Origin of the sequence: Pseudoalteromonas sp. MSK9-3 (assembly GCF_003590335.1) — a bacterium.
GTDB lineage: Bacteria > Pseudomonadota > Gammaproteobacteria > Enterobacterales > Alteromonadaceae > Pseudoalteromonas.
Map to the genome: position 1 here is coordinate 1 of NZ_MIET01000001.1, position 46,384 is coordinate 46,384.

A 46,384-nucleotide genomic window follows, 5' to 3' on the forward strand; every position below is an offset into this window, starting at 1 on the left:
AACGGTACTACGACCTTGAATGCCGTAATGACTTTGCGCTTGCTTATACGTGAATTCGCCTTTTTCTACTAGCTCAACAATGGATAATTTAAAGCCTAATGTATAGTCTCGTTGAGTACGCTTAATGCCTTTAGTTTTAGTGCTCTTCATAAAATAAGTCCTATATGTGTAAACACATTTCAGGACAAGACAGTATTTAGGGCATAAAAAGCTACTTTTTATGCCCTGCCTTTTTAGCACCTTGTAATTTGATGTGTATCATTCCCCCACCCTATACCTTCAACAACACCTTGAGTTTATGCAAATTTTTACTATCTTTTAATAACTATATGAAAATGAAACCTAGCAAGGAAGACTTCCATGAATAGCGTAAAAGCCAAACTCATGATCTGTGTGATCACCGGACTCTCACTGATCCTTATTGGTGCACTCATGACCTTGTTTTCAGTAAAAAATGTGGCTGCTGAGCTAGACTCCCTAATAAACAATGAACTGATGACACGAAAACAAGTCGGCTTAATGTCAAATCAGTTTAAAACCCAGGTTCAGGAGTGGAAAAACGTCTTGATCCGCGGTAGTAATACCGAACAATATGAAAAGTATTGGCAACGATTCGAAAAAAATGAACAAGAAATTCAAGATACAATAGCACAATTATTAAATGATACAGGTTTGCACGGCTCAGTCGCGCAAAAGCTAGAGGCGTTTCAAATTGAACATCAAAAACTGGGGGCACTCTATCGAGACGGATTAAAACAATATGATGCCTCACAATTCAACACCCAAGTTGGCGATGTCGCGGTGAAGGGGATAGACCGAACCTCAGCAGCTTTGTTAAACGACATAACCCACTCCATCACTGAGTTAGTTGAAGTGCGTTCAAGCACTCTAACTGCAAAAAAAGAGCAAGTTTTAATACAAAGCTTTGTAATAATGCTCATCTTAGCCAGTGTCATTCTGGTGCTTATGACGATATATATACAACGGCTTGTTACTCGCCCCATTCGTAATGCATCAATGTATGCCGAACAAATTGCATCCGGTAATTTATCTAACGATATTAAAGGTCATAAAAAAGATGAAATTGGTTTGCTGTTAGCAAACCTCGCGACCATGCAACAAAACTTGCTCAACATGACTGAAGATCTCAAACAACAAATGGCGCTGCAAAAAGTTCAAGCCCAGGAGAATAACAGAATAAAGCAAGCTCTGGATAATGCCGCAGCGCCCGTTATGCTCAGTTCACAGCAAGGAGAGATCATTTATGCCAATCAACAGTGTCGCGATTTGTTTAAGCGCTACCACGAACAAATTTCCACTGTGCAACCCGAGGCGCAAATAAACACATTGCTAGGTGCCAATACCCAAAGCTTATTCAGCAAACAACCTTGCTTTAAAAAACTCGCCTCTTCCAGTGAGCAACAGGTCGACTGTGAAATTACTTTTGGCCCAGTCATCTTAAGTGTCGTTGCTGGGCCTGTTGTTGACTCCAATGGGGCTACTTTAGGTGTTGTTTATGAGTTTTCTGATTTAACAGAGCAACGTTATGCAGAAATACAAGTAGGAAAAATTATTAAAGCCGCTTCGCAGGGACAACTAGCCACTAGGCTCGAAGCCAATGAATTTACGGGGTTTATGAATACGTTAGCCAGTAGCATAAACTCTTTACTAGAAGCAATTGCAAAGCCAATAAAGCAAACGAAAGACACACTCAATTTAATTGCGATTGGGCAAGTACCCGACACCATCAATGGTGACTATAGCGGCGAATTTTTAGAAATAAACCATAGCCTAAAAACGGCGACTGGCGCGATTAACGCACTTATCTCAGATACTAATATGCTGATGGAGGCTGCAAACCGAGGTGAGCTCTCTAAACGCGCAGACATTACACTTCACCAAGGTGATTTTCAAAGTATTGTGAAAGGGTTTAATACCACGTTAGATGTTATTGTCGAGCCCGTCCGTCTTACCGCAGACTACTTAGACCAAATTGCAAAAGGTCAGTTACCTTCTAATATTAGTGACAATTATAAAGGGGATTTCCTCCAAATTAGAAGTAGCCTAGTAACCTCCATTAACGCGATTCAGAATATGGTCAAAGATACCGCGTACCTTGCTCAAGCAGCAAGTAACGGGCAACTTGACGAACGCGCTGATAACTCACTGCATCAAGGGGAATTTGCCGCCATCGTTGGAGGCATTAATTTAACCCTAGATGCCATTTCTGAACCATTAAATGAGTGTAAAACGGTCATGTTTGCTTTATCTGAGGGTAATTTAACCAAGTCAGTGCAAGGTGACTATCAAGGTGATTTTAATGCCCTTAAACACTCAGTGAATACCTCTGTATCGAACTTAGCCAAAATGGTCAGTCAGATCCGCGCTACAGCTAACACCATAAATAACTCAGCCAGTGGTATAAAGTCTGGGATGAATGACTTAAGTGAAAGAACCGAGTCGCAAGCTGCTTCTATACAACAAACAACCGCATCCATGAACGATATAACCGATACAGTTACTGTCAACTCAAAAGATGCCCACTCTGCGAGTTCTCTGGCCAATGAGGCCGATAAACAAGCACAGCAAGGCGGTGAGCTTGTCCATTCTACAGTGAGTGCAATGAAGGAAATAAGTAACAGCTCCAGTGAAATATCGAATATTATCGAAGTGATAAACGAAATTGCTTTTCAAACTAATTTATTGGCATTGAATGCCGCCGTTGAAGCTGCGCGTGCCGGTGAGTCTGGCAGGGGGTTTGCGGTTGTCGCCGCAGAAGTGCGAGAACTGGCACAACGCAGTGCCAATGCATCCAAAGAAATATCAGCATTATTAAATGATAGCGCAATTAAAGTTGACCACGGTGTCCAGCTTGTCACTGAATCAGGTCAAACTCTCAGCGACATTGTTGATAGTATAAAACAATTATCGAAATTCATGAGTAATATCGCACTTGCAAGTACTGAGCAGTCAAATGGCATTGGGCAAATTAATGTCGCCATAAAGCAGATGGACAGTATTATTCAGAAAAACACATCTTTGGTAGAAAGTGCTAACTCATCAAGTAATAGCCTGTCTCATCAGGCCAATGAACTCAATCGATTTATGTCAGGATTTGAAGTATAGATGAGGTATAACACAGTCCAGCAGCTCATTCTGGACTGTGTTTGAGTTAAATTATTTTGCTTTATTATGAATAGCATCTAACCTAGCCAGCAGGCTTGATGTATCAAAACGCCCGCCCCCTAATGCTTGCACATCTGCGTAATACTGATCAACCAATGCGGTTACCGGCAATGTCGCTCCATTGCTGCGCGCTTCATCAAGCGCAATACCAAGATCTTTGCGCATCCAATCAACAGCAAAACCAAATTCGTATTCACCCGCATTCATGGTTTTATAACGGTTTTCCATTTGCCAAGACCCTGCAGCCCCTTTAGAAATGGTTTCAACAACCTTTTCAGCATCAAGTCCTGCTTGTTTAGCAAAGTGCAAGCCTTCAGCCAATCCCTGTACAACACCCGCAATACAAATTTGATTGACCATTTTGCACGTTTGACCGCTCCCCACTTCACCAAGTAACTGACTAAAACGGCTAAATGCAGCCATGATTGGCTGAGCTTTATCAAAACAGATTTGCTCACCACCCGCCATGACCGTTAACACCCCATTTTCAGCACCCGCTTGACCACCGGACACTGGTGCATCAATAAAGTGAACACCTGATTGCTTTGCATTCTCAGCAACTTCACGCGCCACTTTAGCTGAGGTCGTCGTATGATCCACTAAGATAGAGTCAGCTGCCATACCCGCTAAAACGCCTTCATCGCCATACACAACCGACCTAAGGTCGTCATCATTACCTACACACATAAAAACAAACTGTGCACCGAGTGCCGCTTGTCTCGGTGTTTCTGCATAGTTGCCTCTATGCTGTTCAACCCACGTTTGTGCTTTTTGTGTTGTTCGGTTATACACAGTTACGTCATACCCTGCTTGGGCCAAATGCCCAGCCATTGGATAACCCATTACCCCTAATCCGATAAATGCCACTTTGATTGACATAATTCTGTCCTATTTCGCTGATATGGTATTAACAATGGAGATTTTATACCCCAATTAATTGGCGTATAGCAAATTTAAAACACGAATTAGGTATTAAAAACACTAATTTACAACATGCCCGTGAAGGAGTATGCGTAAAATGGAAACAATTTATCGATACAGTGTGCAGTTGCTAAATGGCGAAACACTCTCGCTCAAGCAATTGGCAGGTAATCCTGTCTTGATCACAAACATTGCTAGTAAATGTAGCTTTGCTGGTCAACTCAGTGCCTTAGAAAGAATTTACAAAAAATATAAGCCATTGGGCCTTGAAATTTTGGCATTCCCCTGTAATCAATTTGGGCGCAATGAGCCATTAGAAGACGCAATGCTAAAAGAGTTTTACAACAGTCATTTTGACCTGAGTTTTCTTGTTTGTAACAAAGTCCAAGTCAACGGACCCGATGCCCATCCATTGTTTAATTATTTGAAATCAAACACGCGAGGCATCGCACAAAACCGCGCAATTAAGTGGAACTTTACTAAGTTTTTAGTAAACTCAGAGGGCGAGCTCGTCTCAAGATATGCTCCTCGCACCAAACCTGAAACCCTAAAACCGGTTATAGAGAGCCATTTATATAATGAAGATCGCCCTATTCAGTTCGCAAAGTTATGAAAAGCCATTTTTTGATACCGCGCTATCATCTTACCCAAGTTTAGAACTTACCTACTTTAGTGAACCTTTGTCTGAACGGACAGTGTCTTTGTGTGAAGGTTTTGATGCAGTGTGTGTATTTGTAAATGATGATGTTGGTGAGCAGATCCTAAGCCAACTCGCGAACTTTGGGGTAGGTTTAGTTGCGCTAAGGTGCGCCGGGTTTAATAACGTCGACATCCACACGGCAAACTCTCTCAATATTAAGGTTGTCAGAGTCCCCGCATATAGCCCTGAAGCTGTCGCTGAGCATTGTATTGCACTTATGCTCACGTTAAGTCGTAAAACACATAAAGCATATAACCGTGTGAGAGAAGACAATTTTGATCTCAATGGCTTATTAGGCTTTAACCTGCACAATAAAACCGTTGGCATTATTGGCGCTGGTAAAATAGGCCAAGCACTGATCTCAATCTTAAATGGCTTTGGTGCAAATGTGTTGGTGTTCGATCCAAATATTGGTGAAGGAAGTTATACCAAAGTCACACTCGACATGCTACTTGCTCAAAGTGATATTATTAGCCTACATTGCCCTTTAAACGACGCCACGTTTCACTTATTGAATGCACAAGCTTTTAGCAAGATGAAACACGGTGTGATGTTAATAAATACCAGCCGCGGTGCACTGATTGACAGTAAGGCCTGTATTGAGGCACTAAAAAGTCGCAAAATTGGTTATCTAGGGCTTGATGTTTATGAGCAAGAGTCTGAGCTTTTCTTTAAAGACCGCAGTTCAGAAATAATTCAAGATGACATTTTTACCCGCTTAGTTAGTTTTCCTAATGTACTCATAACTGGTCACCAAGGATTCTTTACCCAAGAAGCGCTCTGTCAAATAGCCCAAGTAACCATCAGTAACCTCAATGAAGGTGACATAGGGGCCACATTGACGAATCAAGTTATCTAGCATGAGAAACGAAGCACACTGTTAGGCCTGCGGCTTCGTTCTCCTAATGCTGAAAATGTAAACACAACGCCTTTTATTCCATACCGGTTAGGGGCTGTTCATTAATTGTGTTCTACCCACCCTATTTCCTCTTTTTGCCCGTACAGCTAGTACGTGAGCTAAAGGAATACCTCCGTGTGCTGGTTGCCAGCCTTGCGCCGTTTTTATTTCAATATCAAACCCTGGTATTGGGGTGAAAAAGGTCGTTTCTCCATTTTTATTCAACCCAATGGCAACATGTGGAATACGATAGAAAACACCTTCTTTGGCAAGCTTTGGCAGTTCCTTGTAGCCTAAAATACTAATAAAACGCTGCCAATCAGCCTCTCTTTCTAATTGCGCTGTTTTGTCAAAATACTCGGAAGATGCGCTATATATACGCCCTTTTTTATACTCCAATGCCCATTTAGGTTTATGCCATGCCCGCTCGGCAAACGCCAGTAAACGCGGGTACAACATGTACTCGGCTTGTTTGTCTGTGCGGATCATTTCAGACCATAAATGCGCTTGAATACCCGTGGCCATGACACCTTGCTTTAGCCCACTTTGAATATCATTCGCCTCGTAATGGTGGTAACGGCTATTACGCCAAACCTCTGCATGAGCTGGTAAATTATCAGGCATAAACTCAAATACCTTACGAGTATCTACCGCTCTCGTCGCCCAGTGATTACCCCGCTCCATAGGATGTGATGTATATGGAAAATCAAAATACGTTACATCAGGGTTAGAAATAACGACTTGCCACTTTCTATTCATATGTTCATGTGAAACTACATGCCCGCCCTCTGCCAACGTTCCCCATACATTGCTTTGCACATTCGTGGGCATGTTATGGACACGTACATCTCCTAAACCATCACTCCATGCCGCAACTTGTACTCCTTTTTCAGTCACCATTTGGCCAACGCGTTCTATAAAATAGCCATTTAGTGATCCGTAGGTCTTAAGCAGGGTTTTACAAGCGGGCGACTTTAACCAAGCACCTGCCGTTTCATCGGCACCAATATGGTACGTATTTAACGGCACGCCCGCTTGGCGATGCAAACCTTGTACACCGTCTAATACTTTATCAATAAATGCATAGGTTTGAGGCAAGCAGACATTTAATGTGTTGTCGTTATAATGCTGAATAGAGCTATATACTGTCTTGTCATCAGTATCAACTAGACGATACTTTTGCGCTGCTTCATGCTTACCAAGCGCTGTTAAACGCCTATACCGCGCTTCCATAGATACAATGGCTGCACGAGAATGTCCGGGCATATCAAGCGACGGGATCACCGTAATATGATGCTTATCTGCATAACGAAGAATATCAATATAGTCATGGCGACTGTAATACCCATTTACTGATGACCCCTTATCATTCCCCGCGCCCAGTTGCGGCAATAAGCAGTTTTGCTCTGATAAATCAAAACAGCGATACCCTCCTACTTCGGTGAGCTCTTCCAATCCATCAATTTCTAGCCGCCAACCTTCATCATCGGCCAAATGTAAATGTAAGCGATTTAATTTATAACTGGCCATATGCTCGATGGTGTCAAGCACGAATTGTTTAGAGCGAAAATTTCTAGCAGCATCTATATGTAGTCCGCGAAATTTGTAGTGAGGGCTATCTTTAATTTTCACTTCATTAACCAGTAAAGATTTACCATCTAATAACCCCATCAAGCTTTGCAGTGCATAAAAAGCCCCTGAACTCGTGTTAGCAGTAATATATATTCCCGCTTCTGTCACCTGCAAAGTATAAGCTTCATCCCTCGCTCCACTCGTTTTACGTAATGAGATATCAAGTAATACTCCGCTTTCTCGTTCGTTTACTCCAACAGTAGACATTCTTTCTAGCGCCGCTGAAACACTCTCTCGCGTGATGCCATTAAGTACTAAGCGAATACCGCCTGATAAATCAACTTTTTTATCAGAAGTAAGCTGCATCGCGCTGGGCTTTGGAATGATCCCTTCAGGAGAGCTTGTCTCGAGTGGTTTGTGGCTATTTTCAAAGTGATAACGAGGCCCCATCCAAGGGGTTTTGTCACTTTTACTGGTTCTTAGTTGTGATAGCGTCGTAAACGGTGCGAGGTAGGATTGAGTTTCAAGACCGGTCGTTGCATCTTCACCCACTAAAGTACTTACAATAACTTTCGCTGCCAACGCATGCTTAGCGTCTGATAGTAGGTAATTAGGCATAAACTCAGAACGGGTGATCTGTGAATTTTGAGTATAAAACCGTAGTTTATGCGCCTTCCCAGCAATAAACCCCGTAAAGGACTCTGATGGGCTAATTTTATGCAGATCGCCATTAATATGCGTTATGTCAAACTGCTGATTTGAACCATGTATGATTGGCATGAGTTGACTAAAATAAATGACCCAACTCTTATCTGACAGATCATACGGTAATGTGAGGGCAAGCTCAGATAAATAACACTGCGCCACATGTGCAGGGCATGTTGCATTTGCCTCTAAAAGTGTATATTTCACATCTAATTGACGTGACATTTTATCCAAATCGACCTGCTCTAATGCAATAGCGTTAGAACTAATAATAAACAACACTACAATTAAATACTTAACCATTTAATACTTCCTTTGCATGGGGGATTTCATTAATAAATAAAGCAAATGACCCTAGCAAGGGTGCATATTGCAATCGACTCGGCTGCACGCAAAGATGTGATACAAGCATCTCGTGGCTATGCTCGCTAAGAGAAGAAAATAAACTGCTTTTGAATAACGAATATGACTGCGTAACTGAGCCGCCAAGCACAATTTTATCTGGGTCAAATGCCAATAATATCAGTGATATCGCATGGCCGAGGTGTTGTCCAAATTGATTGAATAGAGCTTTAGACTTCGTATCTCCAAGCTTTGCTTTTTCTGCTTCTTGCGCGCCATCAAGTCCCAACAGCTTAAAAAACTGCCCACTGGTATACTCTTCTACAATACCTTCTAAATATGTAAAACTGCCAAACTCTCCAGCAAAACCATTACTCCCTATATATAGTTCTCCGTTAAGCACAACCCCAGAGCCTAACCCAGTCCCTAAGGTGATCCCTATCAAATTATTGCACGGCAAGTGTGATCCATACTGATACTCGCCAAATGTAAAACAGTTCGCATCGTTATGAACCACAACCGGTAAACCAAACTTGCTGTATAGCCACTCTTTCAATGAGACCGAATGCAAATTTGGAATATTAACCGTTTCTATAATATAGCCATCAGCCACTCTCACGCTGCTTGGCACGCCGAGCGAAATACCCATACATTGCACACTTAGATGCACTGCGATGATCTGTTCTATAAACGCTAAAACCGCCTGCTTTGAACCTCGTGAAGGCACATCATAACGATGTACTTTGCCAAGACCATTATTAGATACCTCAGCAACATGGGCTTTAGTCCCACCTAAATCAATACACAAAACACCACTCATAATTATTGTGACACCTCTGTTCGACGATTAAATAAACTCACCGTATGATTCTTAATCAAAGGTTTAGTCCACATGCCGACACTGAATATATAGGCAAGTGGGATCAACAACACCAACATTGCAACTTGTTGAGAGCCAATAGTCTCACTCACCAACCCTAAAATGGGAGAGGCAATAGCGCCTCCTACAATCCCGGTGCACAAAATACCTGCCACTGCACCATGGCCTACTTGCATAGAGTTAAGGGCGAGAGAAAACAGCACCGACCACATAATAGATAAAAAGAACCCGACGGCAGAAAAACTTAACAGCGACGTTGACTTACTGCCAAATAACGCAAGCAACAGAGCACTAGCAGCACCCATGCTAAAGACCATTAATAACTTCTGTGCATCAAAAAACTTCAAAAGTAATAACCCAATTAGACAGCCTACTGTTAGCAGCAACCAAAACTGACTCACCGCATACGCACCATGAGTGTGCGCATCTAGCCCATGATAAGACTGTAAAAACAAAGAAATTGAATTTGCAACACCCTGCTCTAAAGCAACATATGCGACGATCGCAAAGAAAAACTTAACAACAATTGGATTTTTTAACAGTGCTAAGCTCTGCTTTACGCTAAGTAACTCATTACAATTACGTTCAACCTTTGCTATCGGAGTCAACAATATATAAACCACCATACCCAAGCTCAAAGCAGCAAACAGCCAATACATACTGAGCCACGCCATTGAGCTAGGCACTAATCCGATAAAAAAGCGGCCAACTCCTTTATACAGCGTAATCCCTTCAACAAAAGTGCTATAGACTATCGGAGACAAGGTCGCTGCACCGCCAAACATAAGCTGTGCAAGTACCGAGTACATCGCGAAATGCTTACTCCCCCCGCTTACCCGTAACAGCGGATTAATAGCAACTTGTAACAAGGCCATCGCACACCCGATGGTAAATAACGCAAACATAGCCACCAAAAAAGACGGAGACAACGCAAAGCTCAAAGACCCAGCGCCAGCCAAAGTGAATGCGAGTAACATCACCGGTTTTTCTCCTCTCGCCTGCACCAGTAAGCCAGCTGGAATTGACATCACTGCGTAGGCCACAAAAAAAGCAAACGGAAAAAAGCCGGCCAACGTAATACCAATATTAAAGTCATCGATGAGTTCAGGGAAAATCGGGCCAAGAATATTGGTAATAAACGACACCATAAAAAAAGTGATCAATACCAACACCACAATCCCATATTTCACGTTCATATTCCTACCTCAAAATTTAGATAAGGCAATAGCGTTAGAGCGTATTCGTAGAGATACAAACACACGACTCAAGGGGTTGCATTGCCTTAGGTTTGGGAGTTTTTTTGCTCTATAAAGCCTTGTTGGTAATGTAAGTGCCGCTTATGCAGCACTTACTTTAAGCTTTATATATTTACCAGCGTGCACGAAGACCAAACGTGAGTCGTCGCTCATAAATGTTTTGAGAAATGCGGTTATCTTTCCACTGTGCATAATTGGTTTCATATTCTTCAGTCAGATTACTACCCGACATAAACACCGTGAAATTATCATCAACATCATAACTGGCTGAAATATCAATGTACGTCGTAGGTTCAGTCCAAATTGCCGTATCACCCATACCATAAGGAACTGAAATTTCAGCTAAACGCTTAGAGCGGTAATTAGCCGCCAATCTAAATTGAAACCCTGACTTTTCATACCACAGTACTGCATTGGCAGATTCTTTAGAATTGTCTTCTAACGGCAGCGCTTCACCATCTAAATCAGTGCGACCACTTTCACTATCACTGTAGGTATAGTTAAAAGATGCCCCTAACCCACTCCACATACCAGGTAAAAAGTCGAACGCTTGCTGATATGAAAACTCAGCGCCGCTCATTGTTCCACCAGCCCCGTTTACCAAACCATTAACGGTGACTTCCCTACGAATCACTTCATCACCATCAGGCATTGCCTGTAACCAGGTACTTGATTCAATAAATGAAGCCAATTTGATATTAAAGATACCAATACTCGCCATCGCACTCGGAGAGAAGTACCACTCTACCGCCATATCGCTATTTTCTGCTCGCCAAGGGTTTAATTCTGGGTTTCCTTGCATCGTTGCATTTGTCGCGATGAGTAAGTCTGGAGAAATCCCTTCTCTAGCAGCTAGGTCATCACCCGCACGAGTACGGCTGATGGTTAGCCCCCCTGCTATTTGCTGCAGATCCAGTTTTGTCATTGTCTTACCCCACGCAGCACGATAGACGACATCATCACTTAAATTAACGCTTAAATTGAACGACGGTAAAAAATCTGAAAAAGACTTATCCGTGATCACATCGCCTGCATCTTCGGCAACGGTGCCTGGGCAGTTAGTACAAATAGAATCTCCTATCACGTTTTGCGCTATTTCCAAATCGGTTTTAATGTATTGGAAACCCGCATTAGCTCGGTAATTATCCCCAGAAAAGTCTGCACGCCAATAAAGAGACTGCGTCTGCTCGGTCACTTTGTAAGAACTGCCGGGGACCATGCCTCGCACATTTCCAGGATAAAACCTATTTTGGAAGGCAAAGGGGTCATCCAACTGTTTCGGGTCAATAAAGTAGATACTACCAATATTATTGGGGCCAAAATCAGATACCGACTGCACCCAGCCCTCTGGCAGGCTCGCAAACGTGATCAAATTATCATGGCCCATGGTTAAGTCACCTGCAGAGGCACTTGGCGTACCGCCACTTCCGTCTGTGTCAAACGCCGCTAACCCTTGGTCTTTCCACATAACATTAACGCTCCCCTCACCCACAGGGTTATTGAATGGCGCTAATAACACATATTGATCTCGCGAAATATCTCGTTCAGAAAAGCGTACGCCAAAACGCATGGCATTCAAATGATCGGTATCAAACTCATACTCACCGTCCAACCGCAATACATCTAAAGACGCGTCTTCATCATAATTATTCTCTGAGTAAGTTGATGTGACGGAATAACGATTAATATTAGAGCCAAATGCTTCACCCTGTAATGATGACGGCGGCATTAACGTTGCATATTTACCCGTAAAGTCAAAGCGCATCGGCACTGTATTTGGGCCATATCCACCCGGGTTCACCGCTATCGGGCCATTACCTTCATTACGACGCAGACCATGCGCCAAACCATTGGTTAAATATCCTTGAGCAACATTTTCAGTATGACTGCGAGATGCATCTGCCGTTATAAAGCGCATTTTTCCTGAAAAAGGCCCGTCACCCTGGTAAACAAGTTCAATATTGTAGTTGGTCGATTTTCTCTTATTGGTGTGGCTTTCTGAGTGCGCAACCACACGTGGAGCATTCAACGTAATATCTTGCGCAGTATACAAGCTATGGCCAGACGCTAATATTTCACCTCGATTAATTGGGTTATGTTGATCTTGCCATTGCCAATGCCCGCCCCATGCATTGTCTGCCATTAATCCTCTTTGGCGATCTGCATCATCCATTTTGGTATAAAACACATCGGCATTTAATTCGAATGTGTCTGATAGCTGGGCTTGAAAACTAACATTAGCCCCCGTTCTTTCACGTTCAGTAAAGCGATTAACCATCCCATAACTGACGTACGTGTATTCCGCATCATTTGTATCGCCATCACCATTCATATCTGTTTGCGGACAATACCAACACTCCCCAGATTCTGGGACAGCCCCAACCCAACCGTGATTCGTTGCACCTAAACGATAGTTTGCCAGCGTCACTTCATCTTTTGATAAGGTAGCTAACACCGCAAACTTATCGGCGTTGTAGCCTGCAAAAACCATGGCTTTAGGGTCTGTTTCTTTAGAGTAAGAACCCCTTGCAGCCTCAATTGATGCAGCACCAGTGAATCCCTCAGCTAAATCAAATGCCTTTCTCGTTTGCAAATCAACGGTACCAGAGATCCCACCAGCCAATGTGTCCGCAGTCGGTGACTTCATCACATTCATTGCCCCAACCAAACTGGATGGAATGTCTGTAAAGTCTGGCTGTACCTTCGTCAATGAACCTGCACTTAAAAATTGTTCGCCATTAAGCAACGTCGTGACTTGAGGCATACCACGAACATTAATCGTCGACCCTTCACCCGCACTGCGCCTAATTTGAATACCAGGAATACGTTGCAGCGAATCTGCAATAGTCGCATCTGGAAGCTTACCAATGTCTTCAGCTGTGATGGAGTCAACAACCCCATCAGCAAAGCGCTTGGTATTTAAACTTTTCTCTGTAGAAGCCCGAATACCACGCACTTCGATTACTTCAAGTTCCTCTTCACTTTGCCCGTCAACCGCTAAGGCATGACTAGACATAACACCTGCTAAAATTGCGTAACTGATAAGGGAAAGCTTGAATGATCTCTTGTTGTTCATGTCATTCCTCTGATAATTTTTATATTGTTAGATAGTTTCATATTTACTACCAAGATTTTTGGTACCCCCTTATTTCAACAGTTGCTTTTAATAAAAGTGCGCAATATCTATCATCTATTAATACTCACCTACCTACCTGACATCGCTGTCATTACATATAATTTACATGAAATGAAAAATTAATATATTTTTTAGTAAGTTACAGCAACAAATGCAAGGATCGTACTAATGGTTAATTGAATCGTATCACTTTAAGATGCTTAACTAATCATCATGTATTAATAACTTGTTAAGCTTAAATAAAAGGAGCGATTTATGAGAGCTTTATGTGAGAAAATCATCCCATCAGACAACTGTTCATGGCGATATTGCCTCTATAAATTAAACGAAATCCCATTCAATTGGCACTATCATGCCGAATATGAGATTTGTTTAACCTTAAATAGCCAAGGCGTGAGCCATATTGGCGATCACATAGCACCATACGGTAACTTTGACTTGGTATTACTCGGTCCAGATTTACCACATACTTGGCAATCACAGCCCAATCATGACGGAACAGAACAGCTGGTACATGTTGCACAGCTCCCTTCTCAATGGATTGAAGGGTTAGTACAAAACAATCCAGAACTCGCAGATTTAAATCACTTATTACGCAAAGCACGCTGCGGAGTGCGTTTTAGCGAGCAAACGGCAAAATCTCTGCTTCCTCTTTTTGAAGCAATAGACAGTGCAGATCCGCTTCATCGATTCAACTTATTAATGTCTTTACTGCATACGTTAAGTACTAACGAATCACAGACTCTATCTAGTCAAGAATTTTCATTTCCAAGAACGCTGGATCCCGCAAAAGATAAATTTGAAAAAGTGCTCAATTATATTTATGACAATTACTGCGATCCTCTCAGTGTCGACTCCCTCGCTCAATACATCCATATGAGTACCAATCACTTTCATCGTTTTTTTAAAAAGCGCACTGAATGCACCGTGACAGAGTTTATTAACCAACTAAGAATAGCTAAGGCCTGTAAACTATTAGTCAACAGCTCAGTGCCTATTTCGGTCATAAGCGACCAATGCGGTTTTAATAATATCTCCAATTTTAACCGGCGCTTCTTAGCCATAAAACTATGTACGCCGAGTGAATTTAGATCACGAATTCATCAAGCAACATTAATTTAGTATCCGTCTTTAATTTGGAGTCAAATCCATGTTAACTTATAGGCATACATCCTCATGGTACTAGGTTGTAAAGGACTACTCAGCGCTACTTAGCAATATTGACACGCTCAATAATAAGTATTCCTTTATTACTTTATGAGGAATACCTATGTCTACAAAACGCCCTACAATCGTGATTGTTGGTGGAGGTGCTGGTGGGTTAGCACTTGCGACGCAATTGGGCCATAAATTAGGAAAGAAAAAACACGCTGATATCGTACTGATTGACAAAAATAGAAATCATATATGGAAGCCCTTGCTACATGAAGTGGCCACAGGGTCTTTGGATGCTGATTTAGATGGCGTGGTGTATTCGGCACATGCTGCTAAGCATCATTATCGGTTTATCCTAGGTGAATTCACCACTTTAGATACTCAGCAAAAACAGCTCACACTCAAGCCTTTACTGAATGAATCTGCCCAACAAATACTGCCACAACGACAAATTCACTTCGATAAACTGATACTGGCTATCGGCAGTGTTAGTAATGATTTTAATACCCCAGGTGTAGCAGAACATTGCTTCTTTTTAGACTCCCATACACAAGCAGAACGTTTTCAACATGCGCTGCTCGATAACTTCACCCGTATTCACCAAAGCAACACGACCCAACATAAACCGCTTAATATTGCCATTGTTGGCGGTGGTGCAACAGGCGTAGAACTCTCAGCTGAGTTGTATCATGTTACACATTTACTGAAAACATATGGGCTAAATAATATGACCTCTGATCAGCTGAAAATAAGCTTAATCGAAGCGGGTCCTAGAATACTCCCCGCCCTGTCTGAACGAATCGCCAACTCAGCAAAACGAGAGTTACTAAAACTCGGCGTAAACGTATTTGAAAATACTAAAGTAAAATCTGCCTCTGCAACGGCGTTTGAAACCCACCTAGAAACAGAAATTGAAGCAGATATAAAAGTCTGGGCTGCGGGAGTTAAAGCCCCTGACTTTATAAAGGAGCTTAATATATTTGAACTCAATGCAAATAACCAAATCAACGTCGATTCATATTTACGAAGTACCCAGTGTGATTCAATCTATGCCATTGGTGATTGCTGCTCATTCACTCAAGCCGATGGGAGTATTGTGCCACCCCGTGCCCAATCAGCACATCAAATGGCATTGTGTGTCCAACAGAACCTCATAGCAGAGATATTTGGATTGCCCCTAAAACAATTCAAATACCAAGATCATGGTTCCCTTGTTAACTTGTCTCAGTTTACTGCGGTGGGTAACCTTATGGGCAATTTAACTAAAAACAGTTTTTTTATTGAAGGTAAAATCGCAAGACTAATGTACGTATCACTTTACCGCATGCACCAACGTGCAATACACGGTTCTTTACGCACATTCATTCTATGGCTCAGTGAGAAAATGCTGAAAATAGTAAGACCAAAAATGAAACTACATTAATATCTACGTTATTTAAGCAGTAGCAAGTTTTAGTAGGCTAAACACATTGCTTAGCCTACAAAGCCACTATTTCTAAAAGGCTATTTTAAAGCAACATTGACAAATACTGCCGTCATTAATACAGGGCACACAAAGCGCACATATTGTGCAAACCAATAATGTGGCCCTTTACACTCTAGGTGTAATTGATTACCCCGCTTCCACATCCAGCCCACAGTAATAAAGTAAAACAACCCCATAAGTGGTAACTGATATTGCGTGAATAGGCTGATAACCAACCCAAACAACCAATCAAAGTTCAAAATAATGACACTTGAGACAAGTAAAATGGTTGCCGTTACCCACCATGTTGCACTGTTTCGCTTAAAGCCGTGATTTTCAACCAAAAACGCAACAGGGATTTCTGTAGAAGAAATGGTGGAAGTTAAAGAAGCAATCGACATTAAAATAAAGAACGTAAGCCCAACAAGTAAACCCACTTCTCCCATACTGGCAAACAGCTCTGGTAACACCGCAAAAATTAAACGCCCTTCGCCAATTAACTTGCCATCTTGAAAGACCTCAACACCGTTGTGCTGTGCAACAAAAATGGCAGGTATGATCAATAAGCCAGCAAGAAAAGCAACCCCCGTATCAAGGAGCGCAACACTCGCCGTTAATTTAGGCAAATTGGCATTAGGCTTAAGGTATGATCCATAAATCATCATACAGCCTACACCGAGAGACAATGAGAAAAACGCTTGGCCCATCGCTGCAATCACAAGATCAGGATCTGTTATCTGAGAAAAGTCAGGGACTAAATACGCTTTAAACCCCTCTACTGCACCGTCTAACGTGCCGATATAAGCGATTAATGCCACTAATAATAACAATAGCATTGGCATCAAACGACGCGACCAAGTTTCTATTCCTGACTTTACCCCTTTTAATATAATCCCGGCAGTTAGCAGCAGCATAATAGGCGTAAAAATAAAGTTACGCAGTGTCGAGTCACCAATTAAAAAGGCACTTAACTGCTCGAACCCAAAGAACCTAGCAATAGGCTCAATGGAATATGCCAGCATCCACCCCGCAACAATAGAATAAAAGCTCAACATAATAATAGCGCCGAACAATCCGATATATCCGGCGGATGCACCTATTTTAGGCCCTTTTTCTTGCCACGCTTGTTTTAATGCTTGGACAGGGTTTGATTGTGCTTGATGGCCTAGATATAGCTCAGTGTAGAGTGCAGGCAATGCCAAAAGAAAAATAACAATGAAGTAGACCAATAAAAAAGCGCCACCACCATGGTTTGCAGCTTGAGTGGGAAACCCCCAAATATTACCTAATCCTACCGCTGCGCCAGCAGCAGCAAGAACAAAGCCAAGTCGGCTTTGAAAACCATCGCGCAATTGAGCCATACCGATTCTATATGATTATTGTTTTGGACCGCTGATTATACTTAACTTGTTAAAAAATGCGACTACCAAGGTTCAAATTAAGGAACCTTCCAAAACAAACCCAAGCCGGATTTAAAAACTAGACCCTGCTTGCGTCAAAAACTGTAATTCATCGTCACTCGAAACTCGATTCAATATTTGATTTCTATGTGGGTACCGACCAAATTGGTCAATAATTTTCTTGTGCGCCAACTCGAATTCATAATTGGGTAATGCGCGAAACAATGCTTCTGCTTGTTGGTGAATGATTTTACTTTCACTATGCATCAAAGGCATATATAAAAAACTCAGCTCTGTATCATTGAGTTGTTTATCCACCCCCTTATCAATAGCATGCTGAGCAAGGCATAACGCCAAGGCATCTGATGCGAATGCATCGGGCGTATCCCGAAACATATTTCTTGAAAACTGGTCCAATATAATTATTTCACATAGCGCACCAATAGGTTCTGCACGCCAATGGGCCAGCTCCCCTTGCATCGCCATGCGATGGTGGACTGAAAACTGTGATTTAATTTTAAGGTCGAAGTGAAGCGATTTGTTCCACCAGTCAGACTCTGAGCAAGTGACAAACCAAAATTGATAAATATCTTGATACTGCATGGTGGCCTCCCAATACTGCTTAATTAGCACTCTACTCGGGATTTTACCACCATGCAATCTAAAACTTAATTATTAGTTATTGTTTGATAAATGTTGCCAATAATTAGGCAGCTTCAAGTAATTTAGCATGAATAGATTGAACCACTTTATCTGAGTCCGCTTGCTCAACTAAAAAGCACAGATTATGTTTACTCGCCCCATGGCAAATCAAACGAATATTAAAGTCGCTCAATACTTCCATAAGGTTCACTTCATGCTGACGTAACTGAATTTGAGAGCCTATCAATGCCACTAACGTTAAATTGTTCTCAACCGTCACATGACAAAACTCACTGAGCTCTTCTAAACACTGTTGATCAAGCTCTGGACGAGAAGCATTGAACGCATTATCAAGGGTTATCGCCACACTTATCTCAGACGTGGTGACTAAATCAACAGAAATATTATACGCACTTAAAGTGGTAAAAATACGTGCTAAAAAGCCACTTGCTAATAACATTTCAGGGCTTTTCAAAGTCAACAATATCTGGTTTTTTCGTTGCGTTACAGCTCTGATCCCAGCTTGCGATGAGGTGTCTTTTTCAATCCACGTGCCGCCCGCCTGAGGATCACGGCTTGAACCAACAAACACTGAAATATTACTTCGACTCGCCGGCAATATTGTTGCAGGGTGCAGTACTTTTGCACCAAAGGTCGCCATTTCAGCGGCCTCGTCAAAGCTCAACTTCGCTATTGGCGATGCTTTAGCACACAAACGTGGATCTGTACTGAATATACCTACTACATCCGTCCAAATATGCACACTTTTTGCGTTTATCGCTTCAGCCAATAAAGCGGCACTATAATCAGAACCGCCACGGCCGAGTGTAGTTGTTTGATTGTAAGGATCACTGCCAATAAAACCTTGCGTAACAATCACTGTTTCATCTAACAACGGCAGCAAGTGCTTTTGGGCAGCCAGCGCGGTTGCCGCAATATCTGGCGTTGCTTTACCAAATCGGTTATCTGTTTTAAGTACTTTACGTACATCAAAGCGATCGGCTCTAACGCCCAAGTTTCGCAGAACTTGCGTAAATAAAAATGAAGATAAACGCTCCCCAAAGCTCAGCATTTCATCGCATTGTTGTGCACTCAGCGCCGGCAATGCTGCCAGCGATTTAAGTTCATTGAGTGTTAATTCAAAAGACTGAGCTAGATCGGCATCCAGTGTTAATTTAGCCAAAATCGCATTCTGAATTGTAATTATATTGTCGACCAACGCTAAACGTTCATCTTCATTGGATTTTTGTTGGGTTAAAGTAACTAAGTGGTTAGTCACACCCGCACTGGCACTCACGGCCACAATACGCACGTTACTGTCGTCGTGAATAATTTGTGCACAGCGGTGCATGGCGTCAAAATCGGCTACACTGGTGCCACCAAACTTCGCGACCGTGTACTGTGAACTCATGATATCTCCTTGTGACTGCTATGGTGCAATCATCAATAATAAGGAGAACTTGGCAATTAAGGTGCTTTGTATGAAAAGAAGTAACCATTGCCAGAAGCTCTCCACCAAAAAACGGTGACAGTTCCAAGGATTCAACCTCGTAAACCGAAAGTGCATAATGACGTACTATGAACTTCCTCGGCGAGTACTTCCCTCTTTAGTGGTCTATGGCGTTCGTCACCTCTCACTAAATACCTAAGTATCGCACCTCTTCTGTATATTTTGCCGTTTCTAAACTGAACACAGACAAAATAAAAACCCGCACACTGTGCGGGTTAAAAATAAAGTACCGTTTAGACGTCTAGGTGTCAAGTAATAAATTGACCCTTTTATATATACTGACCTGCAACATAAGCCCCCGCATATCCAATGGTATACGCAACTAATAAATACAAGAACATATGTAAATAGCTCATAAACGTCAGCGCCTTCACTTTACTCATTGCGATAATACCGGCCGCAGAACCAATCACTAGCATTGAGCCGCCTACACCGGTAGCGTAGGTAAACATAAGCCATTGCTGTGGAGTCATGACAATCTCAGCTTTTAATAACGCCGCAGTTAACGGCACATTGTCAACCGCTGCTGAAAGTAGCCCCATTAAGTAGTTTGCATATTCAGGTGGAATATAGACATAGAGATCAGTAAACATAGCCAATACTCCCACTTCTTTTAGCGCACCGACAAGAAGTAACACCCCAACGAAAAACAGTAAGGTATCGTATTCAATCTCGCGGATATAATCGATAATTTTCTTGTTCACATCCTTTTTACGCATCAAGAATTGCGCAACCAAAAACATCAATGACAATCCAAACAAAAATGTGAGTAGAGGCGGAACCTGATACTGTACACTCAAAAATAACGTCGCGAAAATCGTCGAAGTAAATATGACCGCGATGGTAATATCTGTTTTTTCAATACGTCTTTGAATTTGCTTTTCAAAGTGGAGTTGCTCGTTCATACCAATTGACAACATGGCAGCCAATGCCATGACACTCACAAGCGCAGGGCCAACCAGTAATAACAAGTTTGGAATAGTGACTTTATCCGCTAAGAAAATCATTAATGTTGTGACATCTCCCGTGATGAGTGACACACCACCAGAATTAACACTAAAAATAATTAACGTTGCATACTTTATTAACTTCTTTGGATCTAGCTTCAACGACATAACTACTGCCAAAGAAATCAAGGTTGCGGTAATATTGTCAGAAATCGAAGAAAATACAAAAGCAGCAATACCAACTAAGAACATAAGCTTACGTTCGCTAATCTGCGATGGCATCACACGATGCACAATGTTTTGTATAAACCCTTTTGAGTTCAAATAAGCCACAAACGTCATCGCAGCCATTAAGAACAACCACAATGTGGCGATTTCAAGGATATTATGATCTAGCTCATGTTGTACAGTTTCTGGGCTTTGACCATGAATGGGGGAGATAAAAGCGATAATCCAACATAAAGTACCAAAAAAAAGGGTAGTTTTGGCCTTGTTTACATGGATGATATCCTCTATAACGATAAGCACAAACGCAATCGCTATCAGGGTAAGGATAATGGGCGTAACCATAATGCGTAAACAACCTGTAATTATAAGTTAAAAATTTAGAACGGTAAGGTAATTCGGCGCGGAGTCTAGCACTTACATATAGGATGCGCTATGACTAAGCTCAATTTATTTCCGATAAACGTCACATAGAAGATACACACTGGAAAGTTATGATCCCAGCTAAGAAAGTTTTAAACACGCTAAATGAACATTGGAGTGTATTAGAGCTACTTTTTAAACGCTTTAAAATGACCGACTTCAGCGTTAAAGATGTGCAAAACATCATAAAACATAAAAATCCTCAATGGACCAGCGAAAGAATATTTAGAGAAACAAACCGGCTGCTTAACCAAGAGATTATCATTCCTCTAGCAAAATCCTCCCAGCTTGAAATTAATCGAGCAGTGGCGGACTTTGCCAGCTTTTTATTGCAAGAAGAGCACCTTGGTTTAGCACAAGAGATCACCGTATTGGTTAACGATCTTGAACGACTTGGGAATCGCCTAGAACAAGCCGCTGATGAAGGCGATCATAGTGAACTTCGTCGATTTAGTCGGATCATGGATGAACGAGTTAGAAAAATCATTAAGCTCTTTATTCATAACGAAAATGCAATTTTTAATATTGTAGAGCAAGCAAAATCGGATAGTAGTGCCATATCACTGCAAAAACGCTATCGCGCCGTCATTGAAGCGTTTGATGAATACATTGAGCCCATGCTTGAAATGGTCGATATTCGCGGTGAATTTCATGCTTGCTTTAACATCATCGAAACGCAGCTAAGCCAGCAAATAGACAACATAGAACTCTATGGTAGAGGCACTCAAGACAAAAGAATGCTTGAACAGTTGCGTACACGTATTTTAGATATGCATCTGATCGGCCGTGAAAGCTTAAGAAAAAGTGCTGATATGCTAATGCCTTTACGTGAGGAATTACGCAGAAATTCACTGATCACTCGTCAAGCGTCAAAAGTACTGGGCATGATCCGAAAAAATGGCGTAGATAGAATGCTCAGCCCCGTTCAACCTGAGTTTGTGTCAGATATACAACGTTTCTCACTCGGACAACAGCGTCACATGGTTGCTTATATGGCGGGGCTTGCTGAATTTGAACATGAAGAATATCAACTACCTGATCAAAATGATGTACCGGATTATCAGAGTCCACATATTCCCGATTATAGCGAAGTTAAAAAGCGCTTTTCAGGCACCGAGAAGACGAAAAAAGCGCTGTTAGGTTTTTTAACAAACGAATATCCAAAGTTAGAAGCAGACGAGCTACTGTTCTTATATCAAAAATTAGTCAGTGACGATGCACTCGACCTACAACAAGATCAGCAACGGGTCACAGTGACCATTGCAGAGCAAGACTTTTCGTTATACCCGTTTAACGCCAGCACCAAAATAGAACATGCCAATGACAACAATTAATTTAGCACATTTAACCGAGTTGCAAGCCATCAATAAAAAGCTTGCCAGTGGTTACCATATCAGTGAGCAAGACACCACATTGTGGCAACAGCTTGACCAAAACATAGACGCTTACCAAGCGTTGTTTAGTGCATTAGGTCACGATTTACACCACGATGCACGAGGCTTTTACTATTTAGCAAGTGATGAGAGTACACCCAATATGGGTAAGATTTCTCGCGCGATTGCGTTGACTGTATTTATCCTCATCGAACACTTTGCCAATCAGGGTAAAGATCCTCTGCGTGCAATTTTTGATGAAACCGCTGATTTAGAATTAATGCAAACCTTAGTGCAACTCAACAAGCACTTGTTTGATCAGCTCGAGATTTTTTCAGGTTCAGATCTCCGCAAAGACGTGTATTTAAGAATGGTGCGCTTGGGTCTTGCCCGTGAAACAGAGCAAGGCTTTATGCACTTAGCACCTTTATACCGATATATTGATGCATTAATGGAAGTCAATGAAGAGAATTTTGATGGACTAGAGGAAGAACTATGAGCGACTTATACGGCCTAAGCAAACTTGCATTATTAAATACCGCAGGCTACGCAAAGTGTGTGATCCCATTAGACAAAAGTGCCTCAATTTGTGCCCCCAATAATACCGGTAAAAGCTCGGTAATTAATGCATTGCAATTTCCACTGATCAACGACCTACGACTCACTGAATGGGATGGCCATGATTTAGAAGAAACCCGAAAGTTCTACTTTTCATCTGATCAATCCTACATTTTACTAGAGGCTAACCTGCCCCATGGCGATGTGGTGATTGGTGTCGCTGGCCTTGGTAAAATAGCCGGCTTTGCCCATCAATTTTTTTGCTACCCAGGTAAACTCAATCTTGATGACTTTACCGAAGGTAAAAGCATCATAAAATATACAAAACTATTCAAACACCTACAAAGTAAGGGCATGAAGCCCGTTGAACTAAAAGCCGCAGAGCTTAATGCGCTGTTAACTGGGGGTGCCACACAGTTTGATGGCGACATCAATTTAAAAATGATCCCGCTTAACAATGTGCAAGACGCCGCAATTTATAAAGAAATATTCCGACGCATTCTTAATTTACACAAATTAGGGGCACAAGATGTTAAACGCTTTATGCTGCGAGTATTTGAGCGCCACATGTCTAACTCACGGGTCGACTTTTATGAAGTGTGGCGTCGAGCATTCGACAAAGTAAATCGTTCACGACGTGAACTCAGTGCTTTAGAATCAATGCAAGAACCTATTGCAGCACTTGAAGATATGCTCAGCACTGACGCAACACTTAAAGGTAAGCTGGCTGCTTACGCGCCAAAAATCGATGTCGCGCTGGTAGAGTTTGAGGAATATCAACAATCTCAGCATAGCGAATTGACTGAACAGCTACAAAACATCGAACAAGAAAAGCATGACTTTGAGCAAAAGCAGCAACTATACCTGCAACAATCGCGAGATATTGAGCGCCGCCAAACACAAATAGAGCAATGGTTTGTAAACTATCATGCATTAAAAACCGAATTTGAGCTTACCAATCACGCCACACTAAAAACCAGTTTACAGCTATTAAAAAAAGAATACGAACAACTGTCTTTTTCTATAAATAGCGCGCATGGGCAAAGCTTACATACGCTCGACTTTAGAATTAGCGAAACACAAAAACAAATCAAAAGCTTAAAACTGCAATTAAAAAACTTAGAATTCAATTTATTCACTCGCATGCGTGAAGACTTGTCTTTAAAAGAAGTCGAAGAAATTTCTCGTATTCTAAACCCTGATTTACTGTCGTTTGCCACAACCAGCCAAGGGGAAATCACGATCACCGATGATGACGCATTTGGTGAATTTTTAAGTCAACTATCAACATCAGTAAAAGGCGCAGAACTCAAGGTACCCGGTGCTACCATCAAGCTGAAAAAGCTCACGCCAGTGCAAATGCAAAGTGGCGAAAATAAAGCTCAACTCGAAGCTCAGCTAACGGCACTAAAACAGTCATTGCAAGAGTTTCAGCAGCAGCGTGATGTTGCAGCCAATGTCGCGCAAAAACAACAAGAACGCGATGCACTATACGACGAACTCATGGCACTAGAGGCTGCGGTTAAACGCTTTGAGCAATATCAAACCATGTTGCAATCTGTTGATGCACAAGAGTTATTAAAAGAGCAGCTTGGCGCAGAGCGTGAGCAAGTGGACGAATACTTACAAGACGTGCAACGTAACGCCGGATCTATTTCAGACAGACGTTCAATTATAAAAAGTAAACAAGATTTACTGACGCGTCAGGCTGACCGCTTACGCCAAGTTAAATCAGAACGTATTGACCATACGCTCGATGTGTATAGCGGATCACAAACGCCTTACCCCATTGATGTTAAGATTGAATTTGATAACTTGTCAGAAGTTGTGCATCAATTTAACAAAGAGTGTAACGAACTACGCAACTTGGCCGTCAACGTCAAAAATACATACCTACATATTTATAATGCGGGGATCACCAAATTTGATAATGAAAGTGATGAGACAAGTAAATACAGTAAGCTCATAGGGGCATATCACAATATTGAAAACGAACGTGATGCCGTAGACCGACAAGCCCGTGTGGCCCTCACAGAAGTTGCCGCAACCATTAAAGGGCTTCGCGAAGACTTAGACCGACTACGTCGAGAAATGAACAGCTTTAACCGAGGGATCAGTCAACATCGTATCTCTAACCTCAAATCGTTCAAAATTAACATTATCCCACGTAAAATGCTGGTAGAGAGTATTGATACGATTATTAGTACATCAGACAGCTACGAACAGGGTGATAACCTAGACTTGCTATCAGAGCAACCTTCAGACGAAAAAGCACTCAACGAGGCCAAAGATCACCTTATCAAACTCGCAAGCGATAAAGCAGGTCTAACACTGACCGATCTCTTTGATATTCGCTTTGAAATTGTTAACCGCGCTGGCGACACTGAGCATTTTGATAAAATAGACTCAGCAGGCTCAAACGGTACCCGTATTACCATTAAGCTATTATGTGGTATGTTATTTATACGTTACTTACTCTCTGATCAAGAACAGTCTTTATTCCGTATCCCTATATACATTGATGAAGCCGCTGATATTGATCCACAAAACCAAAAAGCAATTATTGAAACCGCTTTGAGTTTTGGGTTTGTACCAATTTTCGCGTCCGTGAAGCCACAAATAAGCTGCGACTATATTGTACCAATACGCAGTGTTAAAAATGGTAGTCAAAACTGGGTTTCAGAAAAAGATTGGATAGAAGTGGAACATTCCACAAATTAAGTAGTCAGACAGGACAACACGCAGTATGGGCTGGCTTAATATCAGCCCTCTAGGAGATGAAATATGTTAAAAAATATTATGTTAGCCGCCTCAGTACTTATTTTAAGTGCATGTACCAATACCCCAGATTGGGACTATGATAAATCTGTAGAGTTTGCAAATTACAAAACCTTTGCTTGGTCTGCTGATGCGGATCTAAAAAATAATGGCGGTAATGCTTATCAAATTAACGACCTGATGGAAAAGCGTGTTCGAAATGCCATTATCGAGGCAATGCTCAAGCACAACATCAAGCTCGTTGAAACTAAAAATGCCGATATTCTAGTAAATTATCATGCCTCAGTAGACAGTAAAATTGAAGCTGATTCTTTTAATACCAGCTACACAGCACGCTGGAATTATTGGGGCTTTGGCTACCAGACACAAACCCACGCACGTGAGTATGATGTTGGCACACTCGTCATCGATGTCATAGACAAAACATCAAACCAATTAGTATGGCGCGGTGCCAAAGAAGGCCGTTTACGTAATAAACAAACACCAGATCAACGCACAGCGTCAGTGAATAAAACGGTGTCTGCCATTCTGGGGAACTTCCCTCCGAGTCAAACACACTAAACAGAACTTGCCACAACACATGAATGTTGTGGCTTCTTTTTTTATCCCTCCACGTCAAATATATTATCGCTTTATCTAGATAACTCTGAAAAACCTCTTGAAAGTACGCCTTTACTCTCGTATTGATTTGATACAAGCAGGTGTACTTTATCAATAAGTGCTCATTTTCAAAATTAAGAACAACCTGCCCCAAACCGAACAATAAATAAACACAAAAGTTGCCAAACTGAAAACATAAGGTTACATTGGGTTGTTCTTAAAAAAAGAGCAATAAGAATAAAAATCTATTAATAAAAGGAAATTAATAATGAAAAAGTCTATATTAGCGTTACTCGGCGCAACCCTATTTAGCGGCACCGCATTAGCTAATTCAGTCTCTTGCTATGTTGATACTGACGCATATGATCAGTATTCAAAAGGGTTTTGTCAGGGTGGTGAATACCGTCCTTACCCACGCCAAGGCGCTGTTGTATTCAAATTAGATGCTGCTAAACCTGTTCAAAGCGTTACATGGAGTATTCCAGGTTACTCTTCAAGCTGCTCTGGCACAACGTGTGTGGTACGAGTTGGTTTAGGCGAGCACGATGTGAATGCATGTGTCGATAAAGTGTATTATAAAGACTACACTTGGGCAGATGTAAATTGGTGTGCGGGTGCTTTCGCAAACTATTGGGGTGGCAATGGTCCACTAGACACCAACCCACAAGAGCAATAATAACTATTTAGTTTTTGTATTGCGCTATCACAGCATAGCGCAATTTAGCACGTCAATTGTTCCATTTCAGTCAGTATCGCCATCGCTTCAGACGACGTTTTACCACATGCCCACTCTACCGCTTTAAAATCATGACACACTGCGGGTCGTTCTGGTTGACCAAATAGTGTACATAGATTGTCGTCAGATAAATTTTTGCAACGCTCGCCAGCAGCTTTTCCATGTGGATGCAACGGGAAGCTTGAACTAATACTGGGTGCAATACAGCATGCCCCACAATGCAAACGACATTCCATAAAATTTACCATCAAAAAAATCGGAGCGTCAGTATATCAAAAAATAGTGTGCTTTATCTGCTTTCATTATTATTTAGTGGGCTAAGTGTTATTTTTAGCCACTCATATCTCGCTATGTAAAAAGAACCAGCAATGGCCAGCGTCAAACTCTGGCCACTTTAACTTCAACTTTCGGTATTCCAATAATCTATAAGGCTTTAATATTATTGGTTAAAAATGCTAAGGCTTGTTGCCTTGCAACATCGTTACCCTGCCCACCTATATCTGCTGATTTAAGTAAAATATGGGGTTCAAAGTCTTCTCGATATTCTCCGTTTGTTTGGTATAAACGTTCAAAACCCACTTCTAACCAGCTATCACTATACGGTAACTTAACGTGTTTAATCCCGCCAAGTAAATCAGCCATCGGCGCACCGATTACTTTTTTAGCCCCCAATGCATTTAAGCCAATCACCATGCCTTCACCCATACTGCCTGTCCAACGCCCCGCAAGCACCACAAAAGGTTGACTCAAATACGGTACTTGAGGTGTTACCTGCGCTGATTGCATTCTAGACTGCTCGTAAGGTTTACCTTGACTCTGCACTTTATACAGCTGATAAATCGCTTGTTTATCTGTAAAGTGGCCCAATATTGGCTCAGCAACCCCCGTATTGCCGCCACTCGGTGTGTTACGTAAGTCTATGATTATCCCTTTAGTGCTGTGTAGTTTTTTGATCTCTCGTTTAAATACATCAACCGTATTTAAGTCACCTAACGCGTTGTTAAATCTTACGTAACTAAAATCGCCCAATACCTCAATGGTAACTGGTTCTTTACTTTTTAGAGCATTAATACTGTTATAACTCGCAGCTAAATTAAAGGCTTTATCAATACCTTGATGGTAAACAACTAAGGTTCTTGCTTGGTTACGTTTGCCACCAAGGGCGATATTCGCTGCATAATTGCGCTGACTTTGCGTTAATTTATTAACTGTGAGGCCAGTAACGTGCTCAATCGCCAACTCAATGGATTGCCCATCAACTGACTTTACCTGCATACCGGGTTTTAACCCTTTAATATGCGCATCAGAGCCTGATTTTATATCATAGATCATCAGCTTATCGTGTTCAAATTGGACAAAAATATCAGACCCCGTCGGATACACACTATGATCAGCCTGATCATAAGGCCCCAAGTTTAAATGCGGATCAGCAAATGTACGTAAATAAGCTTGTGCGCTATCTCTAAACTCTTTTGTCGTTTTACTGGCTAACAACTTTGTTTTGTGGGGGGCTAATAATGCCTCTGCAGAACGTTCTCTATCATGTAAATACGCATAATTGTCAGACAGTGTCGATTGCAGTTCGTGCATTGCTTTTTCAGCATTAAAGGAAGTTTCTTGGCACTCAGCGTGATTAAGAAATATCATCACACTACTCAATGCCAATACCATACTTTTTTTCATGATCTTTCCCTAATCGTAAATTCTTATTATTCTTACCCCTTTCTAAATAGGGTACAGCCAATGCTGAGCTTATAGCACTATTTTCATTATCACAACCATCAATGCACCCATTTTAACTGAGTTATCATTCACTAAACCAATCTACAATAACCTTCGACAACTCATTTGGCGTTTCTAGTGGTAATATATGTCCATCTCCGGTTGACCAGCGCACTGCTACGCGCTCATTGGCGGCACATAACTTTGTTAACCATGATGGGTCAATTAATGCATCGTTCGGTGAACAATAAAATAGCGTCGGGGTGTGGTTCATGCACAACTGTTCATACAAGTCTTCACGCTTGGTCATGTGGGTATATTGGCTAATCAGTACTTCTTTACCTAATGACGCATCCATATCGACCAATACATTTATCATCGTTTGACTACTACTTGAGGCACCTAACAGTACACGTGCTCTAGCATCAGATAATCCATTATAACCGTGCTCTGCAATGAGTTTTAGAGAATGAAAACGTTGTTTAACTTCATAGTCAGGTAACGCCGAGGGAGTATTTGAAATAATTAATGTGCGCTTTACCTTATGCTCTAAAGCACATTGTAAATACGCTGCGATATACCCTCCCATAGAAAAGCCTACCAAATTGGCTGCTTCTGTATCAAAAATCATTTCGTAATATGTAACCAGCTCTTTCAACCCCACTCCGTTAGGGACCGCTAAATACACTAACTCAAACTGGTTTTTTAGCGTCAATTCTAGATGTTGCCATAACGCTTCAGTACACATAGTACCGGGCAAAAAGTAAATTTTTCCCATTAGTTCTCGTCTTTTACCAGCTAAGTATCATATCGTTTTACACAGCTATCATTGCAGCTAGCGTTTCGTGTTTGCTTCAATATTCTCTTCAACATGAGGGCTTTCACCTAGAATTTAACTAAGTGACATTAACAGCGCAACCTTCTATTTAAGCAACTGAATTATGTGTTAAATTACCACCCCTTACTTAGTCACTCGACCCTAGAAAATTTATGAAAATCACAGCGCAGTTGCCTTTAGAAATTGATACCAGATATCAGCAGTTTTTATCTTTACCTCCTTTTCAGCAATGGGCCTTTACTGTACTTGCTGTGATTTATAAACCCATTTCTTTGGGCCATTTAAATAAACTGCTAAAACAACTTACGATACAGTTAGACGAAAAAGACACCGCCGCCTTTGAGCGTATTTCATCGACTATATTGAGTAACTGGCAAGAACAAGACTTTGTCACCGTTGATAAAGGTGACATTAAACTATCCTATTTACTCAATAACAAGCTCACTCAAGATGCCATCGCTAATGATGTATTTTTGGCCATTTTAAAAGCGGGTGAAGCAGTGGTGCCAGTACTACAACTGTACGATTGGGAGCAAACATTAGAAGATGAACAACGTCTCATTCGAGACTTTTATTTTTTAAATGACCATCGCAAAGTCATTAACTTGCTTAAGCCTCATAAAAACCCACAACACATTGATTACCAGCGTACTCGCATACTGATTGAATTGGCGTTCGTACCATTCGATTTAACCCATTTTTTGGCGCTTCCAGACACAGTGCAATACCATGCGTTTGCCTCTTGGTTTTATGTGCTGCGCCAACATGGCGCATCCAATGCTTACCCGCTGTCATTACTCGAACAGGTTAATCGCCACCAGCCAGAGTACGTCGCACTGTCGCACTTATTGGCAGAACAATACCTACTGCAAGGTCGTATAGACAGCGTGCAACAAATTGTCAACGCCGACGATAAAAGCTGCTATGGCTTGCAGCTCAATGCGCTTAGTGCATTACTTACAGGAGATCTTGAACGCGCCATTGCTTTATTTGCCAGTGCGTTGGTCGCCAAAAATAAATATGCCCGCAAAAAAAACCAGTATTTAAATGGCGTGTACGGTATTTTTTATAACATCGCGTTATTAATACAAGCAAACCGACACGACCCCAGTTATTTCGCCTCGGCGGAAGCGCACATTTTTGCCCAAAGTCACGATAAACATAATCATGACCACAGCCATTATGTTGGCCAATTTTTACTGGCCACCACATCCAGTTTGTCGACGGCAACGCCGTACATATCGTCACTGCAAGAATACGTATTTTTAGCAGAATATCATGTGTTTTACGCTCATTTACTCAGCTATTTAGAGGCGTTATCAACCATTTGGTCTGATCAGGTTTATTCGCCTTGTACGCAGCTAGTTGAGGCGCACACTTTTTTTAAGACCGCAAATTACGGCCTATTTGCCACACTCATAGAGCAGCTCGGGCCAATCGAGGGTAAGCGGGAAAATAGCCACCCTATTATGGACTTTACTACGGCCATAGAACATAAAGTCGGTTGGGATCTGGCCCTTGAAAAACTCATCGCGTTGGCCCCCTCTTCAAATACGCCTAGCCAACACAATGCCGTCAAAGTCACTCGGCTTATTTGGGTCATGCACATAACCCCCTATACGGTCAGCTTTTCAGCACGTGAACAAACACAAAACGCGTCTGGCTGGAGCAAAGGCAAACCGATTGCACTGCAACGACTGTATGAGTCTCAACAGGCATTTGCGTTTTTATCAGAACACGACAAGCAATTGTGCTCGCATATTAACCGCACAGAGCAATGGCGTACAAAAACACTTTATGTACTGGAAGGCTTATCGGCTTTAAGAGCTGCCTGCGCCGCACCAAACTTGTATATGGCAGATGATTTATTCACACCCATAGAGCTGCATGAAGCAGAGCCTGAGTTGCTCATAACACAACAAGGCGATCACCTTGTGCTGAGCGTTGCTGATATTCCTGCTCAACAAACCAATACACAACACAGCTACTCGTTAATTGAACATGCACCAGAGCAATATCGGTTAACAGTGTTTTCTCCTGAACACTTAAAAGTGACTCAAATTATTGGTGAAGAAGGCTTGAGTATTCCCGTCAGAGCCAAAGACAAAGTACTCGCGGGAGTCAATGCCATTGCGCCTTTATTGAATATTCAATCTGATATTGCAGAGTTAGATACCGGCCTAGAAACACTCCCTAGCCACAGTGACATTATTATTAATATTCAGCCATTTAATGATGGCCTTGCGTTCAATTGCATGGTGATGCCTTTTGGCGAACATGGCCCAACTTTAAAACCCGGTGCAGGCAATGCCAAGATGACTACCGAGATAAAAGGTAAACGCGTTGCCACCTCTCGCGATTTAGTGAAAGAGCAAATATATCTAGACTTGCTTGACCAACACTGCCCTGCTTTTTTAGCCATGCAAGACACCCGTTTACAACTTGATGACTTACAAAGCGCGTACAATGCGCTCGAGCAACTAGAAACACTCTCGCGTTTATCGCCCTGCCCTGTGCCCATTGAATTACGTTGGCCCAAAGGCAAAAAAATGACCCTGACTAACTCGTTGCAAAGTCACCATCTACAATTGGCAATGACTAAAAAAAACCAGTGGTTTGATTTAAATGGCGAACTCTCGGTTGATGATAGCCAAGTAATAGAGCTCAAAACCTTACTGACTCTTGCAGCCCAAGCCCATGGTCGCTTTATTACCTTAGATGATCAGCAAGTGCTCGCATTATCCGATGAACTAAAACAACGATTAGATAAACTCAATGAAGCAACAGATGGCGGACAATTTCACCCATTAGCCAGTATGCATGTATCGCAGGCAACCACGGGCATGCGAATGAAAACCCTACATGCATGGGACGAACAGCATCAAAAAATGCATCAAGCTAATGCCCTAATACCCAGCGTACCCAATACTTTACAAGCGACATTACGTGATTACCAAATTGAAGGGTTTGACTGGGCTTCAAGACTGGCCCATTGGGGAGCCGGAGCCTGTCTTGCCGACGATATGGGACTAGGTAAAACATTACAAGCGCTGGCAGTATTGTTAGATAGAGCAAAAGACGGTCCAAGCTTGGTGATAGCGCCGACCTCAGTGTGTTTCAATTGGATACAAGAGGCCTACAAATTTGCCCCCAGCTTGAACATGATATTACTGGCAGATCTCAAAAGCTCACCCGAGCGCGCGACTATGCTCAGTGCCCTTAAACCGTTTGACTGTGTTGTTATTAGCTATGGATTATTGCAACGCGAAAGTGAGATGCTGCAATCACTGACCTGGCGAACCATTGTGGCCGATGAAGCCCAAGCGCTGAAAAATCCACTGGCGAAACGCTCAGTCGCCGCATGTGCGTTAAAAGGTGACTTTAAACTGATCACCACAGGCACCCCAATTGAAAATAATTTATCAGAACTTTGGAGTCTATTTCGCTTTGTAAACCCTGGGCTACTGGGTAATTTAAAACGCTTTAGCGCTCGATTCTCGACCCCTATAGAAGCCATTAAAGATGATCCGATTGCAGCAAAAAAAGCACGAAACAAGCTTAAAAACCTGATCCAACCGTTTATTTTACGACGCATGAAACACCAAGTATTAACTGAATTACCAGCTAGAACCGACATCAATATTAAAGTGCAATTAAGTGATGAAGAAATGGCATTGTATGAAGCATTGCGCCAAAGTGCCATCGACAACCTCACTCAGTCATCGAGCCAAGATCAACCCGGCGCACAAAGAATTAAAATGCTTGCTGAACTTATCAAACTGCGCCAAGCCTGTTGTAACCCCGCATTGGTATTGGCCGACAATGCCATCCCGAGCGCAAAACTTGCCGCACTCGACAAGTTACTCGATGAACTACAAGAAAATAATCACAAAGCGCTGATTTTCAGTCAGTTCGTGGGCCACCTACAACTCATAAAGCAGCACTTAGACGCAAAAGGTGTAAACTATCAGTACCTTGATGGCAGTACACCAAATAAACAACGCCAACAACGAGTCAACGCGTTTCAACAAGGTGATGGCGATGTGTTTTTGATCAGCTTAAAAGCCGGTGGTTCGGGGTTAAATCTCACCGCCGCTGACTATGTTATTCATATGGATCCGTGGTGGAACCCTGCGGTTGAAGAGCAAGCAAGCGACCGTGCTCACCGTATGGGCCAACAGCGACCAGTGACTATTTACCGTTTAATCGCAAGCGACACCATCGAAGAAAAAATTGTAGCTTTACATCAACATAAACGAGATTTGGCGCAAACCTTACTTTCAGGAAACGACCAAACCAGTAAACTCTCAGTTGCCGACATGATGGCCATGCTCAAGCAAACTTTTTGATACGGACAGCGTTTAGCCCGGATTGCCTACTCTGAATAGTTTAACAACCTGAATGTAGGCATAGTAAAACTAACCTAAAGTAAAAAATATTTGACATGACGTGGTCAAATATTCTACGCTAGGTCATGTTAACTATTTTTGACTTAGGGTAATAAATATATGACTCGTTTAGCAGAAGTTAAAACCTTTTTACAAAGTATCAGCTTTAGAGAGCTCACCTTGAGCATTGACTTACTGGCCTGTGCATATATTGGTTATTTTTATCTGCAGCGCGTCTTTTACGCCACGCCTGAACAGCTTGCCTCATCAACTTGGCTATCTGCATTATTGTTACAAGTGGTCATTTACAGCATTGCTATTATGGTGATCAGTTACATTGTATTGGCTTTTGTTAGTGACAATGAACTAGAGCAGCCACTTGACGTGCGAGAGAAACAAATTAACCTTGTTGGCTATAAATATACCGCTTACATTTTGCAAGCTGGGATCTGCATCGCTATTTTTCAATACCAAGCTGAGGCGCAAGGGTTTGGGCCATCAATTGAATACAACATACCTTTTTTACCGCTACATATTATGGTCAGTGCGTTTTTATTAGCTGAAGTTGCCAATTACAGTGCCCAGTTATACAAAGGTCGTACCGGAGACATATATGAGTAACGGAGCTATTTCTAATTCAATTCGCACACTGCGCTTTATGAACAACGAGATGACTCAAAAGCAATTAGCTGAAAAAATAGGTGTAACGAGGCAAACGGTGATGGCTATTGAAGCCAATAAATACTCACCCTCTCTTGAAGTCGCATTTAAAATAGCGCACGTATTTAACTTGCCATTAGAAGACGTATTTCAATACCAACAACACGAATGACCCGTTGCATCGAAAAAATCATCAATCTCAGTCATAGCGACATCAATAGCACCAACCGCCATCTTTAAAAGATGGCAAACAGCCCCATAAATCTGCACATATTTAATGCTTAAAACGATGCTTTTACGTTCTTTTTGCATAACCTTTATCTCATTATCTTTGAAGCACTACTGAGCAGCGCTCATCCTTTAAAACATTAATCCCTGTGTTTACTTACCATTCATTTGAACAATTACCGAATTAAAGGACTTGTTTTTCTCAATTATTGATATATTGTATACAATATTCAATTGACATATAAACGACAACAAACTGTCATTGAATACTCGTGAGTGGTGCGACAAGCAAAGCTCACATAACAGGAAATATTATAACAATAAGTACAAATACTAAGGGGTACACAATGTACAACACAGGATCAACCCGTATCACATTGCGTAAAAGCATCATTGCGTTAGCGATTTCTTCAGCAAGTGTTGGCGCAATCGCGCAGGATGAAAATACGCATAACGCAGGTGACGCCGCACAGCCAGAACGAATCATGGTCACGGGATCTCGTATTAAGCGAATTAATTTTGACGCACCTTCTCCAACAGTGGTTATTTCTGCCGAAGACATAAAATTAACTGGTGCGCAAAACGTTAATGACATCCTCACCGGTATGCCACAATTTGCTGATGGGTTTGATTCTGCATCCGGTAACTACTCTTTTGGTAACTCTGGTCTCAATATTCTTGATTTACGTAATATGGGCGAAGAACGCACACTGGTTTTAGTGAATGGTAAGCGACCTCCTTCTGTTTCAACCGATTATCAAGGTTTATTTGCAGACGTGGGGACGATACCCGCTTCATTAATTGAGCGTGTTGAAGTAATGACTGGCGGCGCTTCGGCGATTTATGGCTCAGATGCCATTGCTGGAGTGGTGAACTTTATTCTGCAAAAAGACTTTGAAGGCACCAAAGCAAACGCGCATGTGTCAGGCACACAAGACGGTGGGCACAGCACACGCAGCCTATCGATTACCCATGGGCTTAATTTCAATGACGATAATGGCAATTTTACTGTTGCGTTTGATTACCTATCAGAGTCAGCACTCACACAAAATGACCGAGAAAAAGCCTATAACTATCAACGTTCCGTTACCAACCCCAACAGAGGCGAAGGACAACCCGACAAAATTTGGGTCAAAAATGTTTCTCCGATCCCATGGGGCGTCCCTGCAACTATTTTCTCTGTCTATAATAATGCCGATGGCGGTTACGACTGGTACGATTTTGATGAAGCAAGTCAGGATGTTGCACTGCGAGCTCGCTACAAAGATATGTACGACGGCTGGTTGGTCGACGCAGCGCAAGGCTACGAAGGCACACGCTGGGGTAACATAGAAGACCCATTTGAACGTATTAATTTGTTTTCTTCTATTACCCATCAATTTGACAGCTTTGATATGGCGTTTGACGTAACGCTTGCTAGAACTGAGTCTAATAACGTCATTGATCCACCTTTTGCCCGTGCTTGGATGCAAGTGGCCGACGTTAAAGCCGCTTTTGATACCCCAGCATCAATCACAGACAATTTCCAAGATGAGGACTGGATTGGTTTTCACCACACGTTTTACGAAGTCGGTGGTAGAAAACACAAAAACGTGCGTGAGTTTTTCAGCTCTTCGTTAACGTTTTCTGGCGTGTACAACGACGATTGGTTTTGGGATGTAAACTTTTCATCAGGTAAATCAATGAATGACCTGGAGAACAATACCTCTCTAAGAGTAGACAGGTTAAATAGCCAAATGCAGGTGGCAGGCGAATGCGTTGAGGCCGGAAATTGCCCTACGTTCTCTCCCTTTGAGCGCCAGTCTCAAGCCCTAACAGACTACGTTATTGATTCATTTATCGCCACCACCGACTCCGTTAACCATGCCTTTAGTGCAAACTTATCTGGCGATGTATATGAACTTCCAGCAGGTACTATGCAAATGAGTACTGGGATGGACATCAGATATGAAGGTATTCACTTTGACCCGTCTGAGCTTTGGTCTTCTGGTAATTTGTCATCGAAAAAGCTAGCACTCGATGTCAGTCGTAATATTAAAGAAGCCTATATAGAATTGCTGGTTCCCGTATTAAGTGATATGCCTTTTGCTGAACTCGTAGAAGTAGAAGCCGCGTACCGTATTGCTGATTACTCCACCAACGAAAGTCGCTTTGAAAGTACCAAGCTCGCATTAAACTGGGCGTTTAATGAAGAAGTGCGCTTACGCTCTATTTTTTCACAGGCGGTGCGTGCGCCACAACTATACGAGCTATATGCAGGTGAAAGTATTGGCTACAGCACTATCAATGACCCATGTGATGAAGCAAACATCAACGGTGGCCCTGCCGATGGACGCCGTAAAGCAAACTGTGCTTTATATGGCATTCCAGCGGGTTGGAATTCAAATATAAAAACCACACGAGGCCAGGTCAGAAACTCAGGCAACGCGCAGTTAAAACAAGAAAAAGCAAATACCCTAACGGTTGGTATAGTTTATACCCCAACGTCACTACTAGACGGGCTAACGGTCTCTGTAGACTACTTTGATATTAAATTAAAAGACAAAATATCAGAGTTTGGAGGTCAAGATGTTATGCAAAATTGTGTGGACCTCGCACCAAATTCAATCAGTAATATGTTTTGCGATCTCGTAACACGTAAAGACAATGGTGACGTAGAGTATGTGCGGCCGCTAAGCTTAAATTTTGACGAAGGCCGGGTACGGGGTACCGATATTGAGCTTTACTATACATGGGATGCATTATCATTTACTTTTGCAGCCAGTAGATTGTATGAAGACTCGACTACTACCCAAGATTTGGCTGAAGGTACATCGGAAACTGACAACGACGCAGGTGAATTAGGCCGTCCTAAATGGGCATCAAACCTAGTAACTAAATACAGCCTTGATGACCTAACGTTAAGTTGGACGTTTAAGTTTAAAACAAGCGGCCGTTATAACGAAGATGCATCGCTTGATTTTCGTGATAGCGATACGCCTGCTCACTCTCGGGTGCACAATATCCGCGCGGACTATCAAGTAAGCGATACTGCATCTGTGTATATTGGTGTCAACAATCTTACAGATAACAATGGTGGCGATCACTGGACGACTTCTCGTGGCGGGTATAACGGCTGGTCAATATTAGGCCGAACTGGATATATGGGCGTTAACCTGAGCTTTTAGAAAGTTTACCGGCTTTAATACTCAGTCTCAGTTTTACTGAATAAAACACCTTCATGTATTTCTCATATGAAGGTGTTTTCGTTGTTGGCGGTTATCAAGCACTCTTAACTTGTGCTGCTAATGTGGTTATCATTATAAACATTAATGCCATTTTTTATCGCTGTATGTTATTGATGCTTAAGTACAAAACCACGCGTGTTATTGTTTAAATCAATGTATGAACCAACGATATCGCCCTGTTCATTTATGCCCATGGCTTCAACCAGCGTACCCGGTACATTGGTGATGGTGTTTAAATCCAACAGCTCACCTTTGTAATACACAATTGCCAACGACCCTCTTTCCGGGTTTTCTGACTTGCCTACGGCGGTACCTTGGCGATTAATATCATGAAATGCCGACAGCTCTCGGATATCTTTACCAATACCACCGACCACATGCGCGGTTAACTCACCGGTAATTGACGGGTACCAAATTGTTGCCTCTGAAGGCCTAAAAGCTTTAGGCGATTGAGCGCCAGCTACCATACCGTAATCGTTAATTTCGTTGGCTTCGCTCCAAATAGAATCTGATTTTAATAATAACGACACCCCCTTATTTTTTTGAATAAAGGCCCGGTTCGGCTTGTAAGAATAGCGTTCGTATTCCATGCCAACCACGTCTCCTAGGTTGTTCGTTGCAGAACCACGTCGGAAAAATGTTTTATGCTCATGCCTTATTACCGCATCAGTGTGTGTATTTGACCACTCAACCATTACGTCTTTATCATCGTTGTTTTCCATCCAACCGACAATATAACCATGGTCATTTATGTCGAACGCTTGGCTAGATGCAGACTCTTTACTTGAGTTAAATAATAATGGGACAACTTGGCCTTGCTCGACAAAAATACCTTGAGAACCTAAATAGCGCATACCGTTAACATTGCGAATAAAGTACTCATTACCAACAATATCACCGTGTTTATTAATAGCCGTCGCTGCACTTTCGACCGAGTTTGGGTGAGAAGATCCTAAATCAGTCATTGCGCCCGCTTGATAAACAAACGCAAACCGGCACTCTACCCGGGTACCTGATGGCGACTCACACTCTTTTTGTTTACTTCGCGTTGACCAACCTACTACCTGCCCTGCGTTATTGATGTCAAATGCAGCAGTTTCAGGCCCGCCTAAAGACCCTATATCTTCAAAGGTATAAGACAAGTCACTAGCGTGACTGATACACGCTGTTAAAACTGACATAGATAATACTGAACGAACCATTGTTTTAATGTAATTCACAACATAACTCCTTTAAGCATACATTAATTATATTACTGACACCTTGCTGTACCAGTAAGGCGCACCTTACAGGATGCATTAGAAATGACAATAAAAACAATACATTTGTATTAATACATTTGTATTAAACATGGTACGCAGTGTAATTATATGGTTCCGATAGCTTAAGCTGTAATTTTTGGCCATATTTATTAATAGTTATCAGCGTGATGTACTATAAAAGGTTTATACTTTTTTGTACCAACACTCTGCTCATTTTTGATACAGAACACGCAAGCACGTACACAAGGCGCTGCTCTAATGCGCATATAGATGTAGCATAAAAACGTGCTAAATTTTAGAAAGGCTGCAAACATGAGTTGCAAGCACCGAATATGGCCATTAACTCAAAAATGAATTATGTTGCTGAAGTTACCACACTGCGGACTACAAAGCGGTTGTAAACGCTGATATTGATTGTGCTACGTAAAACTGCCCATTTTTAGCTGCGTGCTGTTTTCATTACCTCATTGAAATGCAACTTCAACCTCTATTCTTATTCACGCCTAAAAACCACCAGCAGTGCCTTCATTGAGTCCAATGGCAGCTTTTATGCGATAAAACAAGCGAACAATGATACAGTATAACGTATCATATATTGTCACAGGTACACAAAAATATAGCTCATTCTTAAGAGGTTTACAGTGCTAATAAAAACACGTTTAGCTTTGGCAATATCTGCCGGATTACTATTGGCCGGCTGTTCAAAGCAACCAGAACAAACACAAAACAACAAAGTAGCAGCAGTCGAAACAGCCACCATCGAGAACCCATTCTTTGAGCAGTGGAATACTCCTTTTGGCGCTCCACCATTTGACCAAATTGAAACCAAGCATTTTCTACCCGCTTTTGAAAAGGCCATCGCTGAGCACAAAAAAGAAATCACCGCTATCGTTAATAACGAGCAACCAGCTGATTTCGACAATACAATTGCATCAATGGAACTAGCCGGCGCATTACTTTCTCGTGTATCCGGTGTGTTTTTCAATCTAACGGGCACTGAGTCCAGTGACGAGATGCAAGCCCTGCAGCGAAAAATTTCACCTATGTTAACCCGCCACAGTAATGAAATTAGTATGAATGAAAATTTATACAAGCGTGTTTCAACCGTGTTTAACAATCGCAATTCGTCAGATTTAAGTTCAGAACAAATCCGCGCAGCTGAATTAAATTCAGAGCAAATTCGTTTGGTAGAGCGTATTCATCGTAGCTTTGTGCACGCAGGTGCCAACTTAACGCCAGAACAGCGTACAGAGCTTGCTGCAATCAACGAGCGTATTTCTGCACTCACCACTGAGTTTGGTCAAAATTCCCTTAATGATTCTCGTGCCTTTAAACTGGTTCTTGAAGAGTCTGACTTGGCTGGTTTATCAACAGCACAACGAAATGCCGCAGCAGCTGCTGCTAAAGCAAGCGGTTTACCTGGTAAGTATGTGATCACGCTAAATCGCGCAAGCGTCCAACCTTTTCTACAGTTCTCGGAACGCCGAGATCTCAGAGAACAGGCTTTTAATGGTTGGACAAAGCGTGGTGATAACGACAATGAATTTGACAACAAAACCATTATCGTTGAAATGGTAGAATTACGTGCTCAACGCGCACAACTGTTAGGTTACAAACATCACTCTGAATACGTGTTATCAAACGCCATGGCTGGTACGCCCGAAACCGCAATGGACTTGCTACTTAAAGTGTGGGAGCCTGCGGTTGTAAAAGCTGAGCAAGAGCGCGAGTGGATAAAAGAAGTAATGGCCAAAGAAGGTGCTACGCACAAACTTGAGCCTTGGGACTGGCGCTTCTATGCTGAAAAAGTTCGTAAAGAAAAGTTTAATTTAGATCAAGGTGAAATCGCCGAGTATTTTGAACTTGAGAATATGCTTGAAGCTAAATTTTACGTCGCTAACCGCCTATTTGGTCTGACCTTTGAAGAACGCAATGATATATCTGTTTATAATCCAGTCGTAAGAGTATGGGAAGTCAAAGATAGCGCGGGTAAATCAGTAGGCTTATTCTTTGGTGATTATTATGCACGCTCTTCTAAACAATCTGGGGCTTGGATGAATTCGTTCCGAGATCAGCAAAAACTAGCCGGTGACGTAAAGCCGATTATCGTTAACAATATGAACCTAAACAAGCCTGCCGAAGGTGAAGCGACATTAATGAGCTACTCAGACGCGGTGACTTTATTCCACGAATTTGGTCATGGGTTACATGGTTTATTATCAAACGTTACATACCCTACTCTTGCCGGTACCAGTGTTCCACGCGACTGGGTTGAGTTCCCAGCTCAGTTATTCGAGCATTTTATCGCGCAACCTGAAATGCTGAAAAAGTTTGCGCTTCACCATAAAACAAATGAGCCAATGTCTGCTGAGCTTCTAGCACGTATTAAGCAAGCCAGTACCTTCAATCAAGGATTTGCAACCGTTGAGTTTACAGCTTCTGCCTTAGTCGATATGGCTTATCACCAGATGACAGAAGTGAAAGACTTAGATGTACGTGAATTTGAGGAGCAAGTGTTAAGTGCTTATGGTAAGCCTGAAGAGATCGTTATGCGCCACCGCAGTACACATTTCGGACACATTTTTGCGGGCGGTTATTCGTCAGCGTACTACGCGTATATGTGGTCTGAAATATTGGATGCCGATGGTTTTGATGCCTTCATAGAGAAAAAAGATATTTTTGATAAAGAAACCGCAGATCGCCTCTATAAATTTATCTACAGTCGAGGTGATACCTTAGACTACTTTGAAGCCTATGAAGGCTTTAGAGGCAGAAAACCAACAACGGATGCGCTACTACGCAATAGAGGACTAGATTAATCTAACCACTTAAACGCTAAAAGCCGAAGTCATAATACTTCGGCCTTTTTATTAATTTTTTAAGGTAAAACAATAATGATAGCCATTTTTTTATTTTGAAAAAGCTAGTTTGATGATCAAACGTAAAGTGCACGGCGTACACACCGTGCTATTAAATGCTCATAAGGCGTTGCAGACAAATAAATCAAAGCACTCCTGCTCTTGTCATTTTAATCACTCACAAAAACTAGATTTATAAAGAGCGGTTAAACTTCCCAGTTATGCAATAAAATTATGCCTGCCACATTATTTTTATCGACAGGTACCACTTTCAATTAAGCGTTTAACCGATGTTTTTTCGCCCGTTAGTTTACCCATTCTACCAAAGCAAGGTCGATAGTAAGTTCCTACTTGACTACCAGCCGAATCGTAGTAACCATATATTTTATATGTAAAGTAATCACTCGATGCGTAACTGTGTGCTGCATAAGTCAGTACTACAATACCACCGGCTACAATTGTTGCTAACATAGATTTTTTCATTTTTATATTCCTTCGTTATAGAGTTACCAAGCATCCCTTGGCGTTATAAACGTAGCAAGAAAATAAAATAAAATAAACACAACATTGTCAGCAAGCGTATAATCAACATATTAAATATATAAAGTGAATAAATGCACTCAGGTATATAGTAAAATCACTTAAACACTCAGCACTCATTACTATGAACCACCACTTCATTTTGCTGAACCACCAAGCTTTGGCACTCTAAATAGAAAATTCGTCAATATAAACAAAACCCCGTCAATATAAACAAAACCTCGTCAATATAAACAAAACCTCGTCAACATGAACAAAACCTCGTCAACATGAACAAAACCTCGTCGCTCTGAATTTATTTCAGAGTCCACTATCACTACCCCAATAAAAACACATAGCCCCTGACCGACGTCAAGCTAAAGCCCCAATTCGGGTAGTTTATAGTGTTGCACTTGCATGTTGAATTCGGGGAATACGCAAAAATTTGTGTTTTGTACGGCCTGTGCGTAACCCATGATGGTCACTTTCAACCGCAAAGAGCAGTAACACTGCGCAGAAGTTGCCAATATCGGCGCTAAAATTCTTAAACTATCAAAACCTGAAATACTAGAATCACTTTAATACTCACTTAGCTCAGCATCTAACTCGCTAAAAAAGCCAGAAAAATTTCTCTTAATTGCGTGCCTTAACAGTTTATGCTCAGCTGCTTATTATATCACCAGTTACTAAAACACCACCTCAATCTATTTCACGCAAGGTGTAAACCTTCTAAAAAATAAGGAAAATAGTTAATGATAATCAGAATATTAGCAACGTCACTTGTACTGTTCAGCGCAGTTTCAAGTCATGCCAACGCGCAAGATGTTATCGTCGAGGTCGTTGAAGCCCCAGATAACTTTGTGCAAATTAGTACCCCTAGGTGCGGTTACTGCCCACAATTTTTGAAACCTCTCGGCGATATAGCATGGACCAGATCATCGCAAGGTTCTACAAATGCGGCGCTGTGCTATGACTTTGTCAAATTCGATGGAGATGATGAAACTGACTGTATCATCAGATACTCAAACTACAGTGAAACTGCACATCTTGTGGATTCAACACAGACAAAATGGATTAGTATAAAATACCCAAACGGATTAGCCGCTTACACCTCTGCAGGAGAAGGCTTATTTCTTAGAATGGGTAGTCAAGCATGCAAAAGTTTTCTCAATGCACAAGATTACGTAAAAGTTAATCCCTGATTTAACATCGATCCATAAACCGCTGGCAGCCGCACGAAATAGCGTGCCCCAGCAGTCGCGCCTTCACCGCCTGCCAGCTTTAAATAAATCAACACTAAGTAAAAACTTGCAGTAAGATACTCCTCTCCTAGACACGACAACTTACCCCTATACAAAACATTTATTCTTACATTTATTGGAGAGCAGCACAGTTCCACACCTCAACGTTTTGCTTCCCAAGCTTCAATAACAACATTTTTTCAAGACTAAGGTCGGTGCAAACTATTTCCCTAAAAAATGAATTAATTCGAAAAAAAACCACAAAATTGCGTGCCTTCAAGCTTGAGCAAATCGCAAATATCCTTGTCTTATCACGAAGTAATAAGTGATACACACTTCTCCTAAATGGAAAGTTATTACTCTCATCAATTATTGAGGTTTTTATGAAAAGCATGACATTAGTATTGATAGCACTCTCGACATTTGTATCAACGTCAGCCCTAGCAGGAACTGTTACTGGCGACCAGTGCTGGACAGAAGATAACAGCGTTAAGTTCAGAGCGAAGGCATCGGTTTGGGATAGAATTGCCGAAAATAAACTTTATATCAGTGTAACGACTAATTACAACAGAACTTATACAATCACTAGACCACTAACTAATATTCAAAGCGTTTTTATGGATCATTATTTTACATCGATGTTTCAGCAATCAGGCTACCCTAATGCGCAACCAGTAAGTTATCGCATCTACGATTCATTTGGTAGCGTAGAAAAAAGCGGCACCTGTATTTAATGTAATTTTATAAAGGGGGGGTAATCCTCCCTTTCTTTGTCTGAAAAGCAGTCTTTTAACTTTCATGTTTGATATTAGTACGCGAAGTTAAGACTCATTGGGCTGACAGTTTTTTGCATCCAACACAAAACTGATACATAAAGGACCAATAAACAGACCTCGTTCAATCTCAAAGTATTGCTGTTGCCTTAGTAAAACTCATTGATAGACCTCGTTTCACTTTAAATTTTCGTGATAAAGCCACCCCCTGTAACGCCTATAGCTATGGTCACATCGTAGCCAAAACCAATGTCATAACAGAACTTTTAAACGGTTAAAAATAAATTAGTAAAATAACTTGACTTAATTTTTGAGGTGTTGCTAAATATAAAATAGGAAAAATAAAAACCAAAAAATAAATAAGACATGAAATCAATGCTTTATATTGCATTAGCGGTAAATGGGTTTACTGCCTATGCTACACAAACCATTTATGACCAAGATACTAAGGCAAATCGTGTCAGCGTCTATCAATACGGTCCTGTAGCTCAAATAATGGTGCCAAACACATCAAGTATATCGTATATCGAATCCATCGTTACCCTGTCTTCAGTGCAAGCACAATGTCATCAAGCTGCTTTATACAACGACATAACTAACAGCAAAGTGGCTGATCTTACTGTCAGCTTTCCTGCTGTTTATGGCAACATACCAATAAGATCTGCAGAAGCAGAAAAACCTATACGCCTCTCCTGCACACGAGGCAATGACTCATTCATTGTTCATCACAAAGTACCTGCTGCACCAACGATCACTTGGAGCTCTGATGTAATAGCATCTGATTGGGCTGATAATTCTTGTGTGAGACGAGACTGCCCGACTTACCCAGGGTATTTTTCAGACGTACAGTACTCTGCTCAGATTTTGGTTAATAACAACGCCAATGATGGAACCTGCTCTACAATTAATCACGTCGGCCAAACACCAGATTTACTGCCTGACTATCTGCACTCAACCCCTATACAGAGCAATCATTTCTCTCCATCTGGTAAAGCAATTTACGACGCTAATGGCGAGTATCTCGTTACCAGAATCGTTTGTAAGAATGCCGGAGGTACTAGAGTGGGAGGGCCTTGTTGATCAAATAGCTAACTCCTAATCAACTTCTCAGTTTTAACTCTGTTGCTGATATTTGGGCATACCTAGCCCAGTCATTTTATTTATTGCCTTCACTTTAATCATCGTTTCTGTATGCTGACTATTGAATTGACGACTTTTTAGCTTATCACCCATTAATTGTTTAAAACGATACATCGCTGT

The 46,384-nt window shown here is 41.7% G+C and carries 32 protein-coding genes, 2 pseudogenes and 1 riboswitch; of the genes and pseudogenes, 18 read left to right on the forward strand and 16 right to left on the reverse strand.

From position 1 onward, the window contains the following. Positions 1-150: pseudogene (locus BGP78_RS00005) on the reverse strand (IS3 family transposase); the annotation flags it as partial. Positions 151-360: 210 nt separating this feature from the next. Between BGP78_RS00005 and BGP78_RS00010 the strand changes: the two are divergent. Continuing rightward, a complete protein-coding gene (locus BGP78_RS00010; RefSeq protein ID WP_119859484.1) occupies positions 361-3,126 on the forward strand; it encodes a methyl-accepting chemotaxis protein in 2,766 nt (921 codons plus the stop codon). A 51-nt stretch (positions 3,127-3,177) separates the two neighbouring features. Here the strand turns inward: BGP78_RS00010 and BGP78_RS00015 are convergent, their stop codons facing one another. Beyond that, entirely contained in the window at positions 3,178-4,065 is an 888-nt protein-coding gene (locus BGP78_RS00015; RefSeq protein WP_119859485.1) for an NAD(P)-dependent oxidoreductase, read from the reverse strand. Between the two features lie 139 nt (positions 4,066-4,204). Between BGP78_RS00015 and BGP78_RS00020 the strand changes: the two genes are divergently transcribed. Next, the gene (locus BGP78_RS00020) at positions 4,205-4,720 is read left to right on the forward strand and encodes a glutathione peroxidase (RefSeq protein WP_119859486.1); all 516 of its coding nucleotides are present in this window, start codon (positions 4,205-4,207) and stop codon (positions 4,718-4,720) included. Next, complete coding sequence (locus BGP78_RS00025) at positions 4,686-5,666, forward strand: 2-hydroxyacid dehydrogenase (RefSeq protein ID WP_119859487.1); 981 nt, start codon at positions 4,686-4,688, stop codon at positions 5,664-5,666. The genes BGP78_RS00020 and BGP78_RS00025 overlap by 35 nt, the downstream gene beginning before the upstream one ends. Before the next feature lie 87 nt (positions 5,667-5,753). Here BGP78_RS00025 and BGP78_RS00030 read toward each other — a convergent pair whose 3' ends face one another. From BGP78_RS00030 to BGP78_RS00045, 4 genes are all read right to left on the reverse strand, one after another. Next, positions 5,754-8,285, reverse strand: coding sequence for a family 20 glycosylhydrolase (locus BGP78_RS00030; RefSeq protein ID WP_119859488.1), 2,532 nt, complete (start codon positions 8,283-8,285; stop codon positions 5,754-5,756). Further along, a complete protein-coding gene (locus BGP78_RS00035; RefSeq protein WP_119859489.1) occupies positions 8,278-9,144 on the reverse strand; it encodes an ROK family protein in 867 nt (288 codons plus the stop codon). The genes BGP78_RS00030 and BGP78_RS00035 overlap by 8 nt, the downstream gene beginning before the upstream one ends. Positions 9,145-9,146: 2 nt before the next feature. Next, the gene (locus BGP78_RS00040; RefSeq protein WP_119859490.1) at positions 9,147-10,400 is read right to left on the reverse strand and encodes an MFS transporter; all 1,254 of its coding nucleotides are present in this window, start codon (positions 10,398-10,400) and stop codon (positions 9,147-9,149) included. A gap of 172 nt (positions 10,401-10,572) precedes the next feature. Then, the gene (locus BGP78_RS00045; protein WP_119859491.1) at positions 10,573-13,536 is read right to left on the reverse strand and encodes a TonB-dependent receptor; all 2,964 of its coding nucleotides are present in this window, start codon (positions 13,534-13,536) and stop codon (positions 10,573-10,575) included. A 315-nt stretch (positions 13,537-13,851) separates the two neighbouring features. Here BGP78_RS00045 and BGP78_RS00050 point away from each other — a divergent pair, with 315 nt between their 5' ends. Then, positions 13,852-14,718: an AraC family transcriptional regulator gene (locus BGP78_RS00050; RefSeq protein WP_119859492.1), complete on the forward strand. Its 867-nt coding sequence runs from the start codon at positions 13,852-13,854 to the stop codon at positions 14,716-14,718. A gap of 148 nt (positions 14,719-14,866) precedes the next feature. Then, on the forward strand, positions 14,867-16,174 hold the full coding sequence (locus BGP78_RS00055) for an NAD(P)/FAD-dependent oxidoreductase (protein ID WP_119859493.1): 1,308 nt from the start codon (positions 14,867-14,869) through the stop codon (positions 16,172-16,174). A gap of 80 nt (positions 16,175-16,254) precedes the next feature. Here BGP78_RS00055 and BGP78_RS00060 read toward each other — a convergent pair whose 3' ends face one another. From BGP78_RS00060 to nhaD, 4 genes are all read right to left on the reverse strand, one after another. Next, positions 16,255-17,577: a sodium-dependent transporter gene (locus BGP78_RS00060; protein WP_119859494.1), complete on the reverse strand. Its 1,323-nt coding sequence runs from the start codon at positions 17,575-17,577 to the stop codon at positions 16,255-16,257. A 111-nt stretch (positions 17,578-17,688) separates the two neighbouring features. Continuing rightward, on the reverse strand, positions 17,689-18,219 hold the full coding sequence (locus BGP78_RS00065; protein ID WP_119859495.1) for a DUF924 family protein: 531 nt from the start codon (positions 18,217-18,219) through the stop codon (positions 17,689-17,691). 103 nt (positions 18,220-18,322) lie between these two features. After that, on the reverse strand, positions 18,323-19,669 hold the full coding sequence (gene lysC, locus BGP78_RS00070; RefSeq protein WP_119859496.1) for a lysine-sensitive aspartokinase 3: 1,347 nt from the start codon (positions 19,667-19,669) through the stop codon (positions 18,323-18,325). A gap of 86 nt (positions 19,670-19,755) precedes the next feature. Beyond that, positions 19,756-19,929: riboswitch (Lysine riboswitch) on the reverse strand. A 108-nt stretch (positions 19,930-20,037) separates the two neighbouring features. Then, on the reverse strand, positions 20,038-21,285 hold the full coding sequence (nhaD, locus tag BGP78_RS00075) for a sodium:proton antiporter NhaD (RefSeq protein ID WP_119859497.1): 1,248 nt from the start codon (positions 21,283-21,285) through the stop codon (positions 20,038-20,040). Positions 21,286-21,434: 149 nt separating this feature from the next. Between nhaD and BGP78_RS00080 the strand changes: the two genes are divergently transcribed. The 5 genes from BGP78_RS00080 to BGP78_RS00100 all read left to right on the forward strand — a co-directional run bounded on the left by BGP78_RS00080 (position 21,435) and on the right by BGP78_RS00100 (position 27,348). Further along, a complete protein-coding gene (locus tag BGP78_RS00080; protein WP_119859498.1) occupies positions 21,435-22,697 on the forward strand; it encodes a hypothetical protein in 1,263 nt (420 codons plus the stop codon). After that, positions 22,684-23,235, forward strand: a complete 552-nt coding sequence (locus tag BGP78_RS00085) for a condensin complex protein MksE (RefSeq protein ID WP_119859499.1) — start codon at positions 22,684-22,686, stop codon at positions 23,233-23,235. The genes BGP78_RS00080 and BGP78_RS00085 overlap by 14 nt, the downstream gene beginning before the upstream one ends. After that, entirely contained in the window at positions 23,232-26,015 is a 2,784-nt protein-coding gene (locus BGP78_RS00090; RefSeq protein ID WP_119859500.1) for an ATPase, read from the forward strand. The genes BGP78_RS00085 and BGP78_RS00090 overlap by 4 nt, the downstream gene beginning before the upstream one ends. Before the next feature lie 63 nt (positions 26,016-26,078). Beyond that, positions 26,079-26,633 carry a DUF4136 domain-containing protein gene (locus BGP78_RS00095; RefSeq protein WP_119859501.1) on the forward strand — a complete coding sequence of 185 codons (555 nt, stop codon included), beginning with the start codon at positions 26,079-26,081 and terminating at the stop codon, positions 26,631-26,633. Between the two features lie 307 nt (positions 26,634-26,940). Continuing rightward, the gene (locus tag BGP78_RS00100; protein ID WP_119859502.1) at positions 26,941-27,348 is read left to right on the forward strand and encodes a hypothetical protein; all 408 of its coding nucleotides are present in this window, start codon (positions 26,941-26,943) and stop codon (positions 27,346-27,348) included. A 44-nt stretch (positions 27,349-27,392) separates the two neighbouring features. On the opposite strand, the gene BGP78_RS00105 is transcribed toward BGP78_RS00100, so the two are convergent. The 3 genes from BGP78_RS00105 to BGP78_RS00115 all read right to left on the reverse strand — a co-directional run bounded on the left by BGP78_RS00105 (position 27,393) and on the right by BGP78_RS00115 (position 29,908). Next, positions 27,393-27,644, reverse strand: coding sequence for a YkgJ family cysteine cluster protein (locus BGP78_RS00105; protein WP_119859503.1), 252 nt, complete (start codon positions 27,642-27,644; stop codon positions 27,393-27,395). Between the two features lie 187 nt (positions 27,645-27,831). Then, positions 27,832-29,091, reverse strand: coding sequence for a S41 family peptidase (locus BGP78_RS00110; RefSeq protein ID WP_119859504.1), 1,260 nt, complete (start codon positions 29,089-29,091; stop codon positions 27,832-27,834). Between the two features lie 124 nt (positions 29,092-29,215). Next, positions 29,216-29,908 (reverse strand): alpha/beta fold hydrolase, encoded by a 693-nt coding sequence (locus BGP78_RS00115; protein WP_119859505.1) that lies wholly within the window; start codon positions 29,906-29,908, stop codon positions 29,216-29,218. 212 nt (positions 29,909-30,120) lie between these two features. On the opposite strand from BGP78_RS00115, the gene BGP78_RS00120 reads away from it, so the two are divergent. From BGP78_RS00120 to BGP78_RS00135, 4 genes are all read left to right on the forward strand, one after another. After that, positions 30,121-34,317, forward strand: coding sequence for a DEAD/DEAH box helicase (locus BGP78_RS00120; RefSeq protein ID WP_119859506.1), 4,197 nt, complete (start codon positions 30,121-30,123; stop codon positions 34,315-34,317). Positions 34,318-34,476: 159 nt separating this feature from the next. Next, the gene (locus BGP78_RS00125) at positions 34,477-34,977 is read left to right on the forward strand and encodes a hypothetical protein (RefSeq protein WP_119859507.1); all 501 of its coding nucleotides are present in this window, start codon (positions 34,477-34,479) and stop codon (positions 34,975-34,977) included. Beyond that, positions 34,970-35,188 (forward strand): helix-turn-helix transcriptional regulator, encoded by a 219-nt coding sequence (locus tag BGP78_RS00130; protein WP_119859508.1) that lies wholly within the window; start codon positions 34,970-34,972, stop codon positions 35,186-35,188. The genes BGP78_RS00125 and BGP78_RS00130 overlap by 8 nt, the downstream gene beginning before the upstream one ends. Positions 35,189-35,591: 403 nt before the next feature. Then, positions 35,592-38,411: a TonB-dependent siderophore receptor gene (locus tag BGP78_RS00135; protein ID WP_119859509.1), complete on the forward strand. Its 2,820-nt coding sequence runs from the start codon at positions 35,592-35,594 to the stop codon at positions 38,409-38,411. Between the two features lie 167 nt (positions 38,412-38,578). Here the strand turns inward: BGP78_RS00135 and BGP78_RS00140 are convergent, their stop codons facing one another. Then, a complete protein-coding gene (locus BGP78_RS00140; RefSeq protein ID WP_119859510.1) occupies positions 38,579-39,691 on the reverse strand; it encodes a DUF3466 family protein in 1,113 nt (370 codons plus the stop codon). 683 nt (positions 39,692-40,374) lie between these two features. Here BGP78_RS00140 and BGP78_RS00145 point away from each other — a divergent pair. Further along, a complete protein-coding gene (locus tag BGP78_RS00145; protein WP_119859511.1) occupies positions 40,375-42,552 on the forward strand; it encodes a M3 family metallopeptidase in 2,178 nt (725 codons plus the stop codon). A gap of 291 nt (positions 42,553-42,843) precedes the next feature. Here the strand turns inward: BGP78_RS00145 and BGP78_RS00150 are convergent, their stop codons facing one another. Continuing rightward, positions 42,844-43,074, reverse strand: a complete 231-nt coding sequence (locus BGP78_RS00150) for a hypothetical protein (protein WP_119859512.1) — start codon at positions 43,072-43,074, stop codon at positions 42,844-42,846. Positions 43,075-43,862: 788 nt separating this feature from the next. Here BGP78_RS00150 and BGP78_RS00155 point away from each other — a divergent pair. The 3 genes from BGP78_RS00155 (at position 43,863) to BGP78_RS00165 (ending at position 46,204) form a co-directional block, all read left to right on the forward strand. Further along, positions 43,863-44,312: a hypothetical protein gene (locus BGP78_RS00155; RefSeq protein ID WP_119859513.1), complete on the forward strand. Its 450-nt coding sequence runs from the start codon at positions 43,863-43,865 to the stop codon at positions 44,310-44,312. Positions 44,313-44,734: 422 nt separating this feature from the next. Then, on the forward strand, positions 44,735-45,085 hold the full coding sequence (locus tag BGP78_RS00160; RefSeq protein ID WP_119859514.1) for a hypothetical protein: 351 nt from the start codon (positions 44,735-44,737) through the stop codon (positions 45,083-45,085). 405 nt (positions 45,086-45,490) lie between these two features. Further along, entirely contained in the window at positions 45,491-46,204 is a 714-nt protein-coding gene (locus BGP78_RS00165; RefSeq protein ID WP_119859515.1) for a hypothetical protein, read from the forward strand. Positions 46,205-46,237: 33 nt separating this feature from the next. Here the strand turns inward: BGP78_RS00165 and BGP78_RS22790 are convergent. Next, positions 46,238-46,384: pseudogene (locus tag BGP78_RS22790) on the reverse strand (IS5/IS1182 family transposase); the annotation flags it as partial.

What these genes read in the sequence shown, in the direction of transcription:
- BGP78_RS00010 (WP_119859484.1), top strand. Translation starts at nt 361, where the DNA reads ATGAATAGCGTAAAAGCCAAACTCATGATCTGTGTGATCACCGGACTC.
- BGP78_RS00015 (WP_119859485.1), bottom strand. Translation starts at nt 4,065, where the DNA reads ATGTCAATCAAAGTGGCATTTATCGGATTAGGGGTAATGGGTTATCCA.
- BGP78_RS00020 (WP_119859486.1), top strand. Translation starts at nt 4,205, where the DNA reads ATGGAAACAATTTATCGATACAGTGTGCAGTTGCTAAATGGCGAAACA.
- BGP78_RS00025 (WP_119859487.1), top strand. Translation starts at nt 4,686, where the DNA reads ATGAAGATCGCCCTATTCAGTTCGCAAAGTTATGAAAAGCCATTTTTT.
- BGP78_RS00030 (WP_119859488.1), bottom strand. Translation starts at nt 8,285, where the DNA reads ATGGTTAAGTATTTAATTGTAGTGTTGTTTATTATTAGTTCTAACGCT.
- BGP78_RS00035 (WP_119859489.1), bottom strand. Translation starts at nt 9,144, where the DNA reads ATGAGTGGTGTTTTGTGTATTGATTTAGGTGGGACTAAAGCCCATGTT.
- BGP78_RS00040 (WP_119859490.1), bottom strand. Translation starts at nt 10,400, where the DNA reads ATGAACGTGAAATATGGGATTGTGGTGTTGGTATTGATCACTTTTTTT.
- BGP78_RS00045 (WP_119859491.1), bottom strand. Translation starts at nt 13,536, where the DNA reads ATGAACAACAAGAGATCATTCAAGCTTTCCCTTATCAGTTACGCAATT.
- BGP78_RS00050 (WP_119859492.1), top strand. Translation starts at nt 13,852, where the DNA reads ATGAGAGCTTTATGTGAGAAAATCATCCCATCAGACAACTGTTCATGG.
- BGP78_RS00055 (WP_119859493.1), top strand. Translation starts at nt 14,867, where the DNA reads ATGTCTACAAAACGCCCTACAATCGTGATTGTTGGTGGAGGTGCTGGT.
- BGP78_RS00060 (WP_119859494.1), bottom strand. Translation starts at nt 17,577, where the DNA reads ATGGCTCAATTGCGCGATGGTTTTCAAAGCCGACTTGGCTTTGTTCTT.
- BGP78_RS00065 (WP_119859495.1), bottom strand. Translation starts at nt 18,219, where the DNA reads ATGCAGTATCAAGATATTTATCAATTTTGGTTTGTCACTTGCTCAGAG.
- lysC (WP_119859496.1), bottom strand. Translation starts at nt 19,669, where the DNA reads ATGAGTTCACAGTACACGGTCGCGAAGTTTGGTGGCACCAGTGTAGCC.
- nhaD (WP_119859497.1), bottom strand. Translation starts at nt 21,285, where the DNA reads ATGGTTACGCCCATTATCCTTACCCTGATAGCGATTGCGTTTGTGCTT.
- BGP78_RS00080 (WP_119859498.1), top strand. Translation starts at nt 21,435, where the DNA reads ATGATCCCAGCTAAGAAAGTTTTAAACACGCTAAATGAACATTGGAGT.
- BGP78_RS00085 (WP_119859499.1), top strand. Translation starts at nt 22,684, where the DNA reads ATGACAACAATTAATTTAGCACATTTAACCGAGTTGCAAGCCATCAAT.
- BGP78_RS00090 (WP_119859500.1), top strand. Translation starts at nt 23,232, where the DNA reads ATGAGCGACTTATACGGCCTAAGCAAACTTGCATTATTAAATACCGCA.
- BGP78_RS00095 (WP_119859501.1), top strand. Translation starts at nt 26,079, where the DNA reads ATGTTAAAAAATATTATGTTAGCCGCCTCAGTACTTATTTTAAGTGCA.
- BGP78_RS00100 (WP_119859502.1), top strand. Translation starts at nt 26,941, where the DNA reads ATGAAAAAGTCTATATTAGCGTTACTCGGCGCAACCCTATTTAGCGGC.
- BGP78_RS00105 (WP_119859503.1), bottom strand. Translation starts at nt 27,644, where the DNA reads ATGGAATGTCGTTTGCATTGTGGGGCATGCTGTATTGCACCCAGTATT.
- BGP78_RS00110 (WP_119859504.1), bottom strand. Translation starts at nt 29,091, where the DNA reads ATGAAAAAAAGTATGGTATTGGCATTGAGTAGTGTGATGATATTTCTT.
- BGP78_RS00115 (WP_119859505.1), bottom strand. Translation starts at nt 29,908, where the DNA reads ATGGGAAAAATTTACTTTTTGCCCGGTACTATGTGTACTGAAGCGTTA.
- BGP78_RS00120 (WP_119859506.1), top strand. Translation starts at nt 30,121, where the DNA reads ATGAAAATCACAGCGCAGTTGCCTTTAGAAATTGATACCAGATATCAG.
- BGP78_RS00125 (WP_119859507.1), top strand. Translation starts at nt 34,477, where the DNA reads ATGACTCGTTTAGCAGAAGTTAAAACCTTTTTACAAAGTATCAGCTTT.
- BGP78_RS00130 (WP_119859508.1), top strand. Translation starts at nt 34,970, where the DNA reads ATGAGTAACGGAGCTATTTCTAATTCAATTCGCACACTGCGCTTTATG.
- BGP78_RS00135 (WP_119859509.1), top strand. Translation starts at nt 35,592, where the DNA reads ATGTACAACACAGGATCAACCCGTATCACATTGCGTAAAAGCATCATT.
- BGP78_RS00150 (WP_119859512.1), bottom strand. Translation starts at nt 43,074, where the DNA reads ATGAAAAAATCTATGTTAGCAACAATTGTAGCCGGTGGTATTGTAGTA.
- BGP78_RS00155 (WP_119859513.1), top strand. Translation starts at nt 43,863, where the DNA reads ATGATAATCAGAATATTAGCAACGTCACTTGTACTGTTCAGCGCAGTT.
- BGP78_RS00160 (WP_119859514.1), top strand. Translation starts at nt 44,735, where the DNA reads ATGAAAAGCATGACATTAGTATTGATAGCACTCTCGACATTTGTATCA.
- BGP78_RS00165 (WP_119859515.1), top strand. Translation starts at nt 45,491, where the DNA reads ATGAAATCAATGCTTTATATTGCATTAGCGGTAAATGGGTTTACTGCC.